At 73.3% G+C, this 40581-nt stretch carries 32 protein-coding genes; 9 read left to right on the top strand and 23 right to left on the bottom strand.

Annotation, left to right across the window (positions count from 1 at the left end):
* Nucleotides 1-238 precede the first annotated feature (238 nt).
* From VF746_09135 to VF746_09105, 7 genes are all read right to left on the bottom strand, one after another.
* Complete coding sequence (locus VF746_09135) at nt 239-1063, bottom strand: glutaminyl-peptide cyclotransferase (GenBank protein ID HEX8692569.1); 825 nt, start codon at nt 1061-1063, stop codon at nt 239-241.
* Between the two features lie 2 nt (nt 1064-1065).
* Nucleotides 1066-2964: a hypothetical protein gene (locus tag VF746_09130; GenBank protein ID HEX8692568.1), complete on the bottom strand. Its 1899-nt coding sequence runs from the start codon at nt 2962-2964 to the stop codon at nt 1066-1068.
* Between the two features lie 152 nt (nt 2965-3116).
* Nucleotides 3117-5162, bottom strand: coding sequence for a S8 family serine peptidase (locus tag VF746_09125; protein HEX8692567.1), 2046 nt, complete (start codon nt 5160-5162; stop codon nt 3117-3119).
* 629 nt (nt 5163-5791) lie between these two features.
* Nucleotides 5792-7552: a S8 family serine peptidase gene (locus tag VF746_09120; protein ID HEX8692566.1), complete on the bottom strand. Its 1761-nt coding sequence runs from the start codon at nt 7550-7552 to the stop codon at nt 5792-5794.
* Nucleotides 7553-7927: 375 nt separating this feature from the next.
* Nucleotides 7928-9769 carry a methyl-accepting chemotaxis protein gene (locus tag VF746_09115; protein ID HEX8692565.1) on the bottom strand — a complete coding sequence of 614 codons (1842 nt, stop codon included), beginning with the start codon at nt 9767-9769 and terminating at the stop codon, nt 7928-7930.
* A complete protein-coding gene (locus VF746_09110) occupies nt 9766-10878 on the bottom strand; it encodes a branched-chain amino acid ABC transporter substrate-binding protein (GenBank protein HEX8692564.1) in 1113 nt (370 codons plus the stop codon). Before VF746_09110 ends, VF746_09115 begins: the two co-directional genes overlap by 4 nt.
* 444 nt (nt 10879-11322) lie before the next feature.
* Nucleotides 11323-12888, bottom strand: coding sequence for a hypothetical protein (locus tag VF746_09105; GenBank protein HEX8692563.1), 1566 nt, complete (start codon nt 12886-12888; stop codon nt 11323-11325).
* Nucleotides 12889-13256: 368 nt separating this feature from the next.
* Here VF746_09105 and VF746_09100 point away from each other — a divergent pair, with 368 nt between their 5' ends.
* The 3 genes from VF746_09100 to VF746_09090 all read left to right on the top strand — a co-directional run bounded on the left by VF746_09100 (nt 13257) and on the right by VF746_09090 (nt 16477).
* Nucleotides 13257-14426, top strand: a complete 1170-nt coding sequence (locus VF746_09100) for an acyl-CoA dehydrogenase (GenBank protein HEX8692562.1) — start codon at nt 13257-13259, stop codon at nt 14424-14426.
* A gap of 274 nt (nt 14427-14700) precedes the next feature.
* Nucleotides 14701-15606, top strand: coding sequence for a hypothetical protein (locus VF746_09095; protein HEX8692561.1), 906 nt, complete (start codon nt 14701-14703; stop codon nt 15604-15606).
* 28 nt (nt 15607-15634) lie between these two features.
* Complete coding sequence (locus VF746_09090) at nt 15635-16477, top strand: GSU2403 family nucleotidyltransferase fold protein (protein HEX8692560.1); 843 nt, start codon at nt 15635-15637, stop codon at nt 16475-16477.
* Between the two features lie 101 nt (nt 16478-16578).
* Here the strand turns inward: VF746_09090 and VF746_09085 are convergent, their stop codons facing one another.
* The 12 genes from VF746_09085 to VF746_09030 all read right to left on the bottom strand — a co-directional run bounded on the left by VF746_09085 (nt 16579) and on the right by VF746_09030 (nt 27936).
* Nucleotides 16579-17787, bottom strand: coding sequence for a nucleotidyltransferase family protein (locus VF746_09085; protein ID HEX8692559.1), 1209 nt, complete (start codon nt 17785-17787; stop codon nt 16579-16581).
* A gap of 3 nt (nt 17788-17790) precedes the next feature.
* The gene (locus VF746_09080) at nt 17791-18594 is read right to left on the bottom strand and encodes an ABC transporter permease (GenBank protein ID HEX8692558.1); all 804 of its coding nucleotides are present in this window, start codon (nt 18592-18594) and stop codon (nt 17791-17793) included.
* Entirely contained in the window at nt 18591-19655 is a 1065-nt protein-coding gene (locus tag VF746_09075; protein ID HEX8692557.1) for an ABC transporter ATP-binding protein, read from the bottom strand. The genes VF746_09080 and VF746_09075 overlap by 4 nt, the downstream gene beginning before the upstream one ends.
* Entirely contained in the window at nt 19652-20608 is a 957-nt protein-coding gene (locus tag VF746_09070; protein HEX8692556.1) for a hypothetical protein, read from the bottom strand. Before VF746_09070 ends, VF746_09075 begins: the two co-directional genes overlap by 4 nt.
* A 66-nt stretch (nt 20609-20674) precedes the next feature.
* Nucleotides 20675-20827 carry a lasso RiPP family leader peptide-containing protein gene (locus VF746_09065; protein ID HEX8692555.1) on the bottom strand — a complete coding sequence of 51 codons (153 nt, stop codon included), beginning with the start codon at nt 20825-20827 and terminating at the stop codon, nt 20675-20677.
* Nucleotides 20806-22860: an asparagine synthase-related protein gene (locus tag VF746_09060; GenBank protein HEX8692554.1), complete on the bottom strand. Its 2055-nt coding sequence runs from the start codon at nt 22858-22860 to the stop codon at nt 20806-20808. The genes VF746_09065 and VF746_09060 overlap by 22 nt, the downstream gene beginning before the upstream one ends.
* Nucleotides 22857-23324, bottom strand: a complete 468-nt coding sequence (locus VF746_09055; protein ID HEX8692553.1) for a lasso peptide biosynthesis B2 protein — start codon at nt 23322-23324, stop codon at nt 22857-22859. The genes VF746_09060 and VF746_09055 overlap by 4 nt, the downstream gene beginning before the upstream one ends.
* The gene (locus tag VF746_09050; GenBank protein ID HEX8692552.1) at nt 23293-23607 is read right to left on the bottom strand and encodes an HPr-rel-A system PqqD family peptide chaperone; all 315 of its coding nucleotides are present in this window, start codon (nt 23605-23607) and stop codon (nt 23293-23295) included. Before VF746_09050 ends, VF746_09055 begins: the two co-directional genes overlap by 32 nt.
* Nucleotides 23608-23969: 362 nt before the next feature.
* Nucleotides 23970-24335, bottom strand: a complete 366-nt coding sequence (locus VF746_09045; GenBank protein ID HEX8692551.1) for a response regulator — start codon at nt 24333-24335, stop codon at nt 23970-23972.
* A gap of 194 nt (nt 24336-24529) precedes the next feature.
* Nucleotides 24530-24988 (bottom strand): type II toxin-antitoxin system VapC family toxin, encoded by a 459-nt coding sequence (locus VF746_09040; protein HEX8692550.1) that lies wholly within the window; start codon nt 24986-24988, stop codon nt 24530-24532.
* A gap of 1 nt (nt 24989) precedes the next feature.
* Nucleotides 24990-25238: a type II toxin-antitoxin system VapB family antitoxin gene (locus tag VF746_09035; GenBank protein ID HEX8692549.1), complete on the bottom strand. Its 249-nt coding sequence runs from the start codon at nt 25236-25238 to the stop codon at nt 24990-24992.
* A 148-nt stretch (nt 25239-25386) separates the two neighbouring features.
* A complete protein-coding gene (locus VF746_09030) occupies nt 25387-27936 on the bottom strand; it encodes a TonB family protein (GenBank protein ID HEX8692548.1) in 2550 nt (849 codons plus the stop codon).
* Nucleotides 27937-28673: 737 nt separating this feature from the next.
* Here VF746_09030 and VF746_09025 point away from each other — a divergent pair.
* The 6 genes from VF746_09025 to VF746_09000 all read left to right on the top strand — a co-directional run bounded on the left by VF746_09025 (nt 28674) and on the right by VF746_09000 (nt 35687).
* Entirely contained in the window at nt 28674-29183 is a 510-nt protein-coding gene (locus VF746_09025; protein ID HEX8692547.1) for an acyl-CoA thioesterase, read from the top strand.
* The gene (locus tag VF746_09020) at nt 29184-29831 is read left to right on the top strand and encodes an HD domain-containing protein (protein HEX8692546.1); all 648 of its coding nucleotides are present in this window, start codon (nt 29184-29186) and stop codon (nt 29829-29831) included.
* Nucleotides 29832-29954: 123 nt separating this feature from the next.
* A complete protein-coding gene (locus VF746_09015; GenBank protein HEX8692545.1) occupies nt 29955-31643 on the top strand; it encodes a GAF domain-containing sensor histidine kinase in 1689 nt (562 codons plus the stop codon).
* A gap of 221 nt (nt 31644-31864) precedes the next feature.
* The gene (locus tag VF746_09010) at nt 31865-32275 is read left to right on the top strand and encodes a hypothetical protein (GenBank protein HEX8692544.1); all 411 of its coding nucleotides are present in this window, start codon (nt 31865-31867) and stop codon (nt 32273-32275) included.
* Nucleotides 32275-34140, top strand: a complete 1866-nt coding sequence (locus tag VF746_09005; protein ID HEX8692543.1) for a hypothetical protein — start codon at nt 32275-32277, stop codon at nt 34138-34140. The genes VF746_09010 and VF746_09005 overlap by 1 nt, the downstream gene beginning before the upstream one ends.
* A 377-nt stretch (nt 34141-34517) precedes the next feature.
* Nucleotides 34518-35687: a TerC family protein gene (locus VF746_09000; GenBank protein ID HEX8692542.1), complete on the top strand. Its 1170-nt coding sequence runs from the start codon at nt 34518-34520 to the stop codon at nt 35685-35687.
* 344 nt (nt 35688-36031) lie between these two features.
* Here VF746_09000 and VF746_08995 read toward each other — a convergent pair whose 3' ends face one another.
* The 4 genes from VF746_08995 to VF746_08980 form a co-directional block, all read right to left on the bottom strand.
* A complete protein-coding gene (locus VF746_08995; GenBank protein ID HEX8692541.1) occupies nt 36032-37582 on the bottom strand; it encodes an amino acid permease in 1551 nt (516 codons plus the stop codon).
* Between the two features lie 284 nt (nt 37583-37866).
* Nucleotides 37867-39207, bottom strand: a complete 1341-nt coding sequence (locus tag VF746_08990) for a cation:dicarboxylase symporter family transporter (protein ID HEX8692540.1) — start codon at nt 39205-39207, stop codon at nt 37867-37869.
* Between the two features lie 138 nt (nt 39208-39345).
* On the bottom strand, nt 39346-39762 hold the full coding sequence (locus VF746_08985; protein HEX8692539.1) for a biopolymer transporter ExbD: 417 nt from the start codon (nt 39760-39762) through the stop codon (nt 39346-39348).
* Nucleotides 39763-39801: 39 nt separating this feature from the next.
* Entirely contained in the window at nt 39802-40230 is a 429-nt protein-coding gene (locus tag VF746_08980; GenBank protein HEX8692538.1) for a biopolymer transporter ExbD, read from the bottom strand.
* Nucleotides 40231-40581: the final 351 nt, after the last annotated feature.

Raw genomic sequence — 40581 nt, 5'->3', positions numbered from 1 at the left:
GCCTGCGTCTCGCGCAGGCGCCCGGCGGCGGAGCTTGTATCGCCGACCCCTGGTCCCGCTACCGCATCAGGCGGAGGAAGCGCAGGAGGATCGGGAAGAAGCGGCCCAGGACCTTGATGATCAGGCCGAGGACCACCGTCTTGAAGAAGGCGCGGAGGAGGAGTAGCATCGTCAGCTGGCGGTTCGGGTCGACGGTTCTTGCTCGGCGTTGTCGTACGCTCGGGCCCCCGCGATGGTTTCAGCGCCCCGCGTTCGCGCCCCCGCCCACCCCCGGGGCGCGGATCTCGAAGAGCGTGGGCCACAGCTTCCCCGTCACGAACAGGCGGTCGGCCGCCGGGTCGTAGGCGATCCCGTTCAGCACCGCCTCGTTGTCGGTGGGCTGGGGCGTGGGGACCAGCCCCGACAGGTCCAGCCACGCCTTCACCCGCCCGGTCTCGGGGTCGATGCGGGCCACGCGCCGGTCGTGCCACACGTTCGCCCACACCTCGCCGCGCACCCACTCCAGCTCGTTCAGCTGGTGCACCGGCTGGCCGCCGTCGGTCACCTCCACCGTGCGCGTGACCGCCGCGGTGGCCGGGTCCAGGAAGCGCAGCACGTTCGACCCGTCGCTCAGGATCAGCGACGTCCCGTCGGTGGTGAGCCCCCACCCCTCGCCCTCGTACGGGAAGGTGCCCTGCTGCCGGAGCGTCCCCACGTCGTAGATGAAGCCCATCCCGTCCTGCCAGGTGAGCTGGTAGAGCCGCCCGCCCAGGAGCGCCAGCCCCTCGGCGAAGTGCCGCTCGGGCACCGCCACCTTCTCCAGCACCTCGCCCGTCTCCAGCCGCACCCGGCGCAGCGAGCTCTCGCCGTAGCGGCCCGTGCTCTCGTACAGCTGGCCGTCGTGGAAGACGAGCCCCTGCGTGAACGCCGCGGGGTCGTGCGGGTAGCTGCGCACCTGCTCCGCCGCCACGGTGGGCGCCGCGGGCTCGGCCGCCTCGCCCTTGGCGGTCCCGCTGCCGTTGCACGCTCCCAGGGTGAGGGCCATCGCCGCCATCGTCGTGAGGGTCGTGAGAGTCCCGCGCATGGTCAATCCTCCGCCCTTGCCGCTTTCGACCCCAGCCAGCCGCGCCGGAGCGCCCGCATGGCGTCCGTGACCGGGAGCCCCGCCTTCTCGTAGGTGACCACCTCCAGCCCCGGGTTCCCGGCGAGCACCACCGGGATCGTCCGCCGCTCGCCGCGCTGCTCCACCTCCAGCTGCACCGTCTCGCCCACGCGCCGGCGGCGGGCCACGGCCACCATCGAGTCGCTGGTGGGGGTGGGGACCCCGTCCACCGCGCGGATCACCGCCAGCCGGTCGATCCCCGCCGGGTAGAGCGACCCGCCCTGCACCGGCGTCTGCACCACCAGCGCGCCGCTGGAGTCCGGCGCGTCGTCCAAGAGCGCGCCGAACCAGGGCCGCTCCGGGTTCGCCTTCCGCAGCAGGAACCCGGCCGCGCCGAGGAGGCGCTCGTAGTCCACCGCGTCGCGCCCCTCCACGTAGCGCTGGAAGAAGTCTGCCGCGAAGGCGGGGTCGCGCGTCACCTCGCCCAGCACGCGGCGCAGGTCGGCCAGCGTGTAGGGGCGCGCCGGGGCCAGCGCCGGCGTCTGGTGCCGCCCGAAGTCGCGCCAGAGGGCCCGCATGTAGTCGTCCAGGGTGACGCCGGGGAAGCGGGTGCGGAGCGTCAGGTCCAGCCCCAGCCCGATCCCGGCGCCCCAGGTGTAGTACGAGATGAAGGTGTTCTGCCGGTTCTGCGGGTCGATCGAGACGGCGGCGTCCACGAACGGCGCCTGCATGCTCATCTCCACCGCGCTGAAGTACCGCCGCCCCGGCGCGGTGACCACGTCCGACACGGTCCCCGAGAGCGCGTCGGCGTACTCGTCGTCGCTGTAGATCCCGGCGCGGCGGATGAAGAGGTCGTCGTAGTAGCTGGTGAAGCCCTCGGCCAGCCACAGCTCGCCCGACATGTTCTCGCGCTCGAAGTCGAACGGCTCCAGCGAGCGCGGGCGCAGCCGCTCCACGTTCCACGAGTGGAAGAACTCGTGCGAGAGCGTCCCCAGGTTCCCCAGCACCTCCCGGCGGGTGGCGAGCGAGCGGGTGCTGACCAGGATGGTGGAGTTGCGGTGCTCCATCCCGTCGCCGTTCACCCACGGCAGGTAGTCGGCGATGAAGGTGTAGGTGCCGAAGTCGTACCCCGCCGGCTCCCCCCACATGGCGATCTCCTCCGCGACCACCTTCCGCGCCAGCGCCGCGAAGGAGTCCACCTGCGCCTCGGTCCCCGCGTGGTGCACGGCCAGGCGCACGGTCTGCGGCGTCCCGTCGGCGCGGCGCACCTGCCAGGTGCGGAGCGTGAACGGGGAGATCTCGGTGGGCGAGTCCATGAAGTACTGCAGGTTCGGCGCGGTGAACGTCGCCGAGTCGGCCGTGGGCGCGAGCTGCGTGGCCACCCGCCACCCCGCGGGGCGGGCGAAGGTGACGCGGACCGGCGCGTCGGCCATCCCCCGCGCCCACAGGAAGGTGGCCGGCATGTTCAGGTGGGCGTGGGTGCGGTCGATTCCCGCGTACGTCCCGTCGGCGCGGTCGCCGAAGAGGGTGTAGGTCACGCGCACGGTGCCGTCGTGCCCCGCCACGTCCCACTGGTGCGGGTTGGGGCGGGTGACGACGAGCGGCCGGCCGGCCCCGTCGAACGCGCGCAGGTTGTAGACGTTCTTGGCGAACTCGTGCAGCGCGTAGCGCCCGGGCGAGGAGCGGCTCATGCGCGCCTCCAGCGGACGGCCGCGCGGGACGCCGTGGAAGGTGGCGGTGACCTCCGCCTCGTGGTGCACGGCGTTGGGGAAGGAGACCTCGTAGGTGACCTGGCGCTGCTGCGCGGCGGCGACGGTCGGGGCGAGCGCCAGGAGCAGCGCGGAGGCGGCGCGCCGGGCGCCGCGGAGCGGGATCGGGTGCATGGGAGCGGTGTCGGGGTCTGTCGGCCGGGACCCATCAGAGTAGCGCGCCGCGCCGGCCGGGGCCAGCGGGGTACACGAGCCGCCCGCCGGAAGGTCCGGCGGGCGGCTCACGACACTCGTGCCGAAGGGGCTTCCCTCCGGCGCGGCCGGGGTCAGCAGTAGTACTTGCCGCACATCGGCGTCGGGTCGACCGGCTCGGTCTCGGCCGGCTCGACGGTGACGGAGTACTGGGCGGAGGTGTAGCTTACGCCTCCCGAGGTCACGATCACGCGCAGGTAGAAGGACGGTGCGAGGGAGCCGACGCTGCGGGTGTACGAGCTCGCCGTCCCCACGTTGCTCCACGTGGTGCTGCTCGCCGCCCGGTACTGCCACTGGTAGGTGTACGTGCCGGTGCCGCCCGACGCGTTCGCGTACCAGGTGCCGGACGTGCCGCCGTACATGTAGTTGGGCCCGGTGATGTTCGCCGACAGCGCGGCGATGCTGACGGTGACCAGCTTCGAGGCGGAGGCGCTCATGCCCGCCGAGGTGACCGTCACGCGCAGCTCGAACGAGGGGTTCCCCGCGGCGACGCTGCGCGCGTACGAGCTCCCGCTCCCCACCACCGACCAGGCGCCGCCCTGCACCCGGTACTCCCAGGTGTAGGCGTACGAGCCGTCCCCGCCGGTGGCGTTCGCCTGCCAGGTGTAGGTGCCCGCGCTGGAGATCGTGCTCGCCCCGGTGATGTTCGCCGAGGGCGGAGTGATGCTGACCGCGACAAGGTGTGTGTCGGAGGCGGAGAGGCCGCCCGAGGTGACCGTCACGCGCAGCTCGAACGACGGGTCGGACGCGGCGACGCTGCGGGCGTACGAGCTCCCCGTCCCCACCACCGTCCAGACGGCGGCGCCCTGCACCCGGTACTCCCAGGTGTAGGCGTACGAGCCGTCCCCGCCGGTGGCGCCCGCCTGCCAGGTGTAGGTGCCCACGCTGGAGACCGTGCCCGGCCCGGTGACGTTCGCGCCCACCGGCGGCATACCGAGCACCGGGTCGACGTACAGCAGGCGGTTGGGCGAGAGGCTGCCGGGGTTCAGCACCACCCCGGCGGTGGCGTTGTTCACCACGAAGGCGTGCGCGTCGGCCGGGGTCGCGCCCGGGTTGGCCTGGAGGAAGCGGGCGACGGTGCCGCTGACGTACGCCGCCGCCATCGAGGTGCCGTTGCGGGTCGCGGTGGCGTTGTCGCTCCCGCCGCTGGCGGAAAGGACGGAGACGCCGGGGGCGAACACGTCCAGGCAGTACCCCCAGTTGGAGGAGGACCAGCGCGTGTCGCCCGCGTCGGTGGCGCCCACCGTGAGCACCCCGGCCTGCCACCCCGGCGAGATGGCGCAGACGTCGGCGTTGCTGTTCCCCGCGGCCGCCACCAGCAGGACGCCGGCGTCGAGCAGGTTCCGCACCGCCTCGTCGGACGCGGCGCTGGTGCCGGCGAACGTCAGGCTCGCGTTGACGACGGCCGGCTTCACGTGGTTGGAGCGGATCCAGTCGATCCCGGCCACGAAGGCCGAAGTGGTCCCCGACCCGTTGCACCCCAGCACGCGCACCGAGCGCAGCGTCGCCTGCTTGGCCGCGCCGTAGGTGGCGCCGCCGGCCAGGGCGGCCACGCCGGTGCCGTGGCCGTTGCAGTCGCCGCTCTGCCCGTCCATGACCATGTCCGCGCCGAACGCCGCGCGCCCGCCGAACTCCGCGTGGGTGAGGCGGATGCCCGTGTCGGCCACGTAGACGTTCACGCCGGCGCCGCTGGCGAACCAGGTGTAGTCGCCGCTGAGCGGGAGGGCGCGCTGGTCGATGCGGTCGAGCCCCCAGGGCGCGCCGGTCTGGACGCCGGCCGCGCGCACCACCTGGTCGGCCTCCACGTAGGCCACGCGCGGGTCGCGGCGGAGCGCGGCGGCGGCGCCGGGGGGCAGGGTGGCCGCGAAGCCGCGCAGGGCGTGCTCGTAGACGAAGTGCAGGGTGCCGCCGTGGGCGCGGACCAATTCCCACGCTTCGTCGCCGGGCCGGGCCACACGGTCGTCGAAGACCACGATGTAGCGGTCGCGCACGTCCAGGCCCACGGCGGCGGACGCCGCCGGCGCCTCCGGCGCAAGCGCAGCCGGCTGCGTGGCGTCGGTGCAGGCGGCGGCCAGCCACGCCAGGGCGGCCGGGAAAAGGAATCGGGCCGTTCGTCTCATGCGTACTCCTTGAGCGTTTCCCCCGCGAGGGTGGGCGGCCGTCCCCGGGGGTGAGGACGGTGCTGCTCCTGCTTACGCCCGCCGGGACCGGCACGGGTCCCGGCGTGCGTAAACAATGTCCTGTATGTGGCTGAGGGCACTGGCTGGCCTGCCATGGCCGCGGGCAGCGGCACGGGTGTGCATTGGCAGGCCTGATCGCGCCGCGGAGGGCGGGCGCGATTCGTGTCTGGAAACATATGTAGCATTCAATATTACGCAAGTCAAGCCCTGGCAATAATTTAGATCAATTTTTCACCGTGGATTTACCGCGCGTAGGATCGAGTTTCGAGGCGATGCACAGACCGCTTTAAAGGGAGTGGATGTCACCGGAGCCGGTCGGCAAACGCAAGCGCCCCTCCCGCGGGGGAGGGGCGCTTGTATGACGTGGATCGTGCGCGGCGTCAGGCCTGCGCCTCGGCCAGTTCCATGCTCGCCGGCGGGCGGCGGTGGCGGGTGAGGTCGTCCTCCGGCTCCGCGTCCTTGATCCTCACTAAGGGAGATCGCGATCGGGCGGCCTGCCGAAGACGAGAGCGGATCGGGCACCCGGAAGCCGGGTGCCCGATCCGCATCGGTCTACCATCCGGCCGCGGCTACTGCAGGCAGGCCATCCCGCCCGGGTTGGGCGCCACCTCCACCCACCGCTCGCTGTGGCCGGAGTTGCCCGCCGAGTCCGACACGTCGACGGAGACGAAGTACGTGCTGCCGTCGTTGGTGTAGAGCATCCCGCCGGACTCGTCGGTCGGCTGCTGGACGCCGTTCACGTACCAGGCGTAGAAGTAGGGCTGCGTCCCGCCGCTCACGCTCACGTAGTGGCCGCACGTCCCGAACGCGGGCGCGGGCTGCTGCACGCCGATCTCGCCCACCGTGAACGGCGGCGGCGGCGCCGGGGTCACCTCCACCGCCACCGGCGCCGCGGCGACGCCCTCCACCGTCGCCGTCACCGTCGTGTTCCCCACCGCGTTGCCGATCACCACGCCGCCGGAGGTCACCGACGCGACCGCGGTGTTCGCCGACGACCAGGAGACCGTGCGCCCGGTGATGACGCGGCCCTGCGCGTCGTACACCGTGGCGGTGAGCTGCGCGCCGTAGCCCACCTGCACCGACACCGCGCCCGGCGACACCGTCACCGAGGCCACGGCGCGGCGGAGCGCGGGGTCGCTCCAGAGCAGCCGGTTGGGCGACTGGGACCCGGCGTTCGTCACCACCCCGGCGGTGGCGTTGTCGACGATGTAGGCGTGCGCCTGGGCCGGCGTGGCGGCGGGGTTCACCTCCAGGTACTTCGCCACCGCGCCGGCCACGTGCGGGGCGGCGAACGAGGTCCCCGTCCGGGTGGCCGTCGCGGTGTTGCTGCCGATCGACGGCATGACGATGTTCGCCCCCGGGGCGAACACGTCCAGGCAGCCGCCCCAGTTGGACCCCGAGGTCGAGCTCGCCACCCAGCGGCCGTCTCCCGAGCCGGTGGCGCCCACCGTCAGGGCGGTCCGGTTGAGCCCCGGAGAGACCAGGCAGGCGTCGCCGTTGTTGTTCCCCGCCGCCGCCACCACCAGCACCCCCTCGCTGATCAGGGCCTGCACCGTCTGGTCGACCGCGGCAGTGCTCCCCGAGGTGGAGCCCAGGCTCATGTTGACCACCGCCGGCTTCACGTGGTTGGCCCGGATCCAGTCGAGACCGGTGACCACGGCCGAGGCCGTGGCCGCGGGCGTGGTGCACCCCGTGAAGACGCGCACGGCGACGAGTTGCACCCGCTTGGCGACGCCGTAGGTGCTGCCGCCGAGGACGCCGGCCACGCCGGTGCCGTGGCCGTGGCAGTCGGCCCCGGTGCCCCCCACCACGTCGGCGCCCACCGACGCCCGGCCGCCGAAGTCGTTGTGGGTGGTCCGGATCCCCGTGTCCACCACGTAGGCCCGCACGAACTCGCCCTTGGCCTGGTAGGTGTAGGTGCCGGAGAGCGGCAGCGACCTCTGGTCGATCCGGTCCAGCCCCCACGGCGCGCTGCCCTGCGTCTCCTCGAGGGTGTAGACCACGTCGGGCTCCACGTACGCCACGCCCGGGTTGCGGCGGAGCGCCTCGGCCGCACCCGGCGGCAGCGTGGCCGCGAAGCCGCGGATGGCGTGCTCCCACGCGTAGTGCAGCGTCCCCCGGTGCTCCGACACCAGCCGCGCGGCCAGGGCGCGCGGGTCCGCCACGTCGTCCCTGAACACCACGATCCAGCGGTCGCGCACGTCGGTGCTCCCCGCCTGCACCGAGAGCGCGGGCGAGTCGGGGGCGGGCACCGGCGTCGGCGCGTCGGCGCAGGCGGCGAGCGCCAGCGCGACCACCGTGGGGAAGAGGAACCGAGCCGTTCGTCTCATACGTCCTCCTGGGTGAGTTCCCCCCGTGGGTCCGCGGCGCCGTCCCCAGGGGGTGAAGGACGACGGAAAGCTGCAGCCGTACTGGCCGCAATATGGAAATTTTGTTCTCTACGTGGCTGAATACGATCTGCGTACGAAGAGCGGAAACGCTCTCCGTGAACACGGGATGCCGGTGTGGGAGTGTAAACGGATGGTAGTGGCCGGGCGGCGGGAAAGTCAAGCATTTCCTGCCATGCCCGCAATTACCCCCTCCGAATCAGAACTATTTCGGGGTAGCCAGAGGAAGAAGAAGCGCCCCTCCCGGGTCGGGGAGAGGCGCTCCAGATTCTTGTCCTGTTTCGTGGTGCGCCGGCCGGTACGGCCGGCACCCAGGGGTCAGGCCTCCGCTTCGGCCAGCTCCTCGGGGGAAGGCGAGCGGCGGTGGCGGCGGCGGCGGCGGGTGAGGTCGTCCTCCGGCTCCGCGTCCTTGATCCCGGCGAAGGGGATGGCGATCGGGCCGGCGTCGGCGGGCGATCCGTCCACCCTGAGGCCGCCCACCAGGTCGCGCAGCTCGCCCGCGCTGCCGATCAGGCGGCGGGTGGCCTCGCTCACCAGCATCACCGCGCTCTCCTGCTGCGCGGTGGCGGCGCGCACCCCCTCGGCGGTCTCGGCGTGCACCTCGGCCGTCTCGGCCACGGCGGCCACGCCCCCCGCGGCGTCGACCGCGGCCTCGGCGTTGTGCTCCGCCGCCTCGGTGACGCTCTCGGCGGCCACGCGGGTGCGCTCGGCGGCGTCCAGGATCGTGGCCAGCGCGGCGTCGATCTGGTGCGCCACCCGCTCGATCTCGTCCACGTGCGCGGCGCCCGCCGTCATGGTGCGCGCGGCGCCGTTCACCCGCTCGGTGATGGCGCGGGTGATCTGGGCGATGTTCTCGGCCCCGGCGCGCGCCTGGCCGGCCAGCTTGCGCACCTCGCCCGCCACCACCGCGAAGCCGTTCCCCTCGGCGCCGGCGCGCGCCGCCTCGATCGCCGCGTTCAGCCCCAGCAGGTTGGTCTGCTCGGCGATGTCGTTGACCGTCTTCACGAAATCGGTGATGTCGGTCATGGCGCCGTGCAGCGCCGTGGTCTCGGCCGCCGCCTCCTGCACCGCCGACTTGATCTTGATGAGCGTGCCGAGCGTCCGGGCCGTCTCCTCGCGCCGCTCGCGCGCCACGTCGCCGATGGCCGCGGCCAGCGAGGAGACCTCGCGCACGTCGGCCACCACGGCCTGGGCGCGCGAGAGCATGGTCCGGAGCGCCTCGTCCACCCGGCGCAGCTGCGCCACCTGGTCGGCGGCGCCGTCGGACACCTGGGTGATGGAGCGCGTCACCTCGCCCACGGCGGCGCGCAGCTGCTCGGAGATGGCCGAGAGGTCGTCGGCCGAGTGGGTGATGCTGTCGGCCGCGCCGGCCGCTCCCGCGCCGATCCGGGCCAGCGACTCGCTGGTGCGGTTCATCGCCGTGGCCAGCAGCTCCAGCTCGCCGGGGAAGTGCCCGGCGGTGCGCGCGGTGAGGTCGCCGTCGGAGAGCCGCTCGGCGTGGTGCGCCAGGTCGTCGAGCGGGGCGGAGATCGAGCGGATCACCCGCACCACCACGAAGACGGCCACGGCCACCGCCACCAGCAGGAGCCCCACCAGGGCCAGCGCCGAGCGCCCGGCCGACTCCTCCAGCCCGGCGGCCGAGTCGGCCAGGCGGCGGGCCTTGGCGTCGCCCAGCTTCTCCAGGTCGCCCAGCATGGCGGCCTCGATGGCGCGGGCGCTGTCGGTCTGCGCTCTCGCCTCGTCCACGCGCCCCAGCTCCATCAGCCGGCGCGCCACCACGTAGCGCACCTCGGCGTCGGAGAGCGCCTGGTCGATCCCCACCAGCCTGGTCTTGTCGTCGGGACGGATCTCGCGGCGGCGCAGCGTGCGGTGCGTGCCGTGCGTCTGCCAGCGCAGCGAGTCGAAGGCCACGGCGGCCGCGGGGTCGTTCTCCTCGATGTAGCGCGCCGCCACGGCGATCTCGCGCGCCACGCTGGTGGCGAGCGCCGTGGAGAGGCGGGCGTCCTGCTCGACGCCCTGGTTGGCGGAGCGGATGTGCCCGGAGAGCACCCTGAGCGAGCTCCACCCGACCGCGCCGGCGGCGAGCAGGAGCACCAGCAGCACCCCGAAGCCGCCCAGCAGCCGGGTGCGGATCTTCACCCGCGAGACGACTTCGCTCACTGCGCACCTCCTTCCAGGGGCACCAGGGCGCCGTTGCGGACCTGGGTCATCACGAAGCCGCCGCGCTCGGGGTCGCCGTCGGCGCGGAAGCGGATCTCGCCGGTGACGCCGCGGTAGGCGCGCCCCTCCTTCACCCCGGCCAGCCAGTCGCGGATCCGCTTGCGGTCGCCGCCCACCTCGCCGATCGCCTGGATGAGCAGGTTGGCGGCGTCGTAGGCCATGGCGGCGTTGGCGTCGGGGGTCACCCCGTAGCGCGCCTGGAAGGCGTCGGCGAAGCGCCGGGCCTCGGGGCGGTCGTCGAGGCGCACGGGGGTGGCGATCAGCGCGCCCTCGGCGGCCACGGTGTCGGCGGCCACGCCGGGCCAGCCGTCGCCGGCCAGCCACTGGGTGCGGAAGCCCTGCCGGAGCGCCTCGCGCAGCAGCGCGCGGCCGGAGGGCTCGGTGCCGGCCACGAACACCAGGTCGGGGGCCACCTGACGGTAGTAGGAGACGAACGGCTCCACCTTGCTCCCGTCGCCCGCGATCGGGTCCACGCCGATCGGGCGGCCCGGGTAGGCGGCCAGGAAGGCGCGGGCCAGGTCGCGCCCGTAGACGTTGTTCTCGTAGAGCACCACCACGCGCTGCTTGCCCATGCGCGCGGCGAAGCGGGCCAGGTTGGCGCCGTTGACGCTGTCGTTGACGGTGACGCGGAACACCCAGGGCGAGATGCCGGTGATCTCGGGGCTGGTGGCGCTGGGGACCACGGCGGCCAGCTCGCCGTCGTACTCCGAGGCGGCACCCACCATCCCGCCCGAGTTGGCGTGCCCGACCACGCCCACCACGTCGGGGTTCTCGACGAAGCCGCGGGCGATGGCGCCGGCCTTCACGCCGTCGCCCTCGTCGTCCTGGGCCAGCACCTGCAGGCGCCTGCCGCCGGCGCCGCCCCGGTCGTTGGCCTCGTCCACGGCCATCTCGACGGCGCGGCGCACCATGGTGGCGTAGCCTTCCTTGAACGGCCCGGCGGTGCCGATCACGAGGGTGCCCCCGCCGCGGTCGCAGGCCGCCAGGGCAAGGGCAGCGCAGGCGAGGGCCGGCGCGAGGACGCGCCGGAGCGTTGCTGGTGTGTGCACGTGTCTCCGAGCTGGTGGGCTGGGGTGTGCTGGAACGGCCGCGGCCGCCAGGGGCCGTGGGTGGGTCGGAAGGCGCCAGCCGGAAGGCGCACGCGCTCTCGGCCGGCGGAACCGGAGCGAGGGCGGCGCGTGGGGGAACGGGACCGCGCGAGGGAGTTGTTCGCCTGGTGGCCTGGTGGGGCCGGGCGTGGGCGCCCGCGGCGGCTGCGTGGGGACGGCGCTGGACTCGGTGTTGGAGCAATGAGTATACGACAGAAATCGTCTGCCGTCAAATCCCGTATCAGATCACTCGCTCTTACGGCGAATTCGGGGCGGCGAAGCGCCGTAAGAGGTCAGAGCGAAGGATGGAAATCGGCAAAAACCGAGAGAGGCCCGCCGGGGGCCTCCCTCGCGCCTCCGCCGACGATCCGGCGGGGAACGGCTTGCGCCGGGCTCCCCCGGCGGTCAGGAGTCGTCGTCGCTGGTGCCCCCGGCGCCGGAGCGCGGGCCGAAGGTGTCCTCGATCGGCGGGTCGCCGGGCTTGCTGTCCTCGGCGGACGCGGGCCAGGGGTCGGTGGTCCCCGGCGTGGACCCGCCCGCGGACGAGCCGCCCGAGGTGCCGCCGCCCGTCGAGCCCGTGTAGCCCGGCGTGCTGCCGCCCGTGGCCCCGCCCGTCCCGGCGCCGCCGGTGGACCCGGTGCTCCCCGTGGAGCCGGTCGTCCCGGTCGATCCGCCCGTGTACCCGGCCGACCCCGTGCCCCCAACCGATCCCGTCGAGCCACCCGTGCCCGGCGAGCCGGTCGAGCCGCCGCCCGTGTAGCCGGTCGACCCGGTCGATCCCGTCGAACCACCCGTGCCCGCCGAGCCGGTCGTGCCGCCGCCCGTGAAGCCGGTGGAGCCCGTCGCGCCGCCGGTGCCGGTCGAGCCGCCGCCCGTGTAGCCCGTAGAGCTGGTGCCGAGCTCGCCCGCGGGGGTGGCGCCGGCGTCGCTCGTGCCGGAGGTCTCCTCGTGGCGGGCCTCGGCGCGGTCGGAGCGCGACTCGAATTCGCTGCGCAGGTTGTCGATGGCGCTCTGCATGCGCTTCAGCAGCGAGTCGATGCGCGGCTGCACCTCGGAGATGAACTCGTCGACCTTGGGCTTGGCGCGGTCGCGGGCCTCCTGCACCCTGGGCTTGATGTCTTCCAGCGCGCTGTCGATCTTCGCGTCCAGGTCCTGGAAGGCGCTCTTGAGCTTCGGCCGCAGCTCGGAGAAGATCGACTCGATGCGCGCGCCGACGTCCTCGAACGCGTCGCGCGCGCCACGCCCGCGGCCGCCCTCGGAGCCGGTGCCGCCGCCGGTCTCGTCGGCCGCGCCGCCGGCGCCGCCCGTCCCGGTGCTCTCCCAGAACGGCCCGCCCGCGCCGCTCCCGCCCGCCCCGCCGCCGGTCCCGCCGGTGGAGCCGCCGGTCGTCCCCGTGCCGGTGTAGCCGGTGCCGCCGGGCGAGCCGGTGCCGGCCGTCGAGCCGGTGCCGCCGGTCGAGCTGCCGGTGTAGCCGGTCCCCGCCTCGGTGGAGCCCGTCGAGCCCGTTCCGCCCGTGGAGCTGCCGGTGTAGCCCGTCCCCGCCTCGGTGGAGCCGCTGGACCCGGTGGACCCGGTGGAGCCAGTGGAGCCGGTCCCGCCGGTAGAACCGCCGGTGTAGCCCGTTCCGCCGCCGGTGGAGCCGCCGGTCGATCCGGTGCCGCCCGTGGACCCGCCGAAGCCCGTCCCGCTGCCGGTGGAGCCGGTCGACCCGGTGCCGCCCGTGGACCCGCCGAAGCCCGTCCCGCCGCCGGTGGAGCCGGTTCCGCCCGTGGAGCCGGTCGACCCCGCGCCGCCGGAGGAGCCCGTCGAGCCGGTTCCGCCCGTCGAGCCGGTGCCGCCGCCCAGGCCGGAGCCGCCGGTGCTGCCGCCGTATCCGCCGGCGCCGTGCGAGTCGGGGGTGCCCGGCGTATCACCGCCCGCCGCGTCGCCCGAGCCCGGCTGGGCGAAAGGATCGTTGGGATTGTTCTGCATGACCGTCTCCCCGTGGTGAGCGATTGGGATGCGCCGGACCGCGCCCGGCGGACGTGCCGGGACTACGCAGGCCGACGGGGACGGTTTCGTACGCACCGCGCGTGCCGGGGGTACGGAGTGCGAAGTACGAAGTGCGAAGTACGAAGTGCGAAGTACGGGAGATCGAAGAGGTGTGCGGTTGAAGCCTCGCGGGGTTGGCGAGGCTTTCTGTAGTTGTAGCCGCGGCTTTAGCCGCCTTTGCGACGCGATGCGGCGCACGCCCGGGCCGCGTCTTTCGACCGGCGCAAGCGGTTGCTAGATTGACACGTTCGACCGCTCCGGCGCGTTCGGCCGGGGCAGCGGAATCCTCCAACGACTTCAATGCGACGATGGCTACGGTCGACCTCGCCGCCGGCGGCGCGCCGCTGACGGTGCTCTCCGAAGACGAGCAGATGTTCCGCGACGCCGTGCGGCAGTTCGCGGAAGAAGACGTGCGGCCCCGCGTCCACGCCATGGACGAGGCGCAGCAGATGGACGCCGGCCTCGTCCCGCAGTTCTTCGAGCTGGGGCTGATGGGGATCGAGGTGCCCGAGGAGCTGGGCGGCGCCGGCCTGTCCTTCTTCACCGCCGCGCTGGTGGTGGAGGAGCTCAGCCGCGTGGACGCCAGCGTGGGCGTGTTCGTCGACGTGCAGAACACGCTGGTGAACAACGCCTTCCTGCGCTGGGGCTCGGGCGACCTCAAGGCGAAGTACCTCCCCCAACTAGCCGGCGAGAAGGTGGGCGCCTACGCGCTCTCAGAGGCCGGCTCGGGCTCCGACGCCTTCGCGCTCGCGACCCGCGCGGCCAGGGCCGACGGCGGCTTCCGGCTCACCGGGCGCAAGCTGTGGATCACCAACGGCGGCGAGGCCGAGGTGTTCATCGTCTTCGCCAACGCCGACCCGCAGGCCGGCTACAAGGGGATCACGGCTTTCGTGGTGGAGAAGGGCTTCGACGGCTTCTCGGTGGGGAAGAAGGAGGACAAGCTGGGGATCCGCGCCTCCTCCACCACCGAGCTGATCCTGGAAGACGTGTTCGTCCCCGACGAGAACGTACTGGGCGAGGTGGGGAAGGGCTACAAGACGGCGATCGAGACGCTGAACGAGGGCCGCATCGGGATCGGCGCGCAGATGATCGGGATCGGGCAGGGCGCGCTCGAGGCCACGATCAAGTACGTGCAGGAGCGCGAGCAGTTCGGGAAGCGGATCGGCGACTTCCAGGGGGTGCAGTTCCAGCTGGCGCAGATGGCCACCGAGCTCGAGGCCGCGCGGCTGATGGTGTACAACGCGGCGCGCCTCAAGGACGCGGGCCAGCCGTTCCTGCAGGAGGCGGCCATGGCCAAGCTGTTCAGCAGCCAGGTGGCGCAGCGCATCACGTCGACGTGCATCGACCTGTTCGGCGGCTACGGCTTCACCCGCGAGTACCCGGTGGAGAAGTACTACCGCGACAGCAAGATCGGCACGATCTACGAGGGCACCAGCAACATGCAGCTCAACACCATCGCCAAGAACCTGCTGCGGTAGCAGCCCTCCGCGACGGATCTGCACACGCGACGAAGCCCCGGCCGGTTCATCCCGGCCGGGGCTTCCATCATCCGTGCGACAGGCGGAGCATGGACCTTGACAACTGTTTCACCATAGCTTTATCGTTTCATACATATGAAACAAAGGATGATAGATGAAACAACACAATGGAAGCTCCCATCGTCCCGAGCGGGATGCCTTTCTGCTCGTCAAAGAGGCTCTGAGTCCGAGCGCGTCCGTCCGGGCCGCGAGCAACGAGCCTGGACACGACGCGGTGATCGAGTTCCAGGGGGGAGAGGCGATCCCCCTCGAATTCGTACTCTGGACCCATGCGGAGCCAGACCTGAGCGACGATCCGGCCAGGGTCTGGATTCTAACGGGCGCAACAAAGGGACTTCACGACCGCCTCCGGAACCAGCGGAAGAACTTCGTCGACCTGCGGGGAACGGTGCACCTGACTTTCCCGAACCTGCTGGTCGACCGGAGCGGGATTCCACCCCCGCCGCGGAGGAAATCGGCGTACCCGTCGTTCGATCCTTTTGCCGACCGGAGCTCCCTGGTCGTACGAACGCTGCTTACGACCGGAGACCGGTCCTGGGGGGTGCGCGAGCTCGCTGGTGCGGCCGGCGTCGGACCCGCGACCGTCACGAGGATTGTTCGCGAGCTGCTGCGGCACAGGATCGTCACCCTCAGGCGGATCGGACGTGGCTCCCATATCCGGCTGACGGAGCCGCGCGGTCTGTTCACGCTCTGGACGGGCGCGTACGACTGGGTGAAGAACCAGAGCATCGCCCTCAACGCCCCACTCGGAGACCCGATGCGCTTCCTGCGACGCTCGCGGAGCGTCTTCGCAGCGTACAGGTGGGCGCTGACGATGCATGCCGGAGCGTCTCTCGTCGCGCCTCACGCGAGCTGGGAACGCGTACACGCCTACGTGGACGTCGAAAAAACGGGCGATTTGCTGGATCTGGCGGAAAACCAGGGATGGCCGGTCGCGGAGGAGGGTCGGCTCGTTCTGATGAAGCCGTATTACCGGGACTCCGTCTGGCACGGCATGCGGGAGATCGGCGGTCTGCCGGTGGTGAGCGACCTGCAGCTCGCCCTCGACCTCTGGCACTATCCGCTCAGAGGCCGTGAGCAGGCCGAGCACATCATCGACGCTCAGCACCTCTTCGCGTGAAATGGACTTCTCGCCCTACGAGGCCGCCTTGCGACGGATCGTGTGGGAGTTGCGGCCGTACCTCAACGAGCTCGTGATCGTCGGCGGCTGGGTGCCGTATCTCTACAAACGGTACGGGGGATTCGCCTCGTGGATGACGAGCACGTCCCTCACCGCGGAGGTGGATGTCCTGGTGGATCGCCCGCTTCTCCCCGCGGGCCGCCCCTCGATCCCCGAGATCCTGCGCAAGGCGGGGTTCCGTCCTGCCGTGGAAGAGGGCGGTCTCGCCGTGTGGGAGCGCGATGTTCGGAGTGGAGAGAAGATAGAGTTCCTGGTTCCGCATCAGGGGGCCAGCCGGCAGGAAGGGGCCGTCGTCCCCGTGACCGCCCAGAACGGGATGGGCGCCATACCTCTCGGCGGCCTGGACTTCATGCGCCGCTTCCGGCGACGGCTGGCGATCCCGGCCGCCACGCCCGCGGGAGGCGTGTCTCTGGAGATCTGGGTTCCCACTCTCGGAGCCTACGTCGTCAACAAGTCGTCGACGTTCGCACGCCGGCAAGCCCGTCAGGGAGGCGCGAATCCCAAACGAGCCAAGGACCTGTTGTACTTGCGCGACCTGATGGCGGCCGGGGCCGAGGTGGTGGGCCGCATCGAATCCGATCTGGCGGAGATGGTGCAGGCGAGGGAAACGCGGAAGCTCGCGAGAGACAGGATCCGCCACGCGAGCAACACCCTGGGTCTGGCACTGGGCGGAGCCTTCCAACCCCTGCTGCCAGAGGTGGCTCGGGCCCTGAAGGAGAGGGAGCCGGGGTTCACCGACGGGGCGGCGCTGGCCGACATCCGCGGACACCTGGCGGACATGCTCGAAATCCTGGAGGGCTTCGCCGGCTGAGGATCGGCCGGGATACGACGGAATCGGCTGGCTCCCGCACCGCCGTTCCGACCCTCCGGGGCGCGCATCCCTCGTGCAGCCGCGAACGACTCGGCCCCGGCTCAGAACAGGACGCCGACCCCGCCCTGCGCGGCGAAGAGGAGCGTCCCCAGGTAGCGCCGCCACCCGGCGAAGTCCCCCCACGCCGAGGCGCGCGCCCCGGCGTCCACCGCGGCGATCCCGGCTTCCGCGAACGCCTCCTGCCGCAGCCACGGCCGCGCCGCGCCGTGCCCGCTCCGCCCCGGCGCGACCGCCGCCTCCCAGAGCGCGCGCGTGACCCGCGGCGAGGGGCAGCGCGCCCCGCCGAAGAGCGTCGCCACGAAGTGCCGCTCCAGCAGGTCCAGCCTCCACCGCGAGCCGCGCGGGGCCAGCGCCTCCAGCACCCCGTCCGGCACCCGCGCGCCCACCAGCCCCCGCGCCAGCCGGAGCGCCCAGTAGGCGCAGCTCGCCCCCCGCGCATCTCGCGCCAGGGCTGCCACGCGCCCCCAGTCGAGCCCCTCCCGGGCGGAGAGCGCGCGCAGGTCGCGCAGCGTGCGCCAGGCGCCCGACTCCATGGCGTGCGCCCAGGCGAAGTGCAGGCAGAGGTGCAGCACCTGGTGGTGCAGGTCGGGCACGCGCGCGGCGCGGGCGCCCACTCGCACGGGGAGCGACTCGCGCCAGAGGTCGGCGGCGTCCAGGCGGAACGGATGGCCGGGGGGGAGCGGGGCGGTGTGCAGCTCCAGGACCACCCCCGTGCCGCCCGCGTCGGCCAGCGGCGCCAGGTGGTGGTGCCCTGCGTAGAGCGCGTCCAGGCGCTCGGCCGGCACCGGCGCCGCGCGCACCCAGCCGGCCTCCAGCAGCAGGCGCTGCGCCTCTTCCGCCTGGTCGGCGGGGACCAGCAGGTCCAGGTCGGCCATCGGCCGCTCGGCGAACGAGCCGTACACCGAGACCGCCAGCGCCGCGCCCTTGAGCAGGAGCACCTCGACGCCGGCGCCCTCCAGCACGCCGAGCGCCTGGCCCAGCCGCTCCTCCAGGCGCGCCTGCCGGAAGGCTGCCACCTGGCCCAGCCGGCGCAGCCGCTCGCGGGGTTCGGGGGGGATCCGCTCCAGCCCGGCGGCCGCCGCCCGCCGCCAGAACGCGGCGTGCGCCCGGTCGCGCTCCACCCGCGCCGCCACCCGGTCCCAGTCGAGCCCCGTGTCCAGCAGCGCGCGGAAGCGCTCGTCGCCCTCGGGGCCGCGCGCGGCCAGCAGCAGCAGCTCCGCTTCGGGGAGGAGGGGCGGATGGCGCGGCACGGCTCAGTACTGCGCCAGGGTGCCCTGGCGCCGCGCGTGGCGCAGCGCCGCCGCCAGCGCCAGCGAGCCCGCGGCCAGGAGCACCGCCGTGAAGCCCAGCAGCGCGGCCACGTCGCCCGCCACCGCGGCGGGGGGCGCGCCGTCCAGCAGCGTGCGCCGCAGCGCCCTGAGGCCGTAGGTGAGGGGAAGGACGCTCGAGAACACGCGCAGCGGCGCCGGGATCACCTCGGTGGGATAGTAGACGCCGCCCAGCAGGAGCGAGAGCACCACCACCCCCTGCAGCACCGGGCCGGTGGTGCGGAACACCAGCAGGAGCGCCGCCCCCAGCAGCCCGAAGGGGAGGTACGCCAGCACGATCAGCGCGAGCACCGCCGCGGCCGGGAGCGCGCCCCCCGGCGCGAAGCGCGCGCCCAGCACCGCGCCGGTCAGCAGGAGGACGGCGGCGCGCAGCAGTGTCCAGATCAGCGGGTACCCCACCATCCCCGCCAGCAGGGTGGGCACCGGGGTGGGGGTGGCGAGCATCACCTCCAGGGTGCCGCTGCGGATCCCGGACGAGACGGCGCCCGGGAGCGCGCTGCACGCCGAGTGCACGAAGTTCACCGCCATCATCCCCACCAGCACGAAGGCGAAGTACTGCCCCCCCTGCGTGGCGATCGACTCGGCCACCACGGGCTGGATCGCCCCGGAGATGAAGTAGACGGGAATCGTCGTCGCGATCAGGCCGGCCAGCGAGGTGAGCATCGCCACCCGATAGCTGGCGTCGGTCAGGAACGCCGCGCGCACCAGCGCGCCCACGGGTCGGCTCACGGGGCGGCCTCCTCCACGATGCGCTCGATCAGCTCGGCCAGGGTGGGCCGCACCCGCTCGAAGCGGGAGACCGGCACCCGCTCGGCCGCGAGCGCCGCCAGCACGGCGGCCGCCCCCTCCTCGCCGCCGGGGACCTCGGCGTCCACGCTTGCCCACCCCTCCTCGCCCGCCTCGCCCGCGCGGGGCGACCGGAGGAGCCCGCGCCGCGCCAGCACGGCGAAGGCGGGGTGCTCCGGGGCGCGCGTCCACACGCGGTAGCGCTCGCGCCCCGCGCGGCGGGAGAGCTCCTCGGCCGGGCCCACCGCCAGCAGGCGCCCGCGGTCCAGCACCGCCACCCGGTCGCACAGCTCCATCGCCTCGTCGGCGGCGTGGGTGGCCAGGATCACCGTGCACCCCCGCCGCCCCACCACCTCGTCGCGCAGGAAGGCGCGGAAGCGCCGGGCCGAGATCGGGTCCAGGCTGCGGGTGGGCTCGTCCAGCAGCAGCACCCGCGGGCGGGCCAGGAGCGCGCGCGCCAGCAGGAGGCGCTGCTTCATCCCCGACGAGAAGCCGCCCACGGGCCGCTCCGAGGCGTCGCCCAGCTCCACCACCTGCAGCACTTCGTCCACCCGGGCGCGGGCTGCGGCGCCCGACAGGCCGTAGAGCGCGGCGAAGAGGCGCAGGTTCTCGCGGGCCGAGAGGCGCCAGTTCAGGCTGCGCTCGTCGGTGAGCACCGGCGCCAGCAGGCGGCGCACCCGCGCGGGCTCGCGCGCCACGTCGGCGCCGCCCACCCGGGCGGTGCCGGCGTCGGGGAGCACCAGCGTGGAGAGGATGCGGAAGAGCGTGGTCTTCCCCGCGCCGTTGGGGCCCAGGAGCCCGAACAGCTCGCCGGCGGCCACGTCGCAGGTGACGCCCTGCAGCGCGGGGGCGAGGCGCCCGGAGCGCGGGTGCAGGAGCGTCTCGCGCCAGCCGCGGCGCACGGGGAAGCTCTTGGCGAGCCCCTCCAGCCGCACCACCGCCTCGCGCGGGGGCGGCGGCGCGCCCTCCACCCGGGCGGAGGCGCGGGGCGCGGCGGCGATCACGGCAGCGCCTCCGGCCGCCCTGCCGCCGCCGCGCCGTGCCACTGCAGCACGCGGGCGGCCACCCGGGGGAGGCGCTCCAGGCCGCGCACCACGCGCAGGCTGTAGACGGGCACCTGGCGGACGACCTGCGCCGCGCGGCGCAGGTGCTCGGCGGCGAGCGGGCCGCGAAGGAGGGCGCCCAGCTTGGCGTGCACCAGGAGCGCCAGCGCGGCCTCGGTGGGGGCGAGCGGGACGCGGGCCACGGGCTCGCCCTCGCCATCCGCGGCCTCGGGGGCCAGGACGTAGATCGCCCCGAGCCGCGTGGACGCCGTCTCCACCCGCTCGGCGGGGAGCCCCGAGAGGGTGTCCTTGATCCCCCCCGAGCGGGTGGCGGGGGTGTCGCCCAGCGCGCTCTGTGCGCTGTCGGCCCACAGGCGCAGCTGGGCCACGCCGGGGCGCAGGAGCGCGGGGGGGCCGGGCTCCACGGCCGCCATGTCGTCGGAGACCAGCCGGGCGCCGGCCGCGGTGAGCGCGGCGGCCAGGGTGGACTTCCCGTGGTGCTTCTCGCCGAGGAGAACGATGCTCTCCCCGTCCAGGGCCACGGCGCTGCCGTGCAGCGGGAGCGCCCCCGCCGCGCCCAGCGCCAGCGCCAGCACCCGCCCCAGCACGTCGGCCTGCACCAGCTCGGGGAGGGCGCCGGGGACGGGGTGCCAGGCGATGCGGGCGCCGCCGGCCGAGACGTCGTAGGTGCCGGTGTCGGCGTACGCCAGCCGCCAGCCGTCCGTCAGCCGGTAGAGCCGCACCGCGTAGCCGTCCTCGCCCACCTCGGCCTCGGGGGCGTGGGCGGTGGGCGGCGGAGGACGGCGGACGACGCGCAGGCGCCAGTCCGCGTCCCTCCCCTCGCCCGCGGGGGGAACGCCCATGAGCTCCAGCTCGGAGCGGAGGAGGCCGCCGAAGACAGCGTAGTCCGGCATGTCGATCTTGCGAGGGTGAGGACGGGTGGAGGGCCCCGAGGGGCCCTCCACGGGGAGCCACACGGACTACGAGTGACTCCCCCCTCCACCACTGGTGCCGCAGTTGAAGTTGGTGGAGCCGTTCCCGTTCGAGGGCCCGCCGTCGAGCGGCGCGCTCGCGCCGCAGAGCGTGAGCTCGCGGAGCGTCCCGAAACGGGTCAGCGTGGGTTTGGTGTACACGCGACACCTCCTGGTCGCGGGTGGACCGGGCTTGCGCCCGGTGCGCGGCCCGGAGTGGCCGCGGCTGTGAGTGCCGGCGCGCGGGTGCGCGGAAGCGAGGCTTCCGGCGCCCCGGCCGGCGCGAAACGATGTGTGCCGCCCTCGCGGGCGCGGAGCCAGAGCTCCACCTGCACCGTCTGGTGCAGCGCGTAGCCCAGCCAGCCGTCGCCCGTGCGGGCGTACTCCTCGAGTCCGGCGCGGAAGGCCCCGGGCTCCACGATCCCCAGCTCGGCCAGCCGCGGCGAGCCGGAGAGCGCGGCCTCGGCGAGCGCGGGGAAGCCCCCCTGCATCGAGCGGGCGAAGTAGCCGTCCAGCGTCCCCGTCTTGGCGTCGCGCGGAGCGAGGACCCCGTCGGGGAGGAGGCCGCGCATGGAGCGGCGCAGCAGGCGCTTGACCTCGCGCCCGGCGTTGCGCTCGGGGCGCGGGCGCGCCGCCGCGAGCTCCACCACCCGCCGGTCCAGAAGCGGCGAGCGCAGCTCCACCCCCGCCTCCAGCGCGAAGCCCGAGAGGAGCCCGTAGGCCCGGGCGAAGTGCGGACAGGTCAGGTACCAGTACGCCTCGCGCTCGGCCAGGCCGCGCCAGGGCGGCCGCGGGCTGTGCGCCCGCTCGCGCGCCGCCAGGCCGTGCCGCCGCGCGAAGGCGGGCGGGATCCACCCCGGCACCGGGCGCTCGAAGACGGGGTCAGGACGCGGGCCCCCGAGCGCCGCCACCAGCCGCGCCAGGCCCGGGGAGAGGAGCGGCCGGACGGCGTTGTCGTAGAAGTCGCGCGGGCGCGTCCCCCCCTTCACCCGCCACTCGCGCCGCAGCTCGCGCCAGCGCCCGCGCACCAGCAGGTCCGCGAAGAACACGTTGCTGGTGAAGAAGAGCTGGTCGCCCCCGTTGCCGTCGAGCGCCACCCGCGCCCCCAGCTCGCGGGTCCGCCCGATCAGCGCGCGGTTCCACGTCTCGAAGACGTGCGCCAGGGGCTCGTCGCGCGCCGCCACCCGCTCCTCCGCGCGCCCGAGCATCGGGATCTCGCCGATCCGGAGCCAGTGGACCGGCCGCCCCCAGTGCCCGGCGACGGCCTGGATCAGCTCGTCCTCACGCCCCGGGTCGCCCTGCGGGTAGCTGACCGAGACGACCTCCAGGGCGCCGCCGCCCCTGCCTTCGCAGCGGAGCGCGTCCTGACCGGCCGCGAAGACGGCGGTCGAGTCCCACCCCCCGCTCATCCACACCGCCGCCGGCCCCGGGGCGGGGAGGCGCTCCGCGGCCGCGCGGACGAGCAGCTCCCGCAGCTCCTCCGCGGCCTCGTCGAAGGCGGGCCCACGCGCGGAGCCCATCGCCGGGGGCGACCAGTGGGGCGCGGTCCGGGCCGGGGCGCCCCCCTCCCAGCGGAGCGTGTGGGCAGGGTGCAGCCGCCGCACGGCGCGGAAGGCGGTCTCGTCACTCCCCGCCCACATCCCCGCCGCGGCCTCGGCCAGCGACGCGGGGTTGAGCTCCGCGGAGACGGCCGGGTGCGCCAGCACGGCGCCGGCGGCGGAGGCCACCACCAGGGCCCCGGGGACCTCGGCGTACAGGAGCGGGCGCTTCCCCGCGAAGTCGCGGGCGCACACCGCGCGGCGGGCGCGGGCGTCCCAGAGCACGAAGGCGAAATCGCCCTCCAGGTGCTCGGGGCAGCGCTCACCCCAGGCGCGGTACGCCGCCAGCACCAGGTGCCCCGGGGTGTCGCCGGAGGGCGCCACTCCCCGCGCGCGCAGGTCCCGCCGCAGGTCGTCCCGGTGGTAGAGGGTGGCGTCGGTGACCACGGTCAGGCCGTCCTCCGTCACCACCGCGGCCGGCCCGCCGAAGCCGTCGGCCGTCTCCCAGGCGTGGCGGCGGACGGCCAGCACGCACCCAGGCTGGCGGTGGAGCGCCGCGGGGCCGTCGCCCCGGCGCGCGGCGGCCAGCATCCGCCGCACCCCGGCGTCGTCCGGCAGCGCGTCCGGCGCCCCGAAGACCGCGACCAGGGCACTCACCGGCCGAACTCCGCGCCGGGCCCCAGGGCCTCGGGCGCCAGGGGGAGGAAGGAGCGCGCCCGCGCCCCGTCGGTCCCCAGCGCGGCGCCGTGGTACTCCACCCACGCGTGCGCCGCGAAGCGCCCGCCCTCGGCCCGCACGCCGATCCGCACCAGGCTGCCGTCGACGCCCGACGCCTGCAGCAGGCGGTGCAGCGCCACCGCGCGCACCAGGCAGGTGGCCCGCAGCGGCCCGCGGGCGGCGCGGTCCACCGCGCGCGCCAGGCGGACGGCGCGCTCGCGGGCCAGCGGCGCGGCGGCGGGCGCGGCGGGAGGCTCGTCGGAGCCCAGCAGCCGCCCGGTGGGGCGCAGCCACACCTGCAGCCGGGCGAGCGCGAGCGCCCACCAGGCCCACGCCACGTCGAACGCCGCGGCCGCGCGCCGCGCCGCCGGCTTACGGGCGCGCCCCTGCGAGCTCCGCCGCATCTTCGGCTCCGGCGGGGGAAGGGATCACCAGCCCGTGGCGGGCCAGCTCGCCGAGCAGCTCCTCGACGTCGGCCCGCACTGCGGCGGGGTCGGCGTCGGGGTACTCGCGCGCGAGCGCCGCGCACAGCTCCTCCAGCGATCCGCCGGCCTCTCCGGTGAGGAGCTCCCACACCCGGGCGCCCACGGGGTCGAGGCCGAAGTAGACTTCGCTGGCGGCGTCGAACAGCACCGCACCGTCGGGAAGCCGCTGGAACAGCACGGGGGGACTCGCACTCGGGAGCATGCCGGATCTGCGGGGCTGGATGGAGAGGAATGGACGCGGGCCGGTGGGGGGTGAGGCGCCGCCCGGGACTCGGCCTCTGAACACGAGCCGTGCCACGTGCGGAGCATTCCCCCGCGGCGGCCCCGGAGACCTGGAATGGCCGCTCGTAGCTGCGCGTTGGCCGCGGGCACGCTCCCTCGTGAGGGGAGCGCGCCACGGAGCGGCCGGCGCGCGGTGTCGCACCCGCGCCACACCCCGGGATCGGGCGCCACGGCCGGGAACGCCTGCTACCGGAGGGTGGATCAGCAGGCACGAAGAAGCCCCGGCCGGAGGGCTCCGGCCGGGGCTTCGCTCACTGGACGACAGGACGACGGATCGCCGGGCTACGCCGCGTCGGCGGGACCCGCCAGCCGCCGCACCACCTCCACCACCACCCGCGGCTCCACCGGCTTGGCCAGGTAGGCGGCGCACCCGGCGGCGCGCGCCTCGTCGCGGGTCTGGGGGAGCACCAGCGCGGTCAGCGCCACCACCGGGACCTTCGAGGTGCGCGGCTCGCGCTTGAGCCGCCGCGTGGCTTCCAGCCCGTCGATCCCGGGAACGCCCAGGTCCATCAGGATCAGGTCCGGGGGATGGTCGGTGGCCATGCGCACCGCCTCGCCGCCTTCCAGCGCCTCCACCACCTCGTAGCCGGACGCCTGCAGCATGGTCCGGTAGATGGTCCGGTGGTCGGGATCGTCCTCCACGAGCATCACTCGCACGCTCCCCTCCCGCGCTGTACGGCCCGCTTTCACAGGCCGTTCTCCCAAGCGATGTGTCACGTGTAGGCCCATGACGAGCAACGGCTTGCGCGGGTCACAGCGCGGTACTGTCCGAAATGGAAGTGGCCCCGACTGACTCGTGTACGAGTTCAGTGTGAGCTACCATCAATTGCACGCGAACGGGATTAATCTTGGGAAAGACTTCGTGGCCAAGGCTCGACGAACTCGCATGGAAGCACGCGCGCGATCCGCATAAAATCGCGACCGTTGTCGGTGACCAGCGTGATTCCCGCTTCTCTACACGAAGCAGCAAGCAGCACGTCGTTGATGAAGGAACGGGGAAGCGCCCGGCGGTCCAGATCACCCGTGGAGGCCAGCTTCGCGAGCGCTTCCCCTGCCGCGACCCATGACCGATGAGAAGGGGCGAAGATCCGCCCGGTGCGGTCGAACGGACCCGCAATGTCCCTGTGGATCTGCTTGACCTTCAACTCCCCATCTGCGCCGATGAGGAGTTCGTGGAGGACGATGGAACTGAGATAGAGGGAGGGGGCGAAGGCGGAGTAGAAGCGCCCCAGGTCCCCGGCATCGGCAGGATTTCGGATGCTCCGGACGTAGAGGTTCGTGTCGAGCGCGAACTTTCGCACGTCAGAGGTGCTCGTCGAAGAAGTTCTCGACGCCGCCCGTGCCTCCGATTCGACGAATTCCCTCTAGGAGATCCTCCCGGAACACCAGAAGGTCCAGCGCACGGTCTACGGCCTCCGTCTCGGAGTGGGCACCGAGAATCTTGACCGCGCGGTCCAGCTTGTTCTGGTCGATATTCAAGTTCTTCCGGCGAATCGCAGGCTTTTCAGCGGCATCTCGCGGGACGTTACCGCGCAGGGCGGACCTGGGCATGAGGATCCCTCTTCTGTATATATGAGACTTACTTCTGTATTAGAATATGCGCTTACCGAGAAGGCCGCAACTGCCTTGGGACGTTTTCAACGAAAGCCCCGGCCGAAACGTCCAGCCGGGGCTTCGTCTTTCTGCCGACACAGGTCGCTCACCTGTCGATGGCCCAGACGACGGGCATGGTGACCTGCGACTTCACCGGCTGGCCGTTGACGCGCGCGGGACTGAAGCGGGCGCGGCGCAGCACGCCGGCGGTGGCGTTGTTGAACGCCGCGTTCGCCGAGCTCACCACGCGCACGCTGGAGGGGTCGACGCTGCCGTCCTCGCGCACCACGAAGGTGGCCGTCACGCGCCCCTCGATGCGGTTGCGCAGCATCTGCATCGGGTAGCGCTCCCGCAGCAGGCGCCCCACCTCGGGGCCGTTGACCAGCGCCGGCTGCTGCTCCACCGCGTCGGCGTCGTAGATGGCCGGCGCCGCGCGCCGCGACTCGGCGGGCGCGATGGTCGGCTCGGGCGCCGGCGGAGGCGGCGCGGCGGCGAGCTGGGGCTGGGGCTGCACCGGCGCGGGCGCCGCCGGCGCGGGCTGCGGGGCCGGCGGCTGCTGCGCGGGCGTCGCCTGCGCCGTCGCGGCGGCCTGCTGCGCCTGCTGCTGGAGCGCGGCCTCCTGCTGCGCCCGGCGGGCCTCGGCGGCGAGCTCCTCCGGCGTCTTCTGCTTCGCCGCTTCCTCCTGGGGCTCTTCCGGCTGCTCGGCGATGGCCTGGATTGAGGCCTGGACCCGGGCGTCCGCCGGCTGGCCGGCGACGGGCGCGGCCGCGGTCCCGGCGGCGAGCTGGTTCACGGCCTCGGGTGATGCGGCCCTGGCATCGCTGGCTCCCCTGCGGAACATCGCGAGCCCGCCGGCCGCGCCGACCAGCAGGACAGCGACCACGAGGCCGACCAGCACCGGCGGGCGCTTCGCCGAACGCTCGGACGGCGCCACGAGCACCCGCCGCCGGCGAGCGGGGGACGGCAGGGCCGCCACCGGCGCGGCGGGCGCGGGCGAGGCCGGCTCCGGACGCACATCCCTCGGCGCGCCCGACGTGACCTGCGCGGCGAGGACCTCGATCGGCGGCTGCGGAACGAGCGCGTCGGGCGGAGCGATCTCCCGCTCCGTGGCGAACGCGCCGACCGGCTCGACCGGGGCCGCCGCGGCCTTCCCGGCCCGGCCGCCCCCGGGCTTCGGCTTCGCCGTCGGCGGATGGGACGGGGCACCGTCGCGCTGGCCGCCTCGCCGCGGTGGTGCCAGGGAGGCGGCGCGGAGCAGGTCGGCGGGCGGCGGCGGCGGGGTGAACGGCTTCGGCGCGGGCTCCACGACGGTGGACTCCGCCTCGATGATGCCCGTCCCGGCCTCGGAGACGATGGACTCCACCCCGGCGACCGCCGGCTCGGCCTCCGTGACGGTGACGGTCACGGTGATGTCGGCCGGTTCGGCTTCGGCGACGGTGGGGGACTCCGCCTCGACGCCCGCCGAATCCGCCTCGGCGGCAAGAGCGGGCCCGGCTGCGGCGCCGGCCGGCTCCGCCTCGGTGACGGGCTCGGCCGCGGTGACGGGCGCCGTCTCCACCTCGGCATCGAACTCCGCGAGCGCTGCCCCCACCTCGGCTGCCGACGGGGGCGGGATCTCGGCGACCGGCGGCTCCAGGGCCCCGTCCGCCTCCGCCGCCACCACCTCCGAGTCGATCCTGGCGAGCAGCTCCTTGACCTCGGCGGGCGCGGCTTCCTCCCGCTTCTCCCCGGAGTCCGGCGCCGCCGGCTCCGCGTCGGCCGCGCCGCCCGGGACCCCGATCGCCGGAACGGGGAGGGACGATGCGGCGGGGACCGTGTCGAGCGCGATCTGGAACGCCGCCGCGTCCGCGAAGCGCTCGTCGGGGTTGGGGCGGAGCGCGCACAGGATCGCCTCGATCACGTGCGCGGGGACGGCGGCGCCCGGCTCCGCCGGGGGAGCCAGCGGCACCGGCCGGCCCTCCGCCAGCGCGCGGCGCCCCGCCTCGTCGAAGGGCACCCGGCCCGCGAGCAGCTCGTAGCCGATGGCCCCCAGGCTGAACACGTCGCCGGCCGGCGTCAGGCGCCCGCCCGCGAACAGCTCCGGCGGCGCGTACCCCACCAGCGCCGCGTCCGCCGACGCGAGCGTGGCGCGCGAGGCCAGCTGCGGCACGCCGAAGCCCACCACCCGCGCCCGCACGTGCCGCTCCGCCGGGGAGCGCACCAGGTACAGGTTGGCCGGCCGCAGGTCGCGGTGCACCAGCCCCGCCCCGTGCGCGGCCCCCGCCCCCGCCGCGGCCTCGCTCAGCAGCCTGAGCGCCAGCGCCGCGGGCGGCTTCCCCCGCTGCGCCAGCACGCACGAGAGCTTCTCGCCCTCCAGCAGCTCGGTGACGAAGAAGTCCACGTCCAGCTCGGCGTCGGTGCCCGAGCCGATCACCAGGGGAAGGCCCGGGTGCCGCACCCCCGCGGCCAGCGCCGCCTCGTGGCGGAAGAGCCGGCGGAAGCGCTCGCGCGCCTCGGGGTTGCGCGGCGAGGCCAGCACCTTCACCGCCAGCAGGGACCCCAGGCGGGTGTGGCGCGCCCGGTACACGGACCCGCCCCTGCCCTGCCCGATCAGCTCCTCGATGGCGTACCGGCCGTCCAGGGTGCGCCCGATCAGCAGTCGTTCCAGGCCGCTCATGGTAGAGATCCGGAGAAGGGATAATGCCCCGGCGCGCGCGGACCGCCGCGCGCGCGGAAGCCTGTCTGGGCCGGAGCCGGTGGATCAACCGGACCGGCAATGTGGATGGGGAACGGAACGGGGGGACGACGAGCGCGCGGCCGCGCTGCGCCCGGTGCCTCACGCCGGGCCGGCCATGCTTCGTCGCTTGTGTTGGCTTGGGGACGTGCAACGTAGTGCGGAAAGCCCGCCCCGTCAATGATTTCGTCTCCGGTGAGCACGTGAGAGCGCCCTGAAGCGCTTCTTTCCCGTCGACCGATAGCCGTTCCGCTGGGACTCGGCCGGGGCGAGATCCTGGACCGAATCGTCTCACGCAGAGCAGCAGAGTCAGCAGAGAACACGTTCTCCTCCGCCGACCTGGCCCTCCGACGAAATTCCCGGAACTGCTCGACTCTCACAGAGGACACAGAGGAACGGCAAAACGGATCGAAGTTCTCCGTGTCCTCTGTGTCCTCTGTGTCCTCTGTGTGAGGTCCTTACGGAGGATTGTTCGAGATCGAGCCGGGACGTCTCACGAGAATATCGGGAGGCCTTCTCTGCTGACTCTGCTGCTCTGCGTGAGACCTTTGTTGGAGAACCTGAACCCAGAACGATTATGGGCGACATGGAAGAATCTCCGGCGCCGCCCGTTGCCGCCGCTGTCGCCGACGCCCATCTTGCCGCGCCGGCTCACTTCTCCCGACCACGATCCTACCGCGATGCCGCCGAACGACACCGACCTCCCCCCGCCGAAGCCGCCGCGCGAGTCGCTCTCCGTGCTCGCCGAGAGCATGATGCCCGACCAGCTCAACCACCACGGCAACGTGTTCGGCGGCGAGATCCTGGCGCTGGTGGACAAGTGCGGCGGCGTGGTGGCGCGGCGGCACGCGCGGCTCCCCGTGGTCACCGTGGCCATCGACCGCGTGGAGTTCCGCGAGCCGATCTACGCCACCGACTACGTCGAGGCGAAGGGGCGCATCGTCTACGCGGGCCGCACCTCCATGGACGTGCTGGTGACCGTCGAGGCCGAGCAGGTGGAGACCGGAGTCCGCCGCCTCACCAACCGCTGCATGCTCACCTACGTGGCGCTCGACCGGCTGAACGGCCGCCCCGCGCCCGTCCCCCCGCTCCTGCTGGAGACCGACGAGGAGCGGCGGCTGCACGCCCTGGCCGAGCGCCGCCGCGAGCGCCGCAAGGCCGAGGCGGCCGACGAGCGGGAGGAGTGGTAGATGGAGGGCGGCGCCATCCCCTTCCTCCTGGGCGACGAAGCCGGAGACCCTGCCCTGGCGCGCCGGCTGGGCTTCGTGGTCGAGGCCGACCGGCTCAAGGGGGTGCTGCGGCGCACGCGGCTCCTGGACGGCTCGCGGCAGGAGAACAGCGCCGAGCACTCCTGGCACCTGGCGCTCATGGCCGTGGTCCTGGCCGACGCCGCCGGCGCCCCCGTCGACCTGGGGCGGGTGCTGCGCATGCTGCTGGTGCACGACGTGGTGGAGATCGACGCCGGCGACACCTTCTGCTACGACGCGTCCGCCAACCTGGACCGCGCCGCGCGCGAAGAGCTGGCCGCGGCCCGCCTCTTCGGCCTGCTGCCCGACCCCGAAGGCGGCGAGCTGCGCGCCCTGTGGGAGGAGTTCGAGGCGGGCCGGACGGCCGACGCCGCCTTCGCCGTGGCGCTCGACCGCCTGCAGCCGCTCCTGCTCAACTTCCACGCGGGCGGCGGCAGCTGGCGCGAGCACGGCGTCACCCGCGCCCAGGTGCTGGCGCGCATGGCGCCGATCGAGCGCGGCGCCCCCGCCCTCTGGCCCTTCGTGGTGCGCACCATCGACCGCGCCTGCGCCGCCGGCTTCGTCGCCCCCGACCCGCCCAGCGCCCCGTAGCCGCCACAGGACAGGTCACAAAATGATTCCCCGGCGCGGGGCCGGGGGTTATCTTGCAGCCGTCCCGCCGCGTGCGCGGCCACCTCTCCCGCGCCCGCGCCCCTCCCCCGGACCCGCCGGAGCATGCCCGACGGCGCTCCCGCCACCCAGGCGCTGAACGCACCCGCCGACGCCGACGCCGCGGTCCTGGACCGGCTGGCGCGCCTCGCCTGCGCGCTCACCGGCGCCCGCGGCGCGCTGGTGCTGGCGTTCGACGGCGAGGCCACCGTGGTGGCGGGGCGCTCGTGCGATGGCGTGGACCCCGGCGCCGTGGTCCCCCTCCCCGGGCACCTGGACGAGGGCGGGCTCTACCCCGCCGCCACGCTCCCCCTGCACGACCCCGGGAGCGGCCAGCTCCTGGGGAGCCTGCTGCTGCTGGACGAGGGCCCGCGCGAGTGGGGAGCCGGGGAGCGCGCCGTGCTGGACGACGTGGCCGCCGTGGCCGCCGCCGAGCTGCGCTGGCGCCGCACCGAGCGCGCCCGGCGCGCGGCCGAGGTGGAGCACGAGGCCAGCCTGGAGCGCGAGCGCCAGGCCCGCGGCGCCGCCGAGGCCGCCGAGAAGCGCTACGCCTTCCTGGCCGAGGTGAGCGCGCTGCTCGACGCCTCGCTCGACTACCACGAGACCTTTCAGAAGCTCGCCCGCCTGGCCGTCCCCGGGCTGGCCGACTACTGCCTGATCGACGAGCTGGAGCCCGACGGGGGGACGCGCCGCATCGCCCGCGCGCACGTGGACCCCGCGAAGGAGCGGCTGCTGCTGGCCACCACCTACAACCCGCCCGACGCCGACGCCGGCCGCCGCCCCGTGCTGCAGGTGGTGAGGAGCGGCCTGCCCGTGCTGGTCTCCGACGTCACCCCCGAGGTGCTCGACATGCTGGCGGTGGACGAGGAGCACCGCTCGCGCTTCCAGGTGATCGGGCTGCGCTCGTTCATGGTGGCCCCGCTCATCGCGCGCGGGCGGGTGCTGGGCACCATCACCCTGGGCGCCACCGCCGACTCGGGGCGGCGCTACGGGGCTGCCGACCTGGCCCACGCCGAGGAGGTGGCCAAGCGGGCCGCCATCGCCATCGACAACGCGCGGCTCTACGGGCAGGCGCAGCAGGCGATCCGCGCCCGCGAGGCGGTGCTGGCCGTGGTGTCGCACGACCTGCGCAACCCGCTCGCCTCGATCCTGCTGAACGCCACCATGGTGCTCGACACGAAGGGGCTCGACCCCTGGGTGGCCGACTCGCTGGAGCAGGTGGTCGACTCGGTGGAGCAGACCAACCGGCTCATCACCGACCTGCTCGACGTGGCGCGGATGGAGGAGAACGGCGGGATCCCGCTGGACCGCGCCCCCGTCGACGCGCGCAGCCTGGTGGCGAGCGCCGTGCGGCTGCTGGCCCCGATCGCCGCCGCGCGCGGGGTGTCGCTCGAGGCCGAGCCCGGCGCGCCGCTCCCCGTGCTGGCCGACTCGGACCGCGTGGTGCAGGTGCTCTCCAACCTGATCGGCAACGCGGTGAAGTTCACCGAGCCCGGCGGCTCGGTGCGCGTGCTGGCCGAGCCCCGCGGCGCCGAGCAGTGGTTCGCGGTGGCCGACACCGGCGCGGGAATCGACGAGGAGCACCTGGCGCACATCTTCGACCGCTTCTGGCAGGTGGGCCGCTCCGACCGCCGCGGCGTGGGGCTGGGGCTGCCGATCGCCCGCGGCATCGTGGAGGGCCACGGCGGCCGCATCTGGGTCGAGAGCCGCCGCGGCGAGGGAACCACGGTGCACTTCACCCTGCCGGCCGCGTAACCGCTCGGGGATAGGGGACAGGGGACAGCCTGCGGCACCGGGGCAGGGCCCGTCCCTCGCGACCGGGCGCACGGCGCGAGGCCGAACGGCGCCAAGTGCGGCGGCAGTAGCGGTCATGACGTTTCATGCGAAGAGCTTACACCCCTTCCTGAAGAGGCTGGTCGTCGGCCTCGGCGTTCACTGCCCTTCATCGCACGGAACCCCTGAACAAGGAGAAGGCCATGCTCCGACCCCGCTCCCGTCGGCTCGGTGCGGCCCTGGGCTCGCTCACGCTCGCGGCCGGCATCGGCCTGGCGGCTTCCCGCGGCCCGTCGCACGCGGTCGCCGCGCCCCCTCCCCCGGCCTCCACCCGCGCGGCCGTTGCCGTCCACACCTGCCAGCCCGTCGACGTCGCCGCCTTCGCCAACCGCGTGCACGTCCTCTGCAGCGTCGCGGCGCCGGGCGGGTTCGTCTTCTTCGCCGTCTCCACGGCCAACACGGCCCACGCCAACCGGCTGCTGTCGGTGCTCATGATGGCGCACCTCACCGGGCGGAAGGTCAAAGTCGGGTACGACCCGGCCGACACGAGCGGGACGGCGTTCGGGTGCCAGGCGAGCGACTGCCGCCGGCTCCTCTCCGTGGCGGTGATCTGATGCGCGCGCCGCCCGGTCCGCCGCCTCCGGGGCGGTGGCGGCGCCCGGCCCCGCTCCTCCTCGCCGCGGCGGCGGTCCTGCTCGTCTCCGCCGCCGCCGGCCGCTCGCGGGGCGCCGACGGCCCGACGGCCGCCGGCCTCCTCGCCGGCGCGCTGGCGTCCCTCTCCACCGAGGAGGACTCGATCGACGCCGGGCACCGCGCCGTCATGCCGATGACGACCGCGCTCCCCTGGGGCGCCGTGGGCTTCGTCGACAACGGCTGCACCGGCACGCTGATCGACAGCCAGCACGTGCTCGCCGCCTCCCACTGCTTCACCTTCGACTTCGACGGCGCCACGGCCGCCGGGACGCCCTTCCTGCAGGGGGCCTGGCAGACCGGCCTCGTCTTCTTCCCCAACTACCACCCGGGCCGGCCGGACCCGCCCCGCTACCCGATCGACCGCGTGATCGTGGGAAGCCGCGTGCAGGGCGACACGGCGCAGCCGTCGGTGCAGTCGGACTGGGGGATCGGCCACCTGGCCACCCCGGTGGCGGGCTTCCCGTCGCTCCCGCTGGAGACGCTCGGCCGCTGGCAGTACCCGCGCTTCGTGGTCTTCGCGGGGTACGCCCGGGATCCCGCGGCCTACCCGCAGATGTCGGCGTCCTTCCCGGAGCCGTCGCCGGGCGGGTTCTGCGCCAACTTCAAGGGGAACTGCTGGTGGATCCCCGCCTTCACCGACCCGAAGTGCCTCGCTCTGGAAGAGGCGGACGACGTCGTGTCCCTCGACGACTTCAGCTGCGTGCTGCAGGGCGGGAACTCGGGCTCTCCCATCCTCTGGGACGCGGGGAGCCCGGACGCGCCGGCGTGGCGGATCACCGGCGTCACCAGCGGAGGAGGGGCGTTCTGGAGCGCCAGCCGCTTCGAGCACGCGCCGCGCTTCGCCGCGGGGGTCGCGGTCGCCTCCGCCGACGACGGCAGCGCGCGCACCCAGGTCTTCGCCACCGACGGCGACCGCGAACGGGTGGTCAGCCGCTCCCGCACCGGCCCCGGCGCGAGCGACCGCTTCACCAACTTCCGCGACCTCGGGTCCGTGCCTCGCCCCGGGCGGCTGGCGGCGTTCAAGCTCCAGGACGGCCGCCCGCAGCTCGTGGTGGTGAGCCAGACCGGCGGCCTGTTCACCGCCTGGGTGGGCGCCGACGGGACGTGGCGGCCCTGGACGGTGCTCGGCCCCCCGGCGGGCGTCACCGGCTTCCGCGACGTGGACGCGGCGTACGATGCGGGCGGGCTCCCGCAGCTCTACGCCGTGGGGAGCGACCAGGTGCTCTACACGCGGCGCTCCAGCGGCACGTCCGCCGGCGCGGCCTGGGGAGCCTGGGAGCCGCTGGAGATGGGGGTGCGGGTCGAGTGGGTGTCGGCCGTGCGGCACGGCGACGGCCGGCAGCAGGTGTTCGTGGTCTCGAACACGGGCGACGCCCGCACCCGCTGGCAGGTCGATGCGGCCGCCGCCTCGGCGTGGACGGCGCCGGCCGCCTTCGGCGGCTCCCCCCCTCCCCTGGCGGACCTGGACGCGGCCTGGACGTCCGACGGCCGGGTGCAGGTGTTCGCGGTCGCGCAGGGAGGGAGCACCTGGACCCGCGCCGCGAGCACCACCTCCCCGGCCGGAAGGTGGGGCGCGTGGGCGGGCTGGTCGATCCCCCTCTACGCCCCGAAGGCGAAGACGCCGCCCCCGCTGGACGGCGTGGTGGCCCTGACGGCGAGCCGGTGGCAGGAGGAGAACGGAGGCGTGGTGGTGCCGGTCGTGTTCGCCACGGACGGGCAGGGCAACCTCTACGTGACCCGCCAGCTCGGAGGGACGTGGAGCGAGTGGCGGTCGTTCTACAACTGACGTGGGATCCGGGAGGCTCGCGGGAGCTGGGGAACGGGGCCCCTCCTCCCCCGTTCCCGCGGCTCGCGAACGAGTTCGCGGGAGAAGAGTATCAGGCAGGTGCGGAAGGGAGGCGCGATTGACGGCAAGGGAATTGCGCAGTACCTTCCCCGCACATCATTGAAGGGGAGTAGTCCACCGGGGAGACACCCGGCGGCCGGATCGTCAAGACTGCGGGGCCCGCCCCGCACGGTCCGGCCGGGACAGGGCGCCGCTGGCGCCTGGTCAGGGCGAGACCTTCGTCCCGGAAAGCGCGGCCCCGCGGGCCGCCGGTCCGGACGAAGGTCTCGCCCGTTTTCTTGGCTACGGGGAACGCGAGTCGAACGGGAGATAGAGCTTTGCACGGACACGTCCTGCCCTGGGTGGCGTTCATCGGCTTCGTGCTGGTGATGCTCGCCATCGACCTGGGCGTCTTCAACCGCAAGGCGCACGAGATCAAGCTCCACGAGGCGGCGCGCTGGAGCGTGATCACCGTGGTGCTGGCGATGCTCTTCGCCGCCGGGATCGCCACGCGCACCCTCCCCTGGGACATCGTGGGCGGCCACCGCGACGCGCTGGCGTTCGTCACCGGCTACATCATCGAGCTGGCGCTCTCGGTCGACAACATCTTCGTCTTCGTCCTCCTCTTCTCGTACTTCAAGGTCCCGCCCAAGTACCAGCACCGCGTGCTCTTCTGGGGCGTGCTGGGCGCGCTGGTGATGCGCGGCGCCATGATCGGGGCCGGGGCGCTGCTCATCGACCGCTTCCACTGGATCATCTACGTCTTCGGCGCCTTCCTGGTGTTCACCGGCATCCGGATGGCCACGCAGGACGAGATGGACATCGAGCCCGAGTCCAACCCGGCGCTCAAGCTGATCCGGCGCTTCCTCCCGGTGACGAACCAGTACCACGGCCAGCACTTCTTCACCCGCGAGAAGATCGGCGACCGCCTGCGCCTGGCCGCCACGCCGCTCTTCGTGGTGCTGGTGCTGGTGGAGACCACCGACCTGATCTTCGCCGTCGACTCGATCCCGGCGATCTTCGCGGTGACCACCGACCCGTTCCTGGTGTTCACCTCCATCGTCTTCGCCATCCTCTGCCTGCGCTCGCTGTACTTCCTGCTGGCCGGGGTGATCGACAAGTTCCACTACCTGAAGATCGGCCTCTCCATCGTGCTGGTCTTCATCGGCCTGAAGATGCTGGCCACCATGGTCCACGTGCACGTGCCGATCGGCGTGTCGCTGGCGGTGGTGGCGGGGGTGCTGGCCGGCTCGGTGGTGTGGTCGCTCCTGCACCCGAAGGAGGCCGAGGAGAACTGCCCGGTTACCCACGACGTGCTCGAGGAGGGCGACGAGCCGCCGGGCCCGATCTTCCGCTCCGAGACCGACGGCATCGTCGACACTCGCGCCGAGCGGCGCGCCGGGACCGAGCGCCGCCGCGACGACGCCGACGTCCGCACCCCGGACGAGCCCCCTTTTGAGGACCGCCGCGCGCCGGCCCCACGCCGCCGGGCCCAGGGCGGACGCTGACGTCCGGGCTCTAAAGCCGAAGATCGAAAGCGCCCCTCCCGCAGCCGTGCGGGAGAGGCGCTTCGCATCCGGGTCATCCGCGTCGGGCATGCTGCGCGATGTGACACCATTCACGATGATTGGTTGTGCATTCCGAAGAGCAGGCACTAGAGCCGCAACAGACTCTCTTCGACTGAAGAATGCACAATCAATCCTTCCATCTGGTATGACACCGAGTCCAGTGAAAGACTTTTCTCACGCAGAGTCAGCGGAGTCAACGGAAGGGTTCTCTGCTAGCTCTGACTCTGCGTGAGGCCTGCTGTTTGTGGCTCTGGATCGACTCAGAGCCTGGAGCTACCGTGCAGCTACTCCGCCGGACCCGCCGGACCGGTCGGACCGGGCGGGAAGCCCGCCGGCGCGGGCGGGGCGCCGGGCCGGCCGCGCAGGGTGCTCTTGCGGTAGCCGTAGACGAAGTAGAGCACCAGGCCGATCGCCAGCCAGATGCCGAAGCGCTCCCAGGCCGTCTTCGGCAGGCCGGCCATGGTGTAGAGGCACGCCGCCGCCCCCACCAAGCCCACCAGCCACACCGCCGGCACGCGGAACGGGCGCGGCCGCTCCGGCTCCAGCACCCGGAGCGCCAGCACCCCGATGCAGACGATGGCGAACGCCGAGAGCGTGCCGATGTTGGTGAGGTCGTAGATCTCGTTCTCGTCGGCGAAGAGCGCCCCCACCGCCACGGCGATCCCGGTGAGGAGCGTGGTGACGTACGGCGTGCGGTATTTGCCGTGCACCTTCGCGGCCCAGGGCGGCAGCAGCCCGTCGCGCGCCATGGCGAAGAAGATGCGCGGCTGCCCGTACTGGAACACCAGCAGCACCGCCGTGAGCGACACCACCGCGCCGAAGGCCACGATCCACCCCGCCGTCTTCAGCCCCGCCACCTCCAGCGCCTGCGCCAGCGGGTCGGCGCCCTTGAGCTGCTGGTAGGGGACGAGCCCCGTGGCCACGATGCCCACGATGATGTAGATGACCGTGCAGATCCCCAGCCCGCCCAGGATGCCGATCGGGAGGTTGCGCTGCGGGTTCTTCGTCTCCTCGGCCGCCGTGGAGATGGCGTCGAAGCCGATGTAGGCGAAGAAGACGATCGCCGCGCCCTGGTGGATCCCCCGCCAGCCGTTGGGCGCGAACGGGGTGAAGTTGTCCATGTTCACGTTCAGGGCGCCCACCACCACGAACAGGGTGAGCACCAGCAGCTTCACCACCACCATGATGTTGTTGGCGCGGGCGCTCTCGCGCACCCCCAGCATCAGCAGCCAGGTGATGAGCATCACGATGGCGAAGGCGGGGAGGTTCACCAGCAGCGGCATCCCGAACACCCGCGGCGCCGTGTCCAGCAGCCCGTGCACGGCGGGGTCCGAGCTCTTGATCACCGCGCGGTAGCCGTGCGTGAGGAAGTCCGGCAGGTGGATCCCGAAGCCGGAGAGGAGCGAGTTGAAGTAGCCGCTCCACGCCACCGCCACGGCCACGTTCCCCACCGCGTACTCCAGGATCAGGTCCCAGCCGATGATCCAGGCCACCAGCTCGCCGAGCGTGGCGTACGAGTAGGCGTAGGCGCTCCCCGCCTGCGGGATCATCGAGGCCAGCTCCGCGTAGCAGAGCGCCGCCAGCCCGCACACCGCGCCCAGCAGCAGGAACGAGATCACCAGCGCCGGCCCCGCGCCGTAGCGCACCACCTCGCCGTTCGGGAGCACCTCGCCCGCCGCGGCGGTGCCGATCGAGGAGAAGATCCCCGCCCCGATCACCGCGCCGATGGCGAGCATGACCAGGTCGCCCGCGCCCAAGGCGCGCTTCAGGGCGTTGGGGTGATCGCCCTCCACCAGCAGCTCGGCGATCGGCTTCCTGCGGAAGAGTTGGGACATGGGAGAGACCGTGGGGGGGACGGGGCCGGCGCGGAGGGGCGTCCCCCCGCCGGAGTGCGGGCGAAACTACGGTGAAGTGCGAAAGTGCGAAAGTGCGAAAGTGCGTGAGTGCGTGAGTGCGTGAGTGCGTGAGTGCGTGAGTGCGTGAGTGCCCAGGACCTGAGTTCTATGTGCGAGAAGAGCGACTACGCATCGGTCGCGACGCAAAAGCACTAAGGACCAAGGACTCAGGACTTAGCACTTTCGCACTTTCGCACTTTCGCACTCACGCACTTTCGCACTTCCTACGCACTCTCCCCGAGCGGCCGGTGGTCGGGGATGCGGCCGACGCCGGGCTCCTGGTCGATCCCCAGGCTCTCCGGCGCCTCCTCGGGCGGGATCACCGCCGCGTCGGGGTCGAACTCACCCTCCCAGCGCGCCATCACCACCGTGGCCAGGCAGTTCCCCACCAGGTTCACCGTGGTGCGCGCCATGTCCATCAGCTCGTCCACCCCCAGGATCACCGCCACCCCCTCCAGCGGCAGCCCGAAGGTGGCCAGCGTCCCCGACAGGATCACCAGCGAGGCGCGCGGCACCGCCGCCACCCCCTTCGAGGTGATCATGAGCGTCAGCATCATGATGAGCTGCTCGCCCAGCGAGAGGTGCACCCCCGCCGCCTGCGCCACGAACACCGAGGCCAGGGAGAGGTAGAGCGTGGTCCCGTCCAGGTTGAACGAGTACCCGGTGGGCATCACGAACGCCACGATGCGGCGCGGCACCCCGATCGCCTCCATCGCCTGCATGGCGCGGGGGAGCGCGGCCTCGGAGCTGGTGGTGGAGAAGGCGATCAGCGCCGGCTGCTTCACCGCCTGCAGGAACTTGCGGATCGGCACCCGCGCCAGGAGCGCCACCGGCAGCAGCACCAGCAGGATGAAGACGGCCAGCGCGCCGTACAGCGTCAGGATCAGCTTGGCCAGGTTCACCAGCACGCTGGCGCCGCTGTGCCCCACCGTCACCGCGATCGCCGCGCCGATGCCGATCGGGGCGTAGCGCATGATGATGGCGGTGAACTTGAACATGATCTCCGCCAGCGCCTCGCAGAAGCCGAGCATCACCTCCTTGGGCCGCCCGCGCACCTGCGACAGCGCCACCGCGAACAGGATCGACCAGAAGACGACCTGCAGCACCTCGTTCTTCGAGGCCGCCTCCACGAAGTTCTGCGGGACGATGTGCTCCAGGAACGAGCCGATGGAGAGGTTCTGCCCCGTGGCCGCCAGGTCGCGCCCCTGCTCGGCCGGCGCGGCCAGCGTGATCCCCACCCCCGGCTTGGTCAGGTTCACCGCCGCCAGCCCGATGAACAGCGCGACGGTGGTGACCACCTCGAAGTAGATGATCGACTTGAGCGCCAGCCGCCCCACGCGCTTCATGTCGTCGCCGTGCCCCGCGATCCCGATCACCAGCGTGGCGAAGATGATCGGCGCCACGATCGACTTGATCATGCGCAGGAAGATCGTGGAGAGCGGCTTGAGCGAGCTGGCGTGGAACCCCGCCTGCCCCTCCGGGAAGAGCAGGCCGATCACCACGCCCACGGCCATGCCGATCAGGATCCACTGGGTGAGCGAGACGCGGCGGAAGAGCTTCAGCATCGGCGGGGTGCCGGAAGGTCGCGGGAAGCGGAAGGCCGGGCTGGCCCGCCGCGCGAAGCGAAGGCCGCCGCCCCGGCCACGGAGCGGCGGCCTGTCACTCGCGCACTATTATGAGGAGCCGCGCGGGAAGGGGCAAGATCAGCGCGGAGCGCCGCTTGCGCGCGGCACCAGGCCCACGGCCTCGACCCCCGCCGCGCGCCCCGCGTCCACCGCCGCCACCACCTCGCCGTAGGCCAGCCGCTCGCTCCCCTTCACGAACAGCACTTTGCGCGGGCGGCCCGCGTACGCGCGCGCGAGCTCCGCCTGCAGCGCCGCAGCCGCCACCGCCCGGGTGTTGAGGAAGTAGCGGCCGCCCGGCTCCACCTCCAGCACGATCGCCTCCGGCCCGGGCGGCGTCACCGCGTCCGGCGTCGGGACCTGCACGCTCACCCCGCGCCGCAGGCCCTGCTGCACCACCATGAAGATCACCAGCAGCACCAGCAGCACGTCGATCATCGGCGTCACGTTGATCGTGTGCGCCACGCCGCCCCTCCTGCCCGCCATGCCCAGCGCCATGCTCTCCTCCGTCGCGCTTGGTGGATGTCGGAACCCGGCTCAGTCGTCGCGACGGCTGGAGGGCCGGTTGGCGATGGCGCCCACCGTGCGCACCCCGGCCGCGCGCGCCGCGTCCAGCGCCGCCAGCACGCGCCCGTACCCCGCCTCGCGGTCGGCCTTCAGGTACAGCACGTGGTCGCCCGGGCGGCCCCGGTAGGCGCCCTCCAGCGCCGCCGCCAGCCGCGCCTCGGGGACGGGGTCCAGCCGGCCGCGGGTCCCCAGGTAGAAGTTGCCGCCGGCGTCCACGGCCAGCGTCACGTGGTCCTTCGCGGCGGGCTCGGCCATCCTCGCCTCCGGGAGCGCCGCGGGGACCACCACGGGGGTGACCACCATGAAGATGATCAGGAGCACCAGCATCACGTCGATCATCGGCGTCACGTTGATCTCCGCCGACACCTGGAACTGGCTCGCCACGTCCGTGCGCCTCATGGCCGCCTCCTGGTCGCCTCCGGTGGGTTTTCGCGCGTGTGAGGTGGGGTCCGGAGGAGAAACGAGCCACGCCTCCCGTTTCTGCCCCCACTTCCAGGGTGGGAAAACGGCGAACCGCGCACTGACGCACTAACGCACTAACGCACTAACGCACTAACGCACTGCAGTTTGGGCGTGTCCCCCTGAAGGGGGCCGGGCTGCGCGCCCTGTCGGGCGCGCATCCCTTCTATGAGGCCACCGTTGTCAAGCTCCGGGCGATCCGGGCAAATCATCCCCGGGGGCAGACTGCCCAATTCTGCCCTGTGGCCCCCCGTTGCCGCCATACCGGTCGGCCGCTTCCTTGCGCGGTGC

Source organism: Longimicrobium sp. (assembly GCA_036389795.1).
Taxonomy (GTDB): domain Bacteria; phylum Gemmatimonadota; class Gemmatimonadetes; order Longimicrobiales; family Longimicrobiaceae; genus Longimicrobium.
The sequence above is the reverse complement of the archived record's forward strand: the minus strand, read 5'-3'. Positions and strand labels throughout refer to the sequence as shown.

Excerpts from the sequence above, each read along its gene's own strand:
- VF746_09135 (HEX8692569.1), bottom strand. The coding sequence starts at position 1,063 with ATGCGCGGGACTCTCACGACCCTCACGACGATGGCGGCGATGGCCCTC.
- VF746_09130 (HEX8692568.1), bottom strand. The coding sequence starts at position 2,964 with ATGCACCCGATCCCGCTCCGCGGCGCCCGGCGCGCCGCCTCCGCGCTG.
- VF746_09125 (HEX8692567.1), bottom strand. The coding sequence starts at position 5,162 with ATGAGACGAACGGCCCGATTCCTTTTCCCGGCCGCCCTGGCGTGGCTG.
- VF746_09120 (HEX8692566.1), bottom strand. The coding sequence starts at position 7,552 with ATGAGACGAACGGCTCGGTTCCTCTTCCCCACGGTGGTCGCGCTGGCG.
- VF746_09105 (HEX8692563.1), bottom strand. The coding sequence starts at position 12,888 with ATGCAGAACAATCCCAACGATCCTTTCGCCCAGCCGGGCTCGGGCGAC.
- VF746_09100 (HEX8692562.1), top strand. The coding sequence starts at position 13,257 with ATGGCTACGGTCGACCTCGCCGCCGGCGGCGCGCCGCTGACGGTGCTC.
- VF746_09070 (HEX8692556.1), bottom strand. The coding sequence starts at position 20,608 with ATGCCGGACTACGCTGTCTTCGGCGGCCTCCTCCGCTCCGAGCTGGAG.
- VF746_09055 (HEX8692553.1), bottom strand. The coding sequence starts at position 23,324 with ATGCGGCGGAGCTCGCAGGGGCGCGCCCGTAAGCCGGCGGCGCGGCGC.
- VF746_09050 (HEX8692552.1), bottom strand. The coding sequence starts at position 23,607 with ATGCTCCCGAGTGCGAGTCCCCCCGTGCTGTTCCAGCGGCTTCCCGAC.
- VF746_09045 (HEX8692551.1), bottom strand. The coding sequence starts at position 24,335 with ATGCTCGTGGAGGACGATCCCGACCACCGGACCATCTACCGGACCATG.
- VF746_09035 (HEX8692549.1), bottom strand. The coding sequence starts at position 25,238 with ATGCCCAGGTCCGCCCTGCGCGGTAACGTCCCGCGAGATGCCGCTGAA.
- VF746_09030 (HEX8692548.1), bottom strand. The coding sequence starts at position 27,936 with ATGAGCGGCCTGGAACGACTGCTGATCGGGCGCACCCTGGACGGCCGG.
- VF746_09025 (HEX8692547.1), top strand. The coding sequence starts at position 28,674 with ATGCCGCCGAACGACACCGACCTCCCCCCGCCGAAGCCGCCGCGCGAG.
- VF746_09020 (HEX8692546.1), top strand. The coding sequence starts at position 29,184 with ATGGAGGGCGGCGCCATCCCCTTCCTCCTGGGCGACGAAGCCGGAGAC.
- VF746_09015 (HEX8692545.1), top strand. The coding sequence starts at position 29,955 with ATGCCCGACGGCGCTCCCGCCACCCAGGCGCTGAACGCACCCGCCGAC.
- VF746_09010 (HEX8692544.1), top strand. The coding sequence starts at position 31,865 with ATGCTCCGACCCCGCTCCCGTCGGCTCGGTGCGGCCCTGGGCTCGCTC.
- VF746_09005 (HEX8692543.1), top strand. The coding sequence starts at position 32,275 with ATGCGCGCGCCGCCCGGTCCGCCGCCTCCGGGGCGGTGGCGGCGCCCG.
- VF746_08995 (HEX8692541.1), bottom strand. The coding sequence starts at position 37,582 with ATGTCCCAACTCTTCCGCAGGAAGCCGATCGCCGAGCTGCTGGTGGAG.
- VF746_08990 (HEX8692540.1), bottom strand. The coding sequence starts at position 39,207 with ATGCTGAAGCTCTTCCGCCGCGTCTCGCTCACCCAGTGGATCCTGATC.
- VF746_08985 (HEX8692539.1), bottom strand. The coding sequence starts at position 39,762 with ATGGCGCTGGGCATGGCGGGCAGGAGGGGCGGCGTGGCGCACACGATC.
- VF746_08980 (HEX8692538.1), bottom strand. The coding sequence starts at position 40,230 with ATGAGGCGCACGGACGTGGCGAGCCAGTTCCAGGTGTCGGCGGAGATC.